The following is a 57,671-nucleotide window of genomic DNA, read 5'->3' on the forward strand; positions in this document are numbered from 1 at the left end:
TGTGTTAAGCACGCCGCCAGCGTTCGTCCTGAGCCAGGATCAAACTCTCCGTGAATGTTTTCCCGTAATCGGGACGACACACACGAGAGCGGAACGACCGAGTCGGAATATGACCGGTCGTTCACAGCGTCCTCGCTAGTGTTGCCTACCCGCACCCGAAGGCCGGAGTAGGACTTTTCAAAGGAACCACCAACCTGCCGAAGCAGGCCGGGGTATCAACATATTTGGCGTTGACTTTTGGCACGCTGTTGAGTTCTCAAGGAACGGACGCTTCCTTCGGTCCCGTTTCACCGGGGCCCTCCGGGCGCTTCCCTTCGTTCTTGCGTTTCCGACTCTATCAGACTCTTTCGTGTCCGATTCCCGGTCGAAGCGGGTTTCGCTTTCCAGTTCTTCGCTTTCGCGTTTTCCCTTTCCGGCGGTTCCAACCTTACCAGACTCATTTCGTTCCGTTTCCGGTCCGAATTTGATTCCGGCGGCCTGTTGGAGGGCCTTTGCCTTTCGGCGAACCCGACTTTATCAGAGATTCTGAGTCGGAATTCCCGCCCCGTTCGAGTGCTCCCAGCGCACGAGTGCGCGCGGTGCTTCCCGGTCAGGCGGAGCCGTAAACGTACTGGAGCGGGGCGCCCCGATGCAAATCGAGGCGCCCCGCTCCGTGTTGGTGCAGGTCGGGGTCAGACCTCGACCACGACGGGAAGGATCATCGGGCGCCGGCGGTAGGTGTCGGAGACCCACTTGCCCACCGTGCGACGGACCAGTTGCTGGAGCTGGTGCGGCTCCATGACGCCGTCCTGGGCGGACTTGTTGAGGGCGTCCTGGACCTTCGGGACGACGGCGCTGAACGCCGCGTCATCGATGCCGGAGCCCCGCGCCTGGATGTGGGGGCCGCCCACGATCTTGCCGGAGGAACTGTCGACGACGATGAAGACGGAAATGATGCCCTCGTCGCCGAGAATGCGGCGGTCCTTGAGAGAGGTCTCGGTGACGTCGCCGACCGAGAGGCCGTCGACGTACACGTATCCCGCCTGGACCTTGCCGACGATCTTGGCCTTGCCGTCGATGAGGTCGACGACGACGCCGTCCTCGGCGATGACGATGTGGTCCTTGGGTACACCGGTGAGGGCGCCCAGTTCGGCATTGGCCCTGAGGTGGCGCCATTCGCCGTGGACCGGCATCAGGTTCTTCGGCTTACAGATGTTGTAGAAGTACAGGAGCTCGCCGGCCGAGGCGTGGCCCGAGACGTGCACCTTGGCGTTGCCCTTGTGGACGACGTTGGCGCCCCAGCGGGTCAGACCGTTGATCACGCGGTAGACCGCGTTCTCGTTGCCCGGGATGAGCGACGAGGCCAGGATGACCGTGTCACCCGGGACGATACGGATCTGGTGGTCGCGGTTGGCCATCCGGGACAGCGCCGCCATCGGCTCGCCCTGGGAACCCGTGCAGACCAGGACGACCTCGTCGTCCGGCAGGTCGTCGAGGGTCTTCACGTCCACGACGAGGCCGGCGGGGACCTTGAGGTAGCCGAGGTCACGGGCGATGCCCATGTTCCGGACCATCGAGCGGCCGACGAAGGCGACCCTGCGGCCGTACTCGTGGGCGGCGTCCAGGATCTGCTGGATCCGGTGCACGTGGCTGGCGAAGCTCGCCACGATGATCCGCTTCTGGGCGTTCGCGAACACCGTGCGCAGGACGTTGGAGATGTCCCGCTCGGGCGGCACGAAGCCGGGGACCTCGGCGTTCGTCGAGTCCGAGAGGAGGAGGTCGATGCCTTCCTCGCTCAGCCGCGCGAAGGCGTGCAGGTCGGTGAGCCGGCCGTCCAGCGGAAGCTGGTCCATCTTGAAGTCGCCGGTGGCGACGACCAGGCCCGCGGGGGTGCGGATGGCGACCGCGAGGGCGTCCGGGATGGAGTGGTTGACCGCGATGAACTCGCAGTCGAACACGCCGATGCGCTCGCGCTGGCCCTCGGTGACCTCAAGGGTGTACGGGCGGATCCGGTGCTCCTGGAGCTTCGCCTCGATCAGTGCGAGGGTCAGCTTGGAACCGATCAGCGGGATGTCCGGCTTCAGGCGCAGCAGGAACGGGACGCCACCGATGTGGTCCTCGTGCCCGTGCGTGAGGACGATGCCCTCGATGTCGTCGAGACGGTCCCGGAGGATGGTGAAGTCCGGCAGGATCAGGTCGATGCCCGGCTGCTCCTCCTCGGGGAAGAGGACTCCGCAGTCGACGATGAGCAGGCGGCCGCCGTACTCGAAGACCGTCATGTTGCGGCCGATCTCCCCCAGGCCGCCGAGCGGGGTTACGCGCAGGCCGCCCTTCGGGAGCTTCGGCGGGGTACCGAGTTCGGGATGCGGATGACTCAAAAGACTCTCCTTACCACGCACGCCACGTACCGCTGAGGGCACGTGGCGCGCATGTCATTCGTGCACTTGCTGTTGTCTGGGATGGTGCTGTCGCGAGTTCTCCTCGCGTATTCAGTTGTGAAGTCAGTGGTTAGAGCTCTACCCCGCCGGCAGCCAGATCGATCTTGAGCTGCGCCGTCTCCTGGGTGGTGAGTTCCACCAGGGGGAGGCGGAGCGGACCGGCCGGCAGACCCTGCAGGGTGAGCGCGGCCTTGGTGGTGATCACGCCCTGCGTGCGGAACATCCCGGTGAAGACCGGGAGCAGCTTCTGGTGGATCTCCGTGGCCTTCTGGACGTCGCCGCCGAGGTGGGCCTCGATGAGGGCCCGCAGATCGGGGGTGACGACGTGGCCGACCACCGAGACGAAACCGATGGCGCCGACCGACAGCAGCGGGAGGTTCAGCATGTCGTCGCCTGAGTACCAGGCGAGGCCGGACTGGGCGATGGCCCAGCTGGCCCGGCCGAGGTCTCCCTTGGCGTCCTTGTTGGCGACGATGCGGGGGTGCTCGGCGAGCCGAACGAGTGTCTCTGTGTCGATCGGCACACCGCTGCGGCCCGGAATGTCGTACAGCATCACGGGGAGGCCGGTGGCGTCCGCGATCGCGGTGAAGTGCCGCAGGAGGCCTTCCTGTGGCGGCTTGTTGTAGTACGGCGTGACGGCGAGGAGGCCGTGTGCGCCGGCGCGCTCCGCGGCGCGGGCCAGCTCGATGCTGTGCCGGGTGTCGTTGGTTCCGATGCCGGCGACGACGTGTGCCCGGTCGCCCACGGCTTCGAGGACAGCCCGTACGAGCTGGTCTTTCTCCGCGTCGCTGGTGGTCGGGGACTCACCGGTGGTGCCGTTGATGACCAGGCCGTCGTTGCCTGCGTCCACCAGATGGGCGGCGAGCCGCTGGGCGCCCTCGAGGTCGAGTGCGCCGTCCGCCGTGAAGGGCGTGACCATAGCGGTGAGGACCCGCCCGAAGGGGGTCTGCGGAGTGGAGATCGGAGCCATGGGTAACACGCTACTCGTTGCTCGGAGCGCCGTGTCCCCTCGGGGGGACGAGGAAGAGGAGCCCGGCACTGCCTGCTCGGGGGTTCAAGCAGTGCCGGGTCCGTTTGATCAGCCTAGATGAACTTCACGAAACGCCGCAATACGGACACCGCTTACGGGGCGACCCGTCCATTTTTGTTGAAGGCCGCATGAGTGAGCGGCATGAGCTGCGCCCAGTGCGCTTCCATCTGCTCGCCGACCATCTCGATCTCGCGCTGCGGGAAGGACGGGACCTTCGCCAGCTCGTGCTGGGTGCGCAGGCCGAGGAAGTGCATCAGCGAGCGGGCGTTGCACGTGGCGTACATCGACGAGAACAGGCCGACGGGGAGCACCGCGCGGGCTACCTCGCGGGCCACTCCCGCGGCGAGCATCTCCTGGTACGCGTCGTACGCCTGGCGGTAGGAGTCCTCCATGGCGCGGCTGGTCAGCTCGTGCTGCGCCTGGGTGCCCGCGACGAACTCGTACTTGCCGGGGCGTCCCTGCTGGATGAGCTTGCGGGACTCGCCGGGTACGTAGAAGACCGGTTCCAGCTCCCTGTAGCGGCCCGATTCCTCGTTGTACGACCAGCCCACGCGGTGCCGCATGAACTCGCGGAACACGAAGATCGGGGCGCTGATGAAGAAGGTCATCGAGTTGTGCTCGAAGGGGCTGCCGTGGCGGTCCCGCATGAGGTAGTTGATGAGCCCCTTGGAGCGCTCAGGGTCCTTGGTGACCTCTTCCAGCGACTGCTCGCCGGCCGTGGAAACACGGGCCGCGAAGAGCACGTCGGAGTCACCGGCGGCGTGTTTCACCAGGTCAACGGTGACATCGCTGCGGAAGCTGGGCTTTGTGGGCTCGGGGGTCTCGCTCACCGGCGGGGGTCCTTCCAATTGCGTCGCTCGGGCGGCGCCCACTCTACGGGGGTGCGCCGACAGCGACGGCCGGACGGCCCGTACGGTGAAATCTTCGAATCATTCGGCGATTCGGGGCACCGATCGGGGCTTCCGTGCGTCTGACTCGTTAGCAGCACCCGTCCCATAGTTCAAGGAGAGCTTCCTCATGTTCCGCCGGCGTGAATCCGTCCCGTTCTCGTTCGTTGCCGAGGCCGACCGATTCCGCAGCAACGTCACTCCTCCGCCCCCTGAGCGGGCCAGCGTCTCTCAGCTGGCCGGCCGTTCCCTCGTGGGACTCGTCGTGGTCGCCGGACTGGCCGGCTCGCTCCTCTTCGGCCTTCCGGCCCTCGACAGCGACCACGGCCCGTCACACAGCCAGAAGTCCGAGGCGTCCCGCAACCGCTGACTCGTACGGACCCCCTGGGGTGGTCCGGTCGGTAGCGTCCTCGGTAGCCTCACCGGGCACAGCAATCGAGCGTGCTTGTGAGTGAGGATCAGTCGTGCCCCTGCCCTTCCTGACGGCCGACCGCGCATTTGACGCGGGCGCAGAGGACATCGCGCTGCCGTTCGACGACCACGACAGCTGGCGGCGACCGTACCGCCCGGGACCGTGGCGGGTCGCGGCAGCGGCCACCCTGTTGTTGCTTGCCTCGTTCGTCCTGCTCGCGGGGGTCATCACCGCCGCGGCCGGGGAGCTTTCCGGGGCGAGCCTGTGCCTGGGACTCGCCGCCGTGGTGATCGCGTGCGCCCTGCGGCTGCTGCGCGTCGGCGCGTGGGTGAGCCGGCACGGGGTTCGCCGGGTGGGCTTCTTCCGCACGACGACGGTGCGGTGGGAGCGCGCGGCGGCGGTGCGTACGGTCCAGCAGCCGGTGAAGTGGCTCGGGCTGCCGCGGACGGTGCAGGGTCAGGCGCTGATCGTGGTGCGTCAGGGGGGCGAGACCTTGCCCCCGCTGGTGACGGACCACAACGCGGACTTCCTGGCGCGGGCCGAGGCCTTCGAACGGGCCACGGACGCGATCGAGGCCTGGGGCGACGAGTACCGGCGCGGCTGAGGGCCGGGTCGGCTGTTTTCCTCAATAAGCCGGACGGGCTTGCTTGTCGCCCGTCCGGCTTCGTCATTTCTCCGGGCTCGCCGGGCTCGCCCGTGCTGCTCGTCCCCTCGGACCGAGGGACGGCCTCAGGAGGCCGAGGGGCTCGGCACGGCAGGCCGCGGCTTCGCCCGGTGCAGGGCGATGGCCCGCTGCATGGCCTTACGGGCTCTGGGCGTGTCTCTGGCGTCCTGGTAGGCGACGGCCAGGCGGAACCAGCAGCGCCAGTCGTCCGGGGTGTCTTCGGTTTCCTCACGGCGGCGTGTGAACACGGCGTCCGCGGAGTCCCGGTCGATCCGGCCGGACGGGGTCCGGAGCAGTTCGTCGACCGGGAGGCCGCCCTCGGCCTCCAGTTCGGCGGCCAGGGCGTTGGCCCTGCGGACGAACTGCGTGTTCTTCCAGAGGAACCAGACACCGATCACCGGCAGGATCAGGACGGCGACGCCGAAGGTGACCGTCAGCAGGGTGCCGTGCCGTATGAGCAGGACGCCACGGCTGCCGGCCAGGACGAAGTAGAAGACCAGGACGGCGGCGGTGACGGCGTAAGTGATCTTTGCGCGCATGGGTGAGGGCTCAGTCAGTTCAGGTCGAGGAAGTGTTCCAGCCCGAACGTGAGGCCGGGAGTGTTCACCACACGTCGGGTGCCGAGCAGGATGCCCGGCATGAAGCTGCTGTGGTGCAGGGAGTCGTGCCGGATGGTGAGGGTCTCGCCCTCACCGCCGAGAAGGACTTCCTGGTGGGCGAGGAGACCGCGGAGCCGGACGGAGTGCACGGGGACACCGTCCACGTCCGCGCCGCGGGCGCCGTCCAGGCTCGTGGTGGTGGCGTCCGGCTGTGCGGCCATGCCGGCCCTCTCCCGGGCCGCCCCGATGAGCTGGGCGGTGCGGGTGGCGGTCCCCGAGGGCGCGTCGACCTTGTGGGGGTGGTGCAGCTCGATGACCTCGACCGACTCGAAGTAGGGGGCCGCCTTCTCCGCGAACTTCATGGTGAGGACCGCCCCGATGGAGAAGTTCGGAGCGATGAGCACCCCGGTCTCCGGCGAGCCGTCGAGCCAGGTGGTGAGCTGCGCGAGCCGTTCGTCGGTCCAGCCGGTCGTGCCGACGACCGCGTGGATGCCGTGCCGGACGCAGAAGTCCAGGTTGCCCATCACCGATGCGGGGGTGGTGAGCTCGACGACCGCCTGGGCCCCGGCGTCCGCGAGGGTCTCCAGCTTGTCGCCGCGGCCGAGTGCGGCCACCAGCTCCATGTCGTCGGCGGCCTCGACGGCTCGTACCGCCTCCGAACCGATCCGTCCCTTGGCACCGAGAACGGCTACGCGCAGCTTGCTCATGTGTCTGCTTCCTTACGAGGAGGGTTAGGAGACCGCTTCGTGCAGGCGGTCGGCCTGCTTGTCCTTGAGCGGACCGATGACGGAGAGCGAGGGACGGTGGCCCAGGACCTCGCTCGCCACCGCCCGGACGTCGTCCGGCGTGACGTCGGAGATCCGCTTCAGCATGTCGTCGACCGACATCTGCTCACCCCAGCACACCTCGCTCTTGCCGATGCGGTTCATCAACGCGCCGGTGTCCTCCAGGCCGAGGACGGTGGAACCGGAGAGCTGGCCGATGGCGCGGCTGATCTCCTCGTCGTCGAGGCCGCCGGTCGCGACGCGGTCGAGCTCGTCGCGGCAGATCTTGAGGACGTCGTGGACCTGGCTCGGCCGGCAGCCCGCGTACACGCCGAAGAGTCCGCAGTCGGCGAAGCCCGAGGTGTACGAGTACACGCTGTAGGCGAGGCCGCGCTTCTCCCGTACCTCCTGGAAGAGGCGGGAGGACATGCCGCCGCCGAGTGCCGTGTTGAGGACGCCGAGCGCCCAGCGGCGATCGTCGGTCCGGGCCAGGCCGGGCATACCGAGGACGACGTGCGCCTGTTCCGTCTTGCGGTTCAGGTGCTCCACGCGGCCCGCGGTACGCAGGGTGCGGGAGCCCTCGCGGGGCGTCATCGGGACCGCGTCTGTACGGGACAGGGCGCCGGCGCGCTCGAAGGCCTTGCGGACCTGGCGTACGACCGTGGCGTGGTCGACGTTGCCGGCGGCGGCGACGACGAGGCGCGTCGGGTCGTAGTGCTTCTTGTAGAAGCGGGCGATCTGGCCGCGGCTCAGTCCGTTGACCGTGTCGACGGTGCCGAGGACGGGCCGGCCGAGCGGGGTGTCGCCGAGCATCGTGTGCGCGAAGAGATCGTGCACGCAGTCGCCCGGGTCGTCCTCCGTCATCGCGATCTCTTCGAGGATGACGCCGCGCTCGGCGTCGACGTCCTCGGAGGTGACCAGCGAGCCGGTCAGCATGTCGCAGACGACGTCGATGGCCAGCGGCAGGTCAGTGTCGAGGACCCGCGCGTAGTAGCAGGTGTACTCCTTCGCCGTGAAGGCGTTCATCTCGCCGCCGACCGCGTCGATCGCGGACGAGATGTCGAGGGCACTGCGCCTGGCGGTGCCCTTGAAGAGGAGGTGTTCGAGGTAGTGGGTCGCGCCGTTCAGTGCGGGCGTCTCGTCGCGCGAGCCGACGTTCGCCCAGATGCCGAAGGTGGCGGAGCGTACGGAGGGCAGGGTCTCGGTGACGATCCGGAGGCCGCCCGGCAGGACGGTACGACGGACTGTGCCGATGCCGTTGGCGCCCTTGATAAGCGTTTGGGTACGGGCGACGGCCCGCGCCTCCGAGGAGGTGCGGGCCGTCGTCACGGAACTACGGGACGTCACTTGTCGGTGTCGTCCTTCTCGTCGGCCTCTTCGCCCTCGATCACGGGGATGAGGGAGAGCTTGCCGCGGGAGTCGATCTCCGCGATCTCGACCTGGACCTTGGAGCCGACCGCGAGCACGTCCTCGACGTTCTCCACGCGCTTGCCACCGGCAAGCTTGCGGATCTGCGAGATGTGCAGCAGGCCGTCCTTGCCGGGCATGAGGGAGACGAAGGCACCGAAGGTGGTGGTCTTGACGACCGTACCCAGGTAACGCTCGCCGACCTCCGGCATGGTCGGGTTGGCGATCGCGTTGATCGTGGCGCGCGCGGCCTCGGCCTGCGAGCCCTGCTGGGCACCGATGTAGATGGTGCCGTCGTCCTCGATCGTGATGTCGGCGCCGGTGTCCTCCTGGATCTGGTTGATCATCTTGCCCTTGGGGCCGATGACCTCACCGATCTTGTCCACCGGGATCTTGACCGTGATGATCCGCGGGGCGTTCGGGGACATCTCGTCCGGAACGTCGATGGCCTCGTTCATGACGTCCAGGATGTGCAGACGCGCGTCACGGGCCTGCTTCAGCGCGGCGGCCAGGACCGAGGCGGGGATGCCGTCGAGCTTGGTGTCGAGCTGGAGCGCGGTCACGAACTGCTTCGTACCGGCGACCTTGAAGTCCATGTCGCCGAACGCGTCCTCCGCACCGAGGATGTCGGTGAGGGCGACGTAGTGCGTCTTGCCGTCGATCTCCTCGGAGATCAGACCCATGGCGATACCGGCGACGGCGGCCTTGAGGGGCACACCGGCGTTCAGCAGGGACATGGTGGAGGCGCAGACCGAACCCATGGACGTCGAGCCGTTGGAGCCCAGCGCCTCGGAGACCTGGCGGATCGCGTACGGGAAGTCCTCGCGCGACGGCAGCACCGGCACGATGGCGCGCTCGGCGAGCGCTCCGTGGCCGATCTCGCGGCGCTTGGGCGAGCCCACGCGGCCGGTCTCACCGACGGAGTACGGCGGGAAGTTGTAGTTGTGCATGTAGCGCTTGCGGGTCACCGGGGAGAGGGTGTCCAGCTGCTGCTCCATGCGGAGCATGTTCAGGGTGGTGACGCCGAGGATCTGCGTCTCACCACGCTCGAACAGCGCCGAGCCGTGCACGCGCGGGATGGCCTCGACCTCGGCGGCCAGCGTACGGATGTCCGTGACGCCGCGGCCGTCGATGCGGACCTTGTCCTTGATGACGCGCTCGCGGACCAGCTTCTTGGTCAGCGCGCGGTAGGCACCGGAGATCTCCTTCTCGCGGCCCTCGAAGGCCGGGAGGAGCTTCTCGCCCGCGATCTCCTTGATGCGGTCGAGCTCCGTCTCGCGCTCCTGCTTGCCGGCGATGGTGAGCGCCTTGGCGAGCTCGGTGCGGACGGCGGAGGTGAGCGCCTCCAGGACGTCGTCCTGGTAGTCGAGGAAGACCTGGAACTCGCCGGTGGGCTTGGCAGCCTTGGAGGCGAGGTCGGACTGGGCCTTGCAGAGCGCCTTGATGAAGGGCTTCGCGGCTTCCAGACCGGCGGCGACGATCTCCTCGGTCGGGGCCTCGGCACCGTCCTGGACGAGCTGGATGGTCTTCTCGGTGGCCTCGGCCTCGACCATCATGATCGCGACGTCGCCGTCCTCGAGGACGCGACCGGCGACGACCATGTCGAAGACGGCGTCCTCGAGCTCGGTGTGCGTCGGGAACGCGACCCACTGGCCCTTGATCAGGGCGACGCGGGTGGCGCCGATCGGGCCGGAGAAGGGCAGGCCCGCCAGGATCGTGGAAGCGGAGGCGGCGTTGATCGCGACCACGTCGTACAGGTGGTCGGGGTTGAGCGCCATGATCGTCTCGACGATCTGGATCTCGTTGCGCAGGCCCTTCTTGAAGGAGGGGCGCAGCGGGCGGTCGATCAGGCGGCACGTGAGGATCGCGTCCTCGGAGGGGCGGCCCTCCCGGCGGAAGAACGATCCGGGGATCTTGCCGGCGGCGTACTGCCGCTCCTCGACGTCCACCGTGAGGGGGAAGAAGTCGAGCTGGTCCTTGGGCCTCTTGGAGGCGGTGGTGGCCGACAGCACCATGGTGTCGTCGTCCAGGTACGCGACGGCGGAGCCGGCGGCCTGCTTGGCGAGGCGGCCCGTCTCGAAGCGAATCGTGCGGGTGCCGAAGGTTCCGTTGTCAATAACGGCCTCGGCGTAGTGGGTCTCGTTCTCCACTAGTGATTTCTCCATACTCGTCGTCTTTCGTCCTCCCGCCCGTGTGGCGGGGGGACGGTACGGAGAAGCGCTCCTTGAATGCGGGCCGGTCTTCGATCGAAGCACCCGGGCGTTGTCCCGGGGGCCACTACCGAGGACCGGCGGAGGCTGGAGGGCGCTCCTCCTCGTTCTGGTGTTGTACGTCCAGGTTACTGAGCTTGACCCCGGTCCCGCACGTACAGCAAAGGGAGCGGCCCCCTAGAAGGGGGAACCGCTCCCTCTCACAGCGTCCTTACTTGGCGCCGCCGGCCGCGCCACGGCGGATGCCGAGGCGGTCGACGAGCGCACGGAAGCGCTGGATGTCCTTCTTGGCAAGGTACTGCAGGAGGCGGCGACGCTGGCCGACCAGGATCAGCAGACCACGACGGGAGTGGTGGTCGTGCTTGTGCAGCTTGAGGTGCTCGGTCAGGTCCGAGATCCGGCGCGAGAGCATGGCGACCTGAACCTCGGGGGAACCGGTGTCGCCCTCCTTCTGCGCGAACTCGGTCATGATCTGCTTCTTCGTTACGGCGTCGAGCGGCACGCGGTACTCCTCTTGGTGTTCGAAGCGCCCACGAGTGCCCCTGGTCTGGTTCTCAGGGGAGCTTGTGTGACTCGGGAGCGAAGGTCCGATGAGCGCAGCCCCCAGAACGAACCGGGAACGCGTACACAAACGGCCACCAGTCAGAGTATCAGCCCGTCCGGGGCGCTCCGGACGGGCTGTCCCTCTGTGCGGCGTTCTAGCTGGTGAGAGCGCGGATCGAGGTGTAGACGTCGAACACCGCGAGGCAGAGCGGCACGAGGGTGAGCAGGACGCACGCCTCCGCGATCTCCAGGAAGCGGCCCCAGAACGGTGCGACGCCCTTGCGCGGCACGATCAGGCCGATGGCGGTGATCAGTGCGGCGACGCAGGCGATCGCCGCGGCGAGCCAGACGGTGCGGATGTCGAGCGCGGTGGTGTCGCCCCGCAGTGCGTCGCGCACCATCCCGAGGGGCGGGTTGAGGCTGAGCCCGAGGCCGAGGAGTACGAGTGCGCCGAAGCCCGCGGCCAGGGCGCAGCCGACCTGCGCCGTGTACCGGAACAGGTGGGCGCGCATCAGCATGGCGATACCGGTGGCGAGGGCGAGGAGCTGCCCCCAGAAGCCGTCCGAGAAGCCGAGCACGGCGGCGGCGCCCACGGCCACCAGGGCGCATCCGCCGACCAGGCCGACGAGCAGCTCGTGACCCCGGCGTGCCTGAGCGGCGATGCGGACGGCGTCGACCGGGCCCTGCGGAGCGGGGTCGGCCGTGCCGTAGTCGCCGACGGTGGTGCGCGGCGGCTCGAAGCCGATGGGGAGGCGGGCGAAGCGGGTGGAGAGGCCGGGCAGGAAGGCGAGGACGCCCACGGAGAGCGGTGCGCACACGGCGGCCGTCTCGACGGGCTCCATGTCCGTCAGGATCGCGGTGAACGTCACCAGCAGGCCGACGGCCGCCGCGAAGACGAACGCGACGAAGAGACCGTCGCCGCCGGGGGAGGCGATCATCAGGATCACGGCCGCGACCAGTACGGCGGCGCAGGCGAGCAGGAACTGGAGCCTGCCGATGCCCTGTCCGCCGCTCGTCGACAGGAGACCCGAACCGGCGACCGCCGCGTTCGTCAGAGCGCCGATGCCCAGTGCGACGGCCGAGCCGCGGTCGTCGTACACCCGCGCGCGGACGCAGGCGACGGCGAGGAGCAGGACGGCGGTGACTCCGGCCAGGACGCCGGAGAGCCCGTGCATGTCGTGCCGGGGCTCGGAGGTCCAGAGCACGAAGGCGATGAGCGTGAGCAGCACGGAGCCGCCGAAGAGCCCGGCGCCGCGCATGAGGGCGTCGCCCCACAGCGTGCGGTCGCGGGCCACGGCCGAGGCGACGGCGTCGGAGACGTCGTCGAAGACCGCGGGCGGCAGGGACTCGGAGAACGGGCGCAGCGACAGCAGCTCGCCGTCGAGGATGCGCTGGGAGGCCAGCGTGCGCCCGCCGTCGAGGACGGTGCCGTCGCGGCGTACGAGGTGATAGCCGACCGGGGCGCCCTGCTCGGGACTCTGCCCCGACAGCCGCAGGATCTCCGGGTACAGGTCGGCGACCGAGACGTCCTCGGGCAGTGCCACGTCGACGCGGCTGTCGGGCGCGACGACCGTGACCCGGCAGAATCCGGTGCTGTTGCTGGACGGAGCCCCGGGACCCGGCCGACCGGATCCGGTGGCTGCCGCTTGGGCCGTCATGGTCACCTGCTGCTCCCCCATTTGCTGTCTTGTCGCGCTGGCTTGCCCAGCTGTCTTGATCTTCTGTTCTCGTGCCGGTTCCGCACCCCGGGAGCACCGCGTCGCCGTGCGTCCCGAATGACCGATTTTTTGCGGTAGTTAGCGGATGCGTACACGCGTCGCGACACCCTACCGCCCTGGGCTCATCTGCTACGCCAGTAGGATTCCCCCGCGGATGGAGCCCGTCGCCACGGGGGCGCCGATAGGAACAGTTCTGTCCGGCAAGGGAATTGGTGAGCTGTGAGCCAGATCGTCGTCAAGCGCCCACCGCGGGCCCTCCCCTCCGAAGTACCGGGCGGACAGGTGCAGTTGCAACCTCCGCCCGAGCTGCCCCGGGGGCAGCAGGAGGGGGTGATGATGCAGTTGCTGCCGATGCTGGGCATGGGCGGTTCCGTCGTCTTCTTCTTCATGACGCCGAACCCGATCATGCGGATCATGGGCATGGTCATGATCGCCTCGACGATCGCCATGGCCATCGCGATGCTCGTCCGCTTCCGGCGCGGTACGCAGGGGCAGCTCGCCGACATGCGGCGCGACTACCTGAAGTACCTGACGCAGACCAGGCGAACCGTTCTGAAGACGGCCCACAAGCAGCGGGACGCGCAGTACTTCCTGCACCCGTCACCGGAGCAGCTGTGGGCGCTCGTCGCCGAGGGCAGCCGGGTGTGGGAGCGCCGCGTCAGCGATGCCGACTTCGGCCAGGTACGGATCGGCCTCGGCAGCCAGGAGCTCGCCACCCCGCTCATCGCGCCGGAGACCGCGCCCGTCGACGAGCTGGAACCGCTGACCGCGGGAGCGATGCAGCAGTTCCTGACGACGCACAGCGTGCTGGACGGACTGCCGATGGCGGTCTCGCTCCGCGCCTTCTACCACCTGACGGTCAGCGGCGAAGCGGAGTCCGTGCGGTCGACGGCGCGTGCGATGGTCGGCGCGCTCGCCTCCCTGCACTCCCCCGAGGACCTGATCATCGCCGTCGCGACGGGCCGGGACGCGGCCCCGCGGTGGGAATGGGCGAAGTGGCTGCCGCACGTCCAGGCTCCGGAAGCCGTCGACGGCGCCGGGCGCCGCCGCCTCATCACCACCAGCTCCGCCGAACTGGAGGAGCTGCTCGCCGGCCGTCTCGACGGCCGGCCGCGCTTCCAGCCCGGCGGCCAGCCGCTGCTGGAACAGCCGCACATCGTCGTGGTGCTCGACGGTGAGTCGGTGCCGCCGACGTCGGCGCTCGCCTCGCCCGAGGGCCTTCAGGGCGTGACGGTCGTCGAGCTCGTACCGGGCGAGGACATCGGTGGTCGCGGCGGGCTCTCCGTCCTGGTGCACCCTGACTCGCTGCGTATCGAATCGGGTCACGGGCTGGTCTACGACGGAGTGCCGGACGCGCTGAGCTACGAGGCAGCCGAGGCGCTGGCCCGCCAGCTGGCACCGCTGCACGTGGCCACCGGGGGTGACGACGACGAGCCCCTGCTCGCCAACCTGGAGTTCACCGATCTGCTGAACCTGGGGGACGCGGCGTCCGTCGATGTCAGCCGCACCTGGCGACCGCGCTCCCAGGCGGAACGGCTGCGCGTCCCGATCGGCGTCGGCGAGGACGGCGCCCCCGTCATGCTGGACCTGAAGGAAGCCGCCCAGGAGGGCATGGGACCGCACGGTCTGTGCGTGGGCGCCACCGGATCCGGCAAGTCCGAGCTGCTCCGCACGCTCGTCCTCGGCCTCGCGGTCACCCACTCCTCGGAGACGCTCAACTTCGTCCTCGCGGACTTCAAGGGTGGCGCGACCTTCGCCGGCATGGCGCAGATGCCCCATGTCGCCGCGGTGATCACCAACCTCGCGGACGACCTGACGCTGGTCGACCGCATGGGCGACTCCATCCGCGGCGAGCTCAACCGCCGCCAGGAGATGCTGCGCGACGCGGGCAACTACGCCAACATCCACGACTACGAAAAGGCGCGTGCCGCGGGTGCCCCGTTGCAGGCGGTTCCGTCACTCGTCCTGGTGATCGACGAGTTCAGCGAACTCCTCACCGCAAAGCCGGACTTCATCGAGATGTTCGTACAGATCGGACGCATCGGACGTTCGCTGGGCGTGCACCTTCTGCTGGCCTCGCAGCGCCTGGAGGAGGGCAGGCTGCGCGGGCTGGAGACGTATCTGTCGTACCGCGTCGGCCTGCGTACGTTCTCCGCGGGCGAGTCCCGGGCGGCGCTGGGCGTTCCCGATGCCTACCACCTGCCCAACGTGCCCGGCTCGGGCTATCTGAAGTACGGCACGGACGAGATGGTGCGGTTCAAGGCCGCGTACGTCTCCGGGGTCTACCGCTCCGGGGCCCAGCAGCCCGCGTCGCTCGGCGGACCGCTGCCGGTGGACCGGAGGCCGGTGCCGTTCACGGCGGCCCCTGTGCCGGTGCACTACGTCAGGCCGACGGCTCCGGACGGGCCCGCCGTTCCCGACGCGCGCACGTCGGAGGACGACGCGCTGGCCGACACGGTCCTCGACGTGATCGTGCAGCGGCTGGAGGGCCGCGGCGTGTCCGCACACCAGGTGTGGCTCCCCCCGCTGGACAATCCGCCCTCGCTGGACGACCTGCTTCCGGGACTCGCGGCCGTACAGGACCGTGGGCTGACCCAGCCCGGCTTCGAGGGGGCGGGCCGTCTCGTCGTACCGCTGGGTGTGGTCGACAAGCCGTACGAGCAGCGCCGCGACACGCTCTTCCGGGACTTCTCCGGCGCGGCCGGCCACATGCAGATCACCGGTGGCCCGCAGTCGGGCAAGTCCACGCTGCTGCGCACGCTCATCGCGGGCTTCGCGCTCACCCACACCCCGCAGGAAGTGCAGTTCTACGGGCTCGACTTCGGTGGCGGCGGCATGGCCTCCGTCTCGGGCCTGCCGCACGTCGGCGGGGTAGCCTCCCGTCTCGACCCCGAGCGGGTACGGCGTACGGTCGCCGAGGTGCACGGCATCATGGCGCGCCGCGAGGAGTACTTCCGCAGCGCGGGCGTCGACTCCATCGCCACCTTCCGCAGGATGCGGGCGCGCGGCGGCATCTCGGTGACCGAACAGCCCTGGGGCGACGTGTTCCTGGTGATCGACGGCTGGGGCAACTTCCGCGCGGACTACGAGGGCCTGGAAGCGGCTGTCGTGGACATCGCGGCGCGTGGACTGGGTTACGGCATCCACCTGATCGTCACCGCCTCGCGGTCCATGGAAGTACGGTCCAACCTCAAGGACCACCTGATGAACCGGCTGGAGCTCCGGCTGGGTGACGTCATGGACTCCGAGCTGGACCGCAAGTCCGCCGTCAACGTGCCCGCCGGTGTGCCGGGACGCGGTCTGACGCCGGAGAAGCTGCACTTCATGGCGGCGGTGCCACGCATCGACGGCATCAACTCCGACAGTGACCTCTCGGAGGCCACGGCGGCCATGAACCAGGAGGTCGCCCGGCACTGGACGGCCGCACCAGCACCCGCTGTGCGCCTGCTGCCGCGTGAGCTCCCGGTGGCCGAGCTCCCGGCCGGCAACGCGCAGCCGGAACGGGGAATCGCCTTCGGTATCGACGAGAACAACCTGGCGCCGGTCTACCTCGACTTCGAGCACGACCCGTTCTTCCTGGTGTTCGGCGAGAGCGAGTCCGGCAAGTCCAACATGCTCCGCCTGCTGATCAAGCAGCTGACCGAGCGGTACCAGCCGGACGCGTGCAAGCTCTTCGTCATCGACAACCGGCGCGGCCTGCTGGACGCCACGCCGGCCTCGCACCTGGCGGAGTACGTGCCCATGTCCAACAACATGGAGCACCACATGGACGCGCTGTACAACCTGATGCAGCGCCGTACGCCGTCGGAGAGCGTCACGGCGCAGCAGCTGCGGGACCGCAGCTGGTGGCAGGGCCCGACGGTCTACGTGATCGTCGACGACTACGACCTCGTCTCCACGTCGAGCGGCAACCCGCTGGCCAAGCTCACCGAGCTGCTGCCCTTCGCCCGCGACGTCGGCGTGCGGTTCATCCTCGCCCGCAGTACCGCGGGGGCGAGCCGGGCCCTGTACGAGCCGTTCCTGCAGCGGATGACGGAGCTGGGCGCGCAGGGTCTCCTGCTGTCCGGCGACCCGAACGAGGGCGACATCCTGGGCAACGTGCGGGCGAGGCCGATGCCTCCGGGCCGAGGCGTCTTCGTCACGCGGCGACGGGGGAATCCGCTGGTGCAGTCGGGCCTCATGGCGACGGACCGTTAGGCGAGGCGAAACGGGTGGGAGGGGCGGGTCCGAGCTTGCGGACCCGCCCCTTTCCGGTTGTTCGCGCAGGTGGACGCCCGGACATGCGTCAGGGTGGACACCTCCCGCGCGTGCCCACCCTGACTGAGACTCTGCCGAGCCTTACATGAAGTTCTGCGCGGCCCTCTTGTCGCCGGCCCGGTAGGCCGGGGCAGCTTCGCGCACCTTGCGGGAGATCTCGACGAGGGCGTTGTGGATCGCCTTGGCGTCGTTCTCCCACCCCTGCTGGGCGGTGTCGTACGCGGCCTTGGCCTCGCCCTGCCAGAGCTCGGCGACGGACGCGACGCGACGCTTGATGGCCGCGAGGTCCTCGTCGAGCTGCTTGCCCTGCCGGTCAATGGAAGCGGCGGCGGCGTCCAGGCTCGCGTAAGTGACGATCATCGAGCCGTCGTTGTTCGACATACGGTCCTCCAGTGTTGTCCAGGTCTGACGTCACGGCCTCGTACGTAGTACGGGCGCGGTGCGATCAGAAGTTGTTGAGGTTCGAAGTCCGGGCCGTCGCGGCTGCGTCACCGGAGTAGCCGTCGACGACGTCGACCCCCTGCAGGGCCGCCTTGATCTCGTCTTCGGTGTTGCCCGAGATGGTGCGGGCCGCCTTGATGGCTTCCTGGAAGTTGAGGAGGCGGTTGGCGATGCTGACCATCCTCTTGTTGATCTCTTCCTGCTTCTTGTTGAACTCGCCGGCGCCGATGCCCTTCCAGGCACCTTCGAGGCTGTCGATCGTCCCCTGCAGGGCCTTCAGCTGGCCCTTGACGGAGTCGAACCTCGTCGAGAGTTCGCCCTCCAGCTGCAGGAGACTGTGTTCTGTGAGCTTCTGGTCAGCCACGGTGTGTCTTCCTTCCTGGTGCTCTTGTACAGCCCGGCGTCATGCGCCGGTTGGATTCGTGTGAGGAAAGTGCGGTCAGGCGGTACGGCGCCTTCGGACGAACACGAAGGCACCTCCAGCGATGACCACCGCAGCGGCAACGATTCCGAGGATCAGACCCGACTGGCTGTCGTCCCCGGCCGTGGTGCCGGAGCCTGCCACGACCGCGCCGTCACCCTTTCCGTTCGCAGGTGACTGTGACGCGGTTGATGCGGACGGGGCTGCTGAGGCGGCGCCGCCGGACGTCTTCTCGTTGGTGAGAGGACTGACGTCGGGGGCGCCGGGGTCACCCTTGCCCTTGAGGATGTTCATCGACGGGCGGATGAGGCCGTGGCCGAGGTACTTGCTGGTCGTCCCCTTGTCCCAGTCACGGGAAGCCGTGTCGAAGAGGACGTTGAGAACCTGGTTCGCCGTCCACTCGGGGTGCGCGGACCAGATCAGGGCAGCGGACGCCGAGGCGATGGCGGTGGCTGCGCTGGTTCCGCCGTCGCCGTCGCAGTAGGCCTGGAAGGTCGCGTCGCACCAGTACGGAACGTCGTTTCCGGGTGACGCGATGTCTACGACAGTGCCGTTCTGGGAGTACTCCGCCACCTTGCCCTGACGGTCGGCAGAGGAGACTCCGACAACCTCCGGGTACGAGGCGGGGTACTGCTTTCTGTTGCTCTCTTCCGCGTTGTTGCCAACACTGGCGAAGAAGAGCTTCCCCTTGTCCTGCGCGTATTTCACCGCCTTCAGCTCCCTGTCCATCGGGAAGTCGCTACCGAAGGACATGCTGATGATCTGAGCGTCACTGTCCGCTGCGGCTCGGATGGCGTCGGCGCTGTCGTAAGCGTTCACCGAATGCTCGTTCTGGAACTCAGTGTCACTGATGCGCATCGGGATGATCTTCGCTCCGGGAGCGAGCCCCTTGAGCCCGCCCCCCTTTCCCGTCCCGGCGATCAGCTCAGCCATGGTGGTGCCATGCCCGGCGTAGTCGTCGTTCTCGTCGCCTTCGGCCCCAGTGGCGTCCATGCCCTTGAGGACCTGCCCCTTGAGGGAGGGAGTTGAGGCGTTCACTCCGGTGTCGATGACGGCGACCATGATGCCTTCGCCCGTCGTGGTCTTCCACAGATCCTCGGCCTGCATCGCACCGAGATACCACTGCTTCGACTGCACGTCCGCGGCGACAGCTTGGGGAGCCGCCCCGGCGAAGCCCACGCTCCATGCGGCAACCACAGCCAGCGTGCCTAGCGCGCGCCGCACAGCAGGCGTCCTGCTGGACTTCCGGGTCTGGCTCATTCCTGCTGTCATCCTGACTTCCGAACCTTTCGTGTTCCTACTCGACGACCGGCGGTACGGCTCCGCGCCTGGCCACCCATGTCTCTTCGTCCTCAGTCAGGTAGTCCGGGCGAGTCGAGCCGGTGGTCTCCTCGTCCTCGCCTTCGGGGCCTCGTTGTCCTGCGTGGCCCCGCACGAGACCTGCGCCGCCCGTCGTGAAGCCCCTGCCCGAGCCTGAAGCGCTCCCTCGGGGAGTGCCTACGACACCGTTGGCGCTGGGGGTGCCGCGCCCGCCGGACCGGCTGGCGCTGTTCGTTCCACCGGCGCCGATCACTCCCCGCTGGCCTGTACTGCCGGCAGGTGTACGCGCTTGAGCGGCACCCGCCGCGCCGATGACCGATCCGCGCGGCATACTGCGGCCCCCGGACGTTCCCGATGCCGAAGCAGCGCGTTGCGGGGTTCCGCCGACGATGCCGGCACCTCTCCCTGCTTGATGACCTGAGGGAGTGGCCGTGCCACCGGGCCCCGCGACCGGGCGACCGCCCGTCACGCCTGAGGGTCGGCCGGCCATCGGCGACTGGCCGCCGGTGGTACCTGCTCCGGCCGGACCGCCGCCCATGTACCCCGGGCGTCCGACGGGCGGGGCCGAGCGTCCGTTCGCCGTGGGCGCGGGGCCTGCCGTTGCCGAACGGCCCGTAGCTGCGGGGTCCTTCCCCAGGGGTGTCCTGGTGGAGCCGCCGGACGAACTCGTGGCCCGCGAGGAGCCACTCTGGACCGGGTTCGCGAAACCATTCGTGAAAGGCGGAATCGGGCCACCGCTGGGTCCCGGTGTGCCCGTGGTCACGGGGGACGGGGAAGGGGTTGGGGTGGCAACAGGAGCCGGAGGTGCTGAGACACTGTCGATCTCGGTCGAGACGCTCCGCTCAGGGACTGGCGTGACGGCGCCAGCGCGATCGACACCAGGAGCGCCAGCTGAGCCAGCCACGTCACCGCCAGCCCTTTGAGGGCTCTCAACTCCGCTCGCGTAGCTGCCGCTCGACGTCTCGGCGCCGCTGCCCGAGGTCCCGGATTCCGATCCCGTGCCGGATCTGAGGCTCGGCCGCGGCATCGCCACATCCAGCGCCCTGTCGAACCTGGGCGGTTCCTGCGCCGCCAGTGACTCCTCGGAGACCGAGTAGTAGGACGCCAGGCGGTTGGCCTGGTTGATGGCCTCCTGGCGGTCCTTCTCGACCTTGACCGCGGCCGTGTACTCCGGGTTGCTCTCGAGGCGGGCCGGGAGCTCGATCTCGTCGACCTTCTTGCGGACCAGCCGGCTGTCGCGCGGCGGCAGGGAGCTGCGCACCGACGCCAGGCCCGTGCCCGCGACCGTGATCTGCGTGCCGGCTCCGTCCGCGAAGTCACCGAGCTTCCTGGCGTGGGCGACCAGGCCCGTACCCCAGTCGCGGAAGGCCGTGCCGGACTCGCCCTCCCACTCGACCTTCGCGATGTGGGCCTCGAGCTCGTGCGCCGCTTCCTTGATGGCGTCCCTGGCGTCCCAGAGCGCCTTGCCGGCGCTCTCGAGGTGCTCGGGGTTGGAGTTCTCGATCATGTCGATCATGGCGTTCAGGTCGTGCCCCTCGAAGGAGGTACGGCCGGATGTGCCGCCCCCTCCGAATCCGAACGTGTCCATCACCTTGTTGACCGTCTCGGTGACGTCGGTGACGGTCAGCTGCAGCTGCACCCGTCCCTGGTCCTGCTCCAGCTGCTCCTTCGGACTGAGCTGCGGTTCGGGCTGTGTCGTCTCGTCGCTCATTCAGCTGCCCATCCGGCGTCGGACTGCTTGTCGTTGTTCTGCGGCTGCTCAGGCTTGCGGTGGCTTTCCTGGGCCTTCTCGTGGTCCTGGTCCATGCGGTGCTTGATCTCGTAGAACTGCCGCCGGATGTCGTCCTCGACGTTGTCGAAGCCGACCGCCGCCGCGTACACGCCGATCCTCAGGTACTCGATCTGGTCGCCGAGCGACCTGGAGAGCGAGACGAGCGACTCGTGGACACGGTTGTACTGGGTGTAGAGCCCGTCCGCCTCGGCGAAGGGAGCGTTCGTGCCGCTCAGCGAGGCGCGGGACACCGACTGCTCCGCCACTTTGGACTTGCTTGCCGCGGAGCCCTCGAACTCCGCCAGCAGGGTGTTGACGCGCTCCTGGAACTTCTCCAGGGCCCCTACGCCGCGCTCGAGGTCGCCCCTGCCACCGGTCGAGCCTCCCCCACCACCATCTGCTGGCAACACGATGCCGTCCTTCCCCGTTCCCCGTTTTGATCAGTCCGTCGTTCGGTGCGATCACGTCTGCTGGACGGACAACACTGATCCATTACCGACAACTCTAGCCACTGGATATGACAGTCCAACTGCCATGTCCGTCACATGAATTCCGTAGCCGGTCTGGTACGCCGCCGCATGTCGCGCACCGCCACCGCCGCACCCGCGATCGTCGCGACCAGGACTCCGCCGCCCACCACGACGTAGGTCGCCAGGCGCGCGTTGCGTTCCTCCGCCGTCTCGCCCAGGTGGAGTGCCGCCGGAGTCGGCGCCTCGCCCTTGCTCACGCCCTCGTTGGCCCGGGGCCGCTCGACGGGCTTGTCGCCCTCGGTCAGGGCGCGTACCGGGTCGACGACACCCCAGCCCACCAGACGGTCGTGGCCGGCGATCGAGCGTTCCGCCGTCTGCTCGATCTGGGCGACGATCTGCCGCTGCGTCCAGTCCGGATGCTTGGCCCTGATGAGGGCGGCGACTCCGGCGACGTAAGGGGCGGAGAAACTGGTGCCGTTGTCGGCGCAGTGTCCGCCTCCGGGGACGGTGGAGATCATGTCCACTCCGGGCGCCGAGACGCCCACGAACTCGCCCGACTGGGAGAAGGCCGCCCGTTCGTTGTTGCGGTCGGAGGAGGCCACTGCCAGGACTCCTTCGAAGGAGGCCGGGTAGGTCTCCTTGACGTTGCCGCCCAGACCGTCGTTGCCCGCCGAGGCCACGACCACGACGTTCTTGGCCAGCGCGTTGTTCACCGCCTGCCTCAGGCCGGCCGCGGGCTTCACGGCGTTGGCCGTGTCCTGCGAAATGTTGATCACGTCCGCCCGGGCGGTGTTGACGGCGTAGTTGATGGACGCGGCCAGGGTGTCGGCGGTTCCGTGCCCGTCCGCGTCGTTCTGCTGGATCGGGATGATCGTGGCGTCCGGGGCCAGTCCGGTGAAGCCGGTGCCCTTGGCCGGGCGGGCCGCGATGATGCCCGCCACCTTGGTGCCGTGGCCGACCGTGTCGGTCGTGCCGTTCTCCTTGCCCCGCTCGATCTTCGTGCCGTCTTCGGTCTTCAGGTTCCTGGGAAGGAGGTTGCGCCCGCTCGCGGTGTCCACGGCCCGGGTCAGCTGGGGGTTCTTGACGTCGACGCCCGTGTCGATGACGGCCACGCGTACGCCCTTTCCCGTGGACTGCTGCCACAGCTCGTCCATCAGCACGCGCTGCAGCGCCCAGGGGCGGCCCGGGTACTTCTTCGAGGGGAAGGTGCACTGGGTGAAGTCGTCCGCGGCCACCGGCAGCACGGGCAGTGTGATGAAGGCGACCGTGGTGGCAGCGGTCACGGTCAGCAGGCGCCGCCCCATGGTGGCGAGGAGTTGGGGTGTCATGTCCGCTCCGCCCCTCACGAGCCCTGCGGCTGACGGGCCGCGCCCGTCGACAGCCGCGGCCCCGTCGACAGGAACGAGGACCAGGCGGCCGGTACGGGAGCGGGGTCGACATCCTTGTACCCGAGTCGGTTCTGGGACTGCTGAGCCTCCAGCTGCTGCGCTTCCCTCTCCTTCTTCGAACCGGACTCGCCGATGCCGGAGTCGTCCTGCGTGCTGTCGCCGTTGGACTGCATGGCATAACGCAGTCCGGTGTCCGTGACCAGGAACAGGAAGCCGGAGTCGGTCTCGGCTCCCTTGAACTGCCGGAAGAGCTGACCCGATCCCGGCGTGACGTACGCGCTGCTGGAACCGGTGGGGAGAGCTGCGGGGAAGTCGGTGCCGGCCCACGTGGTGAGCGTGGTGGCGCCGCTGTCCGCGTCGACGTCGCGCAGCACGTTGCAGACGGTGTTGCGGCTGCCCCGGTCCGTGCTCGCCGAGTTGACCGGCTTCGGCTCGCTCGCCGGCCAGTCCGCTTCCTGGGCGAACGGCCTGCCCGGCTGGAACGCGGCGGCGCTCACGGGCTTCTCGTTGCCCGCCTGACCGAGTCCGACCAGGGCCCGGCTGCTGAGCAGCAGCTTGGCGGTGAAGTCGGACACGGGGGCGACGCGGCCCGGCAGGACGACGTACTGCTGTGTCCTGGTGCCGGAGGTCGCGGCCAGGACCATGCCCACCCTGTTCGCGTCGGCGTCCAGATCGCCGGGAACGCCCGCGGGAGCGCCCGGGGTTCCGGGGACGGTCGGGAAGGTGACGGGGTCACCGGTGTGCAGGGTGCCGAGCCAGGCGGTGGACACACGCTGGGGCTTGCGGTTCGCCTCCACCACGGTGCGCTGCAGCAGCTCGTCCTTGGCGACCGCGTACGCCTTGCCTCCGGCGTCCACGATGTACCGGGTGCCGTCCGGCGCCTCGACGTACATCAGCTCACCGCCGCGCAGCCGCCCCTTGCCCTCGGTCTTGCCGTGCTCGCGCTCCGCGAGGACGAAGGCCGCCTTCTGGATGGCCCTGCCGCCCTCACCCGGACGCTCGCAGACCGCCCAGCGTTTGGCAGAGCCCGCCTCGTCCTTGTCGGGCAGCCGGTCGGGGGCGTAGGGGATGCCGAGGGTCGCGCCGTGCGGGATCTTGCCGCTGTCGAGGACCGATTCGTCGACGTTGATGACCTTGCCCTTGTCCGGGTCAAGGAGGAGCTTGGCGGACGACATGTTCAGGACGGGGTGGAGCTGCGACTTCCCCTTGGTCTTCAACACCACGTACCGGGTGGTGGACTTACTGGCGATGATGACGTTCTCGCCGGGCGTATCCCACTTCTGCGGCGCCACCGGCTTGAACATGCCCCAGGCTCCGAAGACCGCGAGGACCACCACGCCGACGATCACTCCCGGCATCACCGCGCGCAGGGGGCGGGGCGCGCCCTCTTCCGAGCCGCTCGGGTGGGGTTGCAGGAACTGCGCGATCAACCTCCGCTTCGCGAAGGTGTAGGCGTTGAGCTCGTCCCGCCGTGATGCCATCTGTCCGCTGCCCCTCATCCCCAGTGGGCAACCAGGTTCCCACACACACCACCGGCACCTGCCGCAGTACCGGGCCCCCTACTATGCCTGTTGGCGCTCCCAACCCCACGCTCAGGTAGGGTGATCGCCCGGTCAACGCCCGCGAAATTAACGGTAAATACGGACACGAGGGGGCAAGGCGGCGATGGGTACAGCGACGCGCGAGCGCACTGGACGATCTGGCCCGCGAACCCCCGGCCCTTCCCGACGGCAACGCAGCAACGGGCCGGCGGAAGCGGCTTCCCCCGCGCAGGCGGGCACTCCCGCGGCGACGACGCTCCGCTCGATCTCGCGGACCGGTCGCGTCCGCCCCCTCCTGCGGCAGCTGGTGCTCGTCGAGGCGGCGCTGGCGATCGCCGCGGTGGGCTTCACACTGGGCGGACTGTGGACGGTGCCCGCCCTCGTCGTCGCCGGCCTGCTGATCGCGCTCACGGTGATACGCCGCCGGGGCAGCGCCGTACAGGACTGGGTGTCGGCGGCCATGGCGCTGCGCGCACGCGGGCGGGCCTCCACCGTGGCCGCTCCGGATGTGGAGCCGACGCTCGCTCCGGTCGCGGAGAACGTGCCGGGGTTCGCTCCGTACATCTACGTCGACCGGGACCGCCGCACGGTGGGGATGCTCGGCGACGGGACGTTCCTGACCGCGGTGGTGCGGGTCGAGGCGAGTGGTGAGGCGCTGCGTCCCGCGTTCGGCGCGCGTGCGCTCCCGCTGTCGCTCCTCGGCGACGCGCTGGAGGTCGACGACATCGTCCTGGAGTCGGCGCAACTGGTGCAGCAGGTGCGTGCGGCTCCCGCGCCTCATCTGCCCCAGAAGTCGGTGGCCCGGCTCTCGTACGCCCCCCTGCAGGAGCGGACGGGGGCGCCCGCGCTGCGGATGACCTGGGTGGCCGTGAAGCTGAATCCGGAACTGTGCCGGGAGGCCATCGAGGCCCGCGGCGGCGGCGTCGAGGGCGCGCAGCGTTGTCTGGTGCGGGTCGCGGACCATGTGGCGAGCCGGATCACCGGAGCCGGTTTCCGGGCCTCGGTGCTGGACCAGGAGGAGTTGAACTCCGCCGTGGCCACCTCGGCCTGCGCCAACCCCATCCTGTCGGCCCGCGCGGGGCGGCCGGACGCGGCACCGCAGCGGCGGACGAAGGAGACGTCGAGGGTGTGGCGGTGCGACGACCGGTGGCACACCAGTTACGCGGTCGACCGCTGGCCCGAGCTCGGGCGTGGGGCGACGCCGCTCCCCCAGCTGGTCGCGCTGCTGACCTCGGTCCCCGCCCACGCGACCACGTTCAGCCTGACGGTCCGGCGAGGTGCTCACCGAGGAGCGGTGACCGTGGGCGGCCATGTACGGATCACCGGCGGCTCCGACACCGAACTGGTCGGAGTACGACGGACGTTGGAGCAAGCCGCACAGCACGCCAAGGTCGGCCTTGTGCGACTGGACCGGGAGCAGTTCCCCGGTGTGCTGGCGACGCTCCCCCTGGGAGGCACGCAGTGACGAACAGGACCGAGCCGAGGCGCGGACTGCGCGGTCCCCGGCACGCGGGGCACACGCTGGCGGCGGACCATCTGGGCGCACTGGCGCTGCCTGTCGGTGACGACGGCGTGGTGATCGGCGACGACGCCGAGGGCCGCCCGCAGATGATCGGCTTCCACCGCCCGACGCCGTACGACGTCCTGCTGATCGGCGGCCTCTGGACGGCGCAGGTACTGGCTCTGCGCGCGGCGGGTACCGGTGCGCGGGTCGCCGTCGAGACCGGGCGGGCGCAGGCGTGGACCACGCTGGCGCAGGCGGCCGGCGCGGGTCTGGAGTGCATCACCCTGTACGACGTGGGCCGGGTTCCGCCGACGGGTGCGACCGTGGGCAGCCCGGTCGTGGTCGTGCGGGACTGTGGAATGCGGCCTCCGCGTGGCCGTGTGGTGTCCTCGCCTTGGCAGTCCGTACTGACCCTGCTGCCCTATCTGAGCCCCGTCGCACCGCGGTTGATGCGGTCGGCGACACTCGTGGGTGTGCAGCGGGTCTCGCCGGGCGAGGCGGAACAGATCGGCCGGATCCTGGGTCTCACGCGGATCGAGACCGACGCGCTGCCGACCCTGGCGGACGGCGTGACGCTCTGGGTCGCGGGCCGTGAGCGTCACTGGGTGATGACGAGTGGGACGGACGCCGAGAACGGTCTCCTGGGCACCGTGCGCCGGATGGACTGATTCCTTCCGCGATTTCGCCCCCTGGCACGCGTCTCCCGGGGAGCATGGCTTTCGGACCGACACGCTCGATCGAAGGGACGCCGGCATGGGCACCCAGCAGGAAAAGGAAGAGCTCTACGCTCTCGACATCTCGGACGCGAAGTGGCTGAGCGCTCCGGGCACCGAGGACGCCGAGGAGCGGGTCGAGATCGCGCATCTTCCCGGGGGCGCGGTCGCGATGCGCTCGTCGCTGGATCCCGGGACCGTGCTGCGCTACACCGAGGCGGAGTGGGAAGCGTTCGTGCTGGGCGCCAGGGACGGTGAATTCGACCTCACGTAGAGGTCTCTCCGGTACGAGGGGTGGCTGCCCGGTCGGGCGGCCACCCTTTCGTTGCGTACGGAGAAATACCGAATTGACCGCTTCTCACGTCACGCTCCGCGCGACTCGGCTCACTTGGGAGCGGGGCCTGGGCCCACCGGTCGTCGTCGTGACCCGGTACGGCCTGCCGTACCGGGGCCGATGGCGATTAGGGTGGGTCAGGCGCGGCGAATGAAACCTGTGGACAGGTCATGTGCGTCGCAAGGGGGAGAGCCGGGCGGATCGGACAACGGGAACGGTCGCCCCCACCCACCACGGCACAAGGGTGCTCGACCACACCAGGAGGCAAAGTGAACGGCGATCGGGACGAGATCCGCGGGGGATGGAACACGCCCGTCGACGAGTCGTCCGACGCGGATCCCGCAGAGATGACGGGTGAGTTCACCATCGACTACACCCCTCCCGCCTGGTACACGCAGAACGCCGCGGGGGACTCGTCGGGTGGCGCCGGTTCGCATCTCGCACCGCCTCCCCCGCCGAACGGGGCGCCGGTGTCCGTACCGGGGCTGCCGACGGGGAGCGGCTTCGAGCCCAACTGGGCCGCGTCGCGGCCGGAACCGGCCGCGGTGGCCGGGCCCACGGACGGCGAGTCGCCGGCCGCACCCGAGCCCGCGGCGCCGCCGGTGCCTTCCGCGCCGTCTGCGTCTTCGGCTTCTTCGGTGTCCTCCACTTCGAACGCCTCGGCCGCCGAGGCGGCCGGTTCCGGTGGCGCGGCGGAGCCCTTCGGGGGTGGCGACCTGGAGAGCGGCGCGACCATGCGGTTCTCTCCCGCCGCCCTGAAGCAGGAGATCGCGGAACGGGAAGCGGCGGCCGCGGCCGAGGCGGCGCTCCCGGGCGCGGGATCCGGCCCGGACCCCGCCCCGGACGCTTGTGACGAGTCGGACGCCCAGGACCGGCCCGCCCAGGACATCGCCCCGGTGACGGGCGAGACGGACGGTGTGCCGGAGTCCTCGGAGGACGGGGCCACGAACGAGGCCGACGCCCCCGAGACCTCGGCGCCGGCAGCCCTCCCGGCTGTCGTGGATGTCACCACCGCGCCGGGCGACGCAGAGCCCACGGACCCGGCGGCCGTACCGGCCGAAGAGCCTTCGGACGCTCCCGTCGGCGTGGCACCCCAGGACGTGACGCCGTCCGAGGCGCCCTCGCCCTCCTCCCCGGCTCCCTGGTCGCCCGCGCCGCCCGCGCAGGGCGCCCTGCCGCCGCTGCCGCCCGCCTTCCAGCCGGCCGCACCGCAGCCCACCGCGCCGCAGGCGGCGCCCCAGTGGCCCGCACCGGTACCTCCGAACGAGGCACCCGGCGGCTACGGCTTCCCTCATGCGGCGCAGGCGCCGCCGCAGCCCCCGCAGGGGCAGATCCCGCCGTCGCAGCCCAACCTTCCGGTTCCGCAGGGTGGTTACGGCTTCCCGCAGCCGCCCCAGGGTCAGGCACCGGCACCCCAGCCTCCCCACCAGGCTCAGCCTCAGCTGCCTCAACACCAGCAGCCGCAGCAGCAGCCCGGCCAGGGCGGCTACGGGTTCCCGCAGGCGCAGGGCGGTTACGGTTTCCCGCAGCCGCCCCAGGCGCCCGCCCCCCAGCAGCCGCACCTCCCCGCGCAGAGCGCACCACTGCCTCCGCAGGCCCCGCAGCAGCCGGTCCAGGGCACGCCCAACCTGCCCGCACCCGTCACCGCCCAGCGGCAGCCCGAGCTCTACCAGGCTCCGCAGCAGCAGCCCCCGCAGTACCAGCAGCACCCCCAGCACCCCCAGCACCCCCAGCCTCCCCAGCAGCAGGCGCCTCAGGGGGCACCGCAGGGACCCCCCGTGGACCCTCGCACCGGTAGCGCCTGGCCGACCTCGGTCACCCATGACCAGCGCGAGCGCTCGGTACCCGGCGCCCCGCTCGGCTACACGGCCGCCGTGGAGCTCTCCTCGGACCGCCTGGTGCGGGGCAAGCAGAAGGCCAAGAGCAGCCGCAACCCCTCCGCCTCCGCCCGCTTCAAGCTGGGTGGCAAGAAGGAGGAGGTCGAGCGCCAGCGCAAGCTGGAACTGATCCGCACGCCGGTGCTTTCCTGCTACCGGATCGCGGTCATCAGCCTCAAGGGCGGTGTCGGCAAGACCACGACGACCACCGCGCTCGGCTCCACGCTGGCCACCGAGCGGCAGGACAAGATCCTCGCCATCGACGCCAACCCGGACGCCGGCACGCTCGGCCGCCGGGTGCGCCGTGAGACCGGGGCGACGATCCGCGACCTCGTCCAGGCGATCCCGTACCTCAACTCGTACATGGACATCCGCCGCTTCACCTCGCAGGCGCCCTCCGGCCTGGAGATCATCGCCAACGACGTGGACCCGGCGGTCTCCACGACCTTCAACGACGAGGACTACCGGCGCGCGATCGACGTGCTCGGCAAGCAGTACCCGATCATCCTGACGGACTCGGGCACCGGCCTGCTCTACAGCGCCATGCGCGGGGTGCTGGACCTCGCGGACCAGCTGATCATCATCTCGACGCCGTCGGTCGACGGTGCGTCGAGCGCCTCGACGACGCTGGACTGGCTGTCGGCCCACGGGTACGCGGAGCTGGTGCAGCGCTCCATCACGGTCATCTCCGGGGTCCGCGAGACCGGCAAGATGATCAAGGTCGACGACATCGTGCAGCACTTCGAGACCCGCTGCCGCGGCGTCGTCGTGGTGCCGTTCGACGAGCACCTCTCGGCGGGCGCCGAGGTCGACCTCGACATGATGCGGCCGAAGACCCGCGAGGCGTACTTCAACCTCTCGGCGATGGTCGCCGAGGACTTCGCGCGTGCCCAGCAGCAGCAGGGACTGTGGACCGCGGACGGCAGCAGCCAGCCCCCGCAGTTCGCCCCGCCGATGCCCGGGCACCAGACGCCGGGCCAGCAGGCCCCCGGCCAGCAGCCCTACGTACCGCAGCAGCCGGGGCAGCCGCAGGCCGGACAGCCCTACCAGCCGTACCCGCCGCAGCAGCCGTATCCGCAGCAGCAGCCCTACGGCGGCCAGCCCCCGCAGCAGCAGCCTCCCCAGCAGCCCTATCCGCCGCAGCCCGGTCCCGGTGCGCAGCAGAACGGCTGGCAGCAGCCGGTGCCCCCGCAGGCCCAGCCGGGTACGAACCCGGCCGGAGCCGCGCCGGCGCACCAGCAGCATGACGGACGGTCAAGAGAAGCCGAACTGCAGGGGCCCGTACCGCCGGCGGGGTGGCAGCAGCAGCCTCCGCAGCCCCCACCAGCCCCTCAGCAGTAGGGCAGTAGAGGTCTAAACCAATGAGGGCTCGCATCGTTCACCCGATGCGGGCCCTTCTTGCATTCCCGCAGCCCACACGCCGTTTGGCACACCGTTGACGTGGCTCGACCACCGCTGATAAACCTTCGCTTCACCAGCTGGCGAACCAGAGATCTGCCCGCCTTCTCCATGCGAGTCATGACGCGAGGTCAACGTCCCATGGTCACAAGAGTTCCCTCCCCCTCCCCCCTCCCACGTCGCACCATGCGTTTCCTCCTGGCCTCCTGCGCCGCAGCACTGGCGCTCGCAGCCGGTTCGGTCGTACCGGGAAATCCGCTCGCGCCCGCGCCGCAGGAGGCCCAGGCCGACGACAGCGGCAAGACGACCCTGACGGTCGCGGTCGCGCAGAGCGTCGACTCCCTGAGCCCGTTCCTCGCGCAGCGTCTGCTCAGCACGAGCATCCACCGGCTCATGTACGACTACCTGACCAACTACGACCCCAAGGACAACCACGCGATCCCCGCGCTCGCCACCAAGTGGGAGCCGTCGCCGGACAAGTTGACCTGGACGTACACGATCCGTTCCGACTCGAAGTGGTCGGACGGGCAGAAGGCGACCGCCGAGGACGCCGCGTGGACCTTCAACAAGATGATGACCGACGAGGGCGCGGCCACCTCGAACGGCAGCTTCGTCGGCAACTTCAAGAAGGTGACAGCTCCGACGCCGGAGCAGCTCGTCATCGAGCTGAAGGAGCCGCAGGCCACGATGGCGGCGCTCGATGTGCCGATCGTGCCGAAGCACGTCTGGGAGAAGGTCGGCGACTTCTCGAAGTTCAACAACGACCAGAAGTTCCCGGTCGTGGGCAACGGTCCGTTCATCCTGACGGACTACAAGGTCGACAGTTATGTGAAGCTCAAGGCGAACAAGGACTTCTGGCGCGGCTCGCCGAAGTTCGACGAGGTCGTCTTCCGCTACTACAAGGATCAGGACGCCGCCGTCGCCGCCCTGCGCAAGGGCGAGGTCTCGTTCGTGGCGGGCAGCCCCAGCCTGACGCCCGCTCAGTCCGCCTCGCTGAAGACGGCGGAGAACATCAAGGTCAACGACGCGCCCGGCCGGCGCTTCTACGCACTGGCGACGAACCCCGGCGCGCGAACGAAGGACGGCACGAAGTTCGGCGACGGTCATCCGGCGCTGCTCGACCAGAAGGTCCGTCAGGCGCTCTTCATGGCCGTCGACCGCAAGACCATCATCGACAGGGTCTTCCAGGGCCACGCCGTGGAGGGCGAGGGATACATCCCGCCTCGCTACTCGGAGTACTTCTGGCAGCCGTCCGCGGACCAGAAGCTGAGCTACGACCCGGCGAAGGCCGCCGCGATGCTCGACGCGGCCGGCTACAAGAAGAACGGCGCCGGCAAGCGCGTCGGCAAGGACGGCAAGCCGCTCGACTTCCGCATCCTGTGCCACGCCACGGACCCGAACGACAAGGCGATCGGCAAGTACCTCCAGGAGTGGTGGGGCGGCCTCGGCATCGGGCTGAAGGTCGACTGCATCGACAACGTCTCCGACCCCTGGTACGCCGGTGAGTACGACCTCGCCTTCGACGGCTGGTCCGTCAACCCGGACCCGGACTTCGTGATGTCGATCCACACCTGCGCCGCCCTGCCCGCCAAGCCGAAGGAGTCCGCGGCGACGGACAACTTCATCTGCGACAAGCAGTACGACGAGCTCTACGCGAAGCAGCTGGCCGAGTACGACCCGGCCAAGCGCGCCGATCTGGTGAAGCAGATGGAGTCGCGGCTGTACGACACCGGGTACATGAATGTCATGGCCTATCCGAACGCCGTCGAGGCGTACCGTACCGACCAGATCAAGTCGATCACGACGATGCCGTCCGCCGCGGGCAACATCTACGGCCAGGACGGGTACTGGAGCTGGTGGTCGGCGGTTCCGGCCGCCGGGGCGTCGAACGGCTCCTCCGACGACGGTGGCAGCTCCACCGGAGTCCTCATCGGGATCGGTGTCGCCGTCGTCGTCCTCGCCGGTGGCGGGCTGCTGTTCGCCATGCGTCGTCGTTCCACCGCGGAAGACCGTGAATAGTCCATGAGCACAGACAACACACCCGCGCTGCTGAAGAGCGCGTCGGGCGTGGACAGTGCGCAGACCGGCGGTCCGGCTCCGGCCGGGCCGTCGGCCCGCGGTCCGCGCTCCCGCAGCACGACCGCCTACCTCCGCTATGTGGCGGGCAAACTGGCCGGTGCGGCCATCTCCCTGTTCGCCGTGCTCATCACCAGCTTCTTCCTCTTCCGGCTGATCCCCGGCGACCCGGTGAAGCAGATGACCGGCGGCCGGCAGGTGTCCACGGAACAGATCGCGGCGATGCGCCGAGAGTTCGGCCTGGACCTGCCGGTCTGGCGACAGTTCACCGACTACTGCGGCAAGGCGCTCACGGGGGACTTCGGTACCTCCTACCAGTTCCGCGCCCCCGTCATGGACAAGATCTCCGAGGCGCTGCCCGCGACGCTGCTGCTGACCGGCACCGCCTTCGTGATCTACACCGTGATCGGCATCTGGCTGGGTGCCAGGTCCGCCTGGCGCAACGGTTCCTTCGGGGACCGCTTCAACACCGCCTTCGCGCTGACGCTGTACTCCGTGCCGTCCTTCTGGCTCGGACTGCTGCTGATCATCACTCTGTCGGTGGGCATCGGACCGATCCCCGGGATCTTCCCGACCGGCGGTATGGAGTCCGGAAACGAGAGCGGCTTCGCGTACGTCCTGGACGTGGCCCACCACCTGGTGCTGCCGGTCGTCACCCTCGTCGCCGTCGAGTACGCCCGCACGCTCCTGGTGATGCGCTCCTCGCTGCTCGACGAGATGGGCAGCGACTACCTGACCACCGCACGTGCCAAGGGGCTGCGTGACGACCTCGTACGCCGCCGCCACGCCGTGCCGAACGCGATGCTGCCGACCGTGACCCTGCTCTTCGTCAACCTGGGCAACACGGTGGCGGGCGCCATCCTCGTGGAGACCGTGTTCTCCTGGCCCGGCCTCGGCGGACTCTTCTACCAGGCACTGAGCGTGCCCGACCTGCCCCTGGTGCAGGCACTGTTCTTCGTCTTCGCCGCCGCGGTGATCCTCATGAACACGCTCGCCGATGTGATCTATCCGCTGCTCGATCCCCGGGTGGGCCGATGACGATTTCCACCGATGCCGTGAAGACCATCAGCCCGCGCGCCCTCACCCGGGCCCGCCGCCGCCGGGCGGTGATCCGCTTCTGGCGCGAGTACCGCACCCACCGCGCCGGTATCGCCGGCCTCGTCGTCCTCGGACTGATCGGGCTGCTGGCCATCGCCGCCCCCGTGCTGGTGGGCGCCGACTCGCAGAGCGTCACCGGCGCGACGGCCGGCCCGATGGAGTCGCCCAGTGCCGAATACCCCCTGGGAACCGACCAGTTCGGGCGCAGTCTGCTGGCCCTGCTGATCTGGGGCACGAGGGTCTCGCTGACCGTCGGCCTGCTCGCGGCCTTCCTCTCGGTGGCGATCGGCACGCTGGTCGGCATCACCGCGGGGCACTTCAAGGGCTGGTACGGGACCGTGATCATGCGGATCACCGACTGGTTCCTCGTCATGCCGACCCTGGTGCTCGCCATCGCCCTGGCCACCGTGCTCTCACGGTCGGTCTGGACGACGATCCTCGCGATCGGTGTCACGACCTGGCCGACGACCGCGCGACTGGTCCGGGCCCAGACCCTGTCCGTCGAGTCACGCCCGTACATCGAACGGTCCACGGCGCTCGGCGGCGGCCACGGCCACATCATGTCCCGCCACGTCCTGCCCAACGTGATGCCGCTGGTGCTCTCGCAGACCACGCTGGTGATCTCCACCGCCATCCTCACCGAGGCGACCCTGGCCTTCCTCGGGCTCGGCGATCCCACGATCGTCTCCTGGGGCGGACTGCTCCAGGACGCCCGCGAGGCAGGCGCGGTCAGCTCCGGCAACTGGTGGTACCTCGCTCCGCCCGGACTCGCCATCGCCGTCGTCGCGCTCGCGTTCACGCTGTGCGGCCGCACGATCGAGTCCGTGCTCAACCCCAAACTGGGGGTGACCCGTTGACCACATCCGAGCCGACGACCGGGCAGCCGTTGCTCGAAGTCAGAAATCTCCACGTCACCTACGGCTCAGGGGCCTCGGCCGTCCCCGCCGTACGCGGCATAGACCTGCGGGTCGACGCCGGGCAGAAGCTCGGCATCGCCGGGGAGTCGGGCTGCGGGAAGTCGACGCTCGCGCTCGCGCTGCTGCGCCTGCTCCCCGCGTCCGCGAAGCTCACGGGCGAGATCCTGCTCGACGGTGAGGACATCCTCGCCATGAAGTGGGGCCGGCTGCGGGCGGTCCGCTGGGCCGGCGCCTCGATCGTCTTCCAGGGCGCGATGCATTCGCTGAACGCCGTGCACCGCGTCGGGGACCAGATCGCCGAACCGATCCTGCTCCACAGGAAGGCGACACCCGCCGCCGCCCGGAAGCGGGCCGGGGAGCTGCTGGAGCAGGTGGGTCTCCCGGCGTCGCGCGCCGACTCGTATCCGCACGAGCTCTCCGGCGGTCAGCGCCAGCGCGTGATGATCGCGATGGCCCTGGCCTGCGACCCGCGTCTCGTCATCGCCGACGAGCCGACCACGGCTCTCGACGTGATGATCCAGGCGCAGATCCTGCGCCTGATCGAACAGCTCGTCGCCGACCAGGATCTCGGCCTGATCATGATCAGCCACGACCTGGCGGTGCTCTCCGACACCTGCGACCGGCTCGCCGTGATGTACGCGGGCCGCGTCGTCGAGGAGGGTCCGGCGAAGCAGGTGTACGAGAACGCCGCCCACCCCTACGGCAACGCGCTGTCCGCCGCCTTCCCGAAGATCGGCGACCTGTCGTCCAGGCATGCCCCACGCGGTCTGCCGGGCGACCCGCCGGACCCCTCGGCGCTGCCCTCCGGCTGTACGTTCCATCCGCGCTGCCCGGTCGCGCTGGGCACCTGCGCCACCGAGGACCAGCAGCTGCGGAGCGCCGGTTCCGGGCACAGCGCGGCCTGTGTGCTCGTGGGGCCCGGCGGGCCGGCCGTCGAACCGGCCGCCGAGGAAGCAAGGAGCACGACATGACCACCACTCCCCTGCTCAGCGCGGAGGCCCTGAGGATCACCTTCCCCGGCCGCCGCGGCGCAGGCCCGGCCCGTGCGGTCGACGGGGTCGACCTCGACATCCGGCCCGGTGAGATCGTCGCCCTGGTCGGCGAGTCGGGCTGTGGCAAGACGACCCTGGCCCGCTCGCTGCTGGGCCTGGTCCCGCCGTCGGCCGGCCGGGTCACCTTCGGCGGCGAGCCGCTGAACTACTCCGGCCGCGCCCTCAAGGCGTACCGCAAGCGGGTCCAGCTGGTGCTCCAGGACCCCAGCGGCTCGCTCAACCCCCGGCACACGGTGTACGACGCGGTGGCGGAGGGCCTGCGGATCCACGGGTATCCGGGTGACGAGCAGGAGGCGGTGGCGGAGGCCCTGTCGCGGGCCGGGCTGCGGCCCCCTGAGCGGTTCTTCCTGCGGTATCCGCACGAGCTGTCGGGAGGTCAGCGCCAGCGGGTCGTGATCGCGGGTGCGCTCGTGCTGCAGCCCGAACTGATCGTGGCCGACGAGCCGGTGGCCTCCCTGGACGCGTCGGTGCGCGGGGAGATCCTCGCGCTGCTCCTGCGGCTGCGCGACGAGCTCGGCCTCTCCGCGCTGGTGGTCACGCACGATCTGGGCCTCGCGTGGAACATCGCGGACCGGGTGGCCGTCATGTATCTCGGCCGGATCGTGGAGACGGGTGACGTGGAGCAGATCCTGACGGCGCCCCGGCACCCGTACACGCGGGCGCTGCTGTCCGTGCTGCCGGAGGCGGAGGGTGAACCGGTGATCCTTACCGGGGAGCCGCCGGACCCCTCGAAGGTGCCGGCCGGCTGCCGGTTCCACGTCCGCTGCCAGGTCCTGGCCTCGGGCGAGGCGGAGCGGGCGGGGGTGGCCGACGCCTGCCGTACGAAGGACCTGCCGGTACTCGCGGGCGGCGGGGCGACCCAGGTCGCCTGCCACTGGGCGGCGACCGTGTAGACCTCGGCCGCATCACCACGGCGCACGGCCCCGGACCGGTCGGTCCGGGGCCGTGCGCCGTGGTGTGTGAGCCGCTCAGACCTTGTTGTCGTGGGCGGCGATCAGCTCGCTGGAGCGCTTCACATCGGCGGCCATCGCCACGAGGAGCTCGTCGATCGAGTCGAACTTCATCATGCCGCGTACGTAGGCGAGGAAGTCGACGGCCACGTGCAGCCCGTAGAGGTCGAGGCCCACCCGGTCGATCGCGTACGCCTCGACGGTGCGCTCCGTGCCGTCGAACTGCGGGTTCGTGCCGACGGAGATCGCGGCGGGCATCGCCTCACCGTTCGCGTGCAGCCAGCCCGCGTACACGCCGTCGGCGGGGATGGCGGTGTGCGGCAGGGTCTCGACGTTCGCCGTCGGGAAGCCCAGCTCGCGTCCGCGCTGCGCGCCGCGTACGACGATTCCCTCGACGCGGTGCGGCCGGCCGAGGATCTCCGCCGCGCCCGTCACATCCCCCTCGGCGATCAGCCGGCGGGTGAGGGTCGAGGAGAACGGCTCGCCGCCGCCCGCCTCACCGCTCACATAGAGGTCGATGACCTCGACGGTGTAGTCGTACGTCCCGCCGAGCTCGGTGAGCAGCGCCACGTTCCCGGCCGCCCGGTGTCCGAACCGGAAGTTCGGGCCCTCGATGACCGCCTTCGCGTGCAGCTTGTCGACCAGCACCTTCACGATGAAGTCGGCGGGCGACAGCTTCGAGAACTCGGTCGTGAACGGCAGGATCAGCACCGCGTCCACGCCCAGTTCCGCCATCAGCTCGGCGCGCCGGTGGTGCGGGGCCAGCAGGGGCGGGTGGCTGCCGGGGCGTACGACCTCGCTGGGGTGCGGATCGAAGGTGACGACCACGGCGGGAACGCCCAGTTCGCGCGCCCGTTCCACAGCGCGGCCGATGATCAGCTGGTGCCCGCGGTGCACACCGTCGTAGGAGCCGATGGTGACGACGCTGCGCCCCCAGTCCTGGGGGATGTCCTCCAAGCCACGCCAGCGCTGCACTGTGACCGCTCCTCGCCCGAACCCGTGTACATGCCTGTCCATTACGCAGGTCTAAGACTGCCATGCTCACGTCCCGCGGCCTGCATCGGCACCGTCATCGCAGGCTGTGACGTCTCCAGGGCCTCCAGCGTGCGCCGGGCACCGGGCCCGACGACGGCCGCCCACTCCTTCGGGGCGTCGGCCAGCCAGCCGGTGACCAGGCCCGCGAAACCGGGCACGTGACGAGCCAGTTCGACGAGCCGTCGGTCGAAGCGCGCGGCGCCCTCCGTGGTCCGTACGAGGAGCATCCCGGTGCGGTGCACCAGCGCCCTCGTCCGGACCGGGGAACGCGCACCGGAGCCGGTGGCGGCGGCGTGCAGGAGGGCGTCCAGCACCTCCGGGTCCCTGCCGGTGTCCTGCTCGAACTCCAGCAGCACCTCCAGCAGCTCGGCCCGCAGCGGGCGTGAGGCGCTGCTCCCGGGCGCGGCCAGCACCTGGGCGAGGGCCCCGCGCGCGGGCGCCGGCGCGGGCCGGTCCCGCAGGAGGCCGGTGACCAGGGGCAGCAGAAGGGCCCGGGCGGCGGGCCCCTGTTCGAGCCGGATGTCGACGTACTCGGCGGCCCGCGCCCCGTCCCGCCCGGGGTGGGCGCGGATGTACTCGCGTACGAGATCGGCGGCGTGCAGCGCCAGCGCGGGCGCGTCCAGCCGGGCCAGCGCGAGGAGTACGTCCCCTGCTCCGTCGTCCGGGCGCGCCAGCCGGGCCCGCAGGGCGGCGAGAACCGGCGCCGGGTGGGCCGGGAAAACCTCGGCGAGCAGGGCCACCGGGAGTCCCGCCTCCCCGGCGGCGAACACCCTCAGGGCCTGCGCCAGATAGCGGTCCCTGGTCCCTGGATCGTGCACGAGGACGGTGAGCGCCGCCCCGTGCAGCGCCTGGTCGGCGGGGCGGGCGAGCAGGTGGAGGGCGGCGGCGCGCAGCAGGGCCAGGTCCGCCTCCGGGCCGGCATGGGCGAGGAGCAGCAGGGCGTACGTCGCGGCCGAGGTCCACCGCCCGGGCCGGTCCTCGTCGCGTGCCCAGCGTTCGACGGCCCGGCAGAGAGCGGACGGCTCGTCCTGGACGAGGGTCCCCAGCAGTTCCCCCGCGCGCGTATGCGGGGTCGCCACGAGGGCGTCGGTCAGCGCGTCGACGTCCAGGTCGCGGCGGGCGTACAGCAGGGCCTGCGCGGCGGCGGCCACGGTGGGCCGCAGCCGCAGGCCCTCCTGCGGGTGCAGCGGCCGCTCGTCCGTGAACCACTGGCAGAGCAGCGCCTGCACGGTGCGCGGGGCGGCGCAGAGCCGCCGGTCCACCTCGTCGAGGTAGCGGGTCTCCCCGTCGGCGCGCGGCGCGTCGTCGGCGGGCAGGAGGCGGCGCAGCAGATCGATCCGGTCCTCCTCGGGGAGCCGCAGCCGCCGCCAGAACCACGGTCCGAAGTCCGCGTACGCACCCGGCCGCGAGGGCCCCCCACCGGCTGACCGCCAGGTGATCCGCGCGGCGAGCACCCGGAGCACACCGAGGTACGGCCGCGCGTCGGGCACCCGGAGCAGGCTCTCACCGAGCAGGTGGGCGGCCCACCAGACGGCGTCCCCCGTCACCCCTGCCGCTGGTTCGGGTGCCCCGGAGCCGGCGGTACGGAGACCGGCGGCAGCCGTGGCGCCCGCCGGGCGCGGGGCCGGGACCGTGTCGCGCCCGTCCGTCCCCGGCCCGGGAGCCGACGCGGGGCGGGGCGTGCGATGTCCGTCCACCCCTTCGGCCCGGACCTCGTCGCGCCCACCCGCGCAGGGACCCGGGACTCCCGTGGGGCACGCCGGGCCACCGGACGTGGGACCGGGCGCCGTGCCGGCCGGGCTCTGGGCGGCGCCGTTCCCCGGCGGGCGGGCCGACAGCCGGTCGATCGCCTCGATCAGGTCCGCCATGCGGTGCGCGAGCGCGGACGCCCCCTGGCGCCGTCCGATGAGCAGCATCGCCTGGATCACCGGGCCGATCCGGTGGCGCGGCACGGGCAGCGTGCGCGGTTCCCCCCGCTCCGCCGGGGCGGCTCCGGACTCCGGACCGGCGGCCGGCCGTGGCTCGGGCACCGCGCGCCCGGTCCTGGCGGCCCGGCGCCGCGAGAGCGCCGTCTCCCCGGTCCCCGGGGGCGCTCCACCCCCGGTGTCCCCGCCGTGGGCTCCGCGCCCGGCCGGGGTGGATGGCGCGTGCCAGCGGTGGACCAGGGAGCGCAGCGCCGCGTCGAGGTCCAGGTGGGAGCCCTGGACCCAGTCGCCCAGTTCCTCGTGGGCGAATCGGTAGCCCGCGCCCGCCGGCGTCAGGAGGCCCTCGGTGAGGACCGCGGACGCCCAGCCCGTGCGCCACGGGAAGAGTTCCTCGAACGCGGACCGGTCCAGCTCCCCCTGCCCGGGGCCCAGGCAGCGCCTGGCCGCCTCATGGACCTGGCCCGCCACCTTCGCCGCCAGCCGGCGCACCGCCGTGCCCCGGAGCCGCTGCTCGTCCCCCGCCGCGATCCGGACGGCGATACGGACGCACATGAGGTCGAGGTGGGCGCCGAAGACCTCCTCCGTGCCGGGACGGCCGGGAACGTCGGGGGGCAGGGCCTCTCGCACCTCGGCGAGCAGGCGCAGGGTGAGCGGATGCCGGTCGTGCCCGGGCGCGATCGCACCGTCCGGGATCCCGTAGCGCTCCCTGGCCGCCTCCGCCTGGCTCGCGGTGAGGTCGCCGAGGCGGACGGCGGGCGGCAGCCGCCTGGCGGGCCGCTCGGGGCGGTGCAGGGCGTCGGCCGGGTAGAGCGCCCCGGCGGTCTCCCAGTGCTCGGGACGGCAGGCGACGACCATGCGTACGCCGTGGGCGCTCAGCCAGCGGGCCGTACCCGCGGTCCACTCCGCCAGCCGGTGCGCCAGCAGCGGCGGCATCTCCTCCGGGCCGTCGAGCACCACGAGCAGCGGACCGCCGGCCGCGGTGGCGAGCGCGGCCACGCGCTCGGGGGTGGCCGTCGTCATGTCTCCCCCGGCACCGGCGGCGGCGACGATCCGCCCCGAGCGCTGAAGGGTCCGGGCCATCGCGTCCGCCACGCAGGTGTCGTCGGCCAGCAGGTCGGCGCCGCGCAGCCAGAGCGTGAGGGCGGGCACCGAGCCCTGCGCCCGGCGGGCGGCCAGGGCGGCGAGCTCGGTGGTGCGGCCGGTGCCGGGCGCCCCCACGAGACCGAGCACCTGCCCCGTACCGGAGTCGAAGGCGTCGAACGCCCCGGCGATCCCGGGCCGGCCGACCAGCTCCGTACGGCTGCGGGGTCCGCCCGGCGAACCGAGGGACGTGGCGGTCAGCTGGTGGGCGCCCGCGAGGTTGAGGTCGTGGCCGTAGCCGGGCACGGTCGCCGCGTTGCGCCGCATCAGCTCCTGGAGGGGACCCGCCCCCGCCCTCTGTGCCCGGCCGGTGAGCGGCACCGCGAGCCCCGCCGACTCGTGTCCGGCGCTCAGGGCCGTGGAGAGCAGGCCAAGGACGGCGCCGGTCTCCGGGTCCGTCACCGGACCGCCCACGGCCGTCCCGCCCGACCGCAGCGCGTCCCGGCCATCGGTGCCGAGGGCGAGGACGAGCGCCTCGTCGATCCGGTGGCCGCGCCCGGCCGCTGTGTACGAAGCCGGGGTCTCCCCGAGCACACGCGCCTCACGCCACCCATGGGCGGCGATGCGCACGTACGTACCGGTTTCGATCCGGTCGCGGACGGTCACCGGCAGGGGCCGCGCGCCCAGCGCGTCGGGGCCGTCGGTCCGCACCAGTGCGAGGCCCAGCTCCGGAAGCGGTGTGACGTCGTCCGGCTCGACCTCGCAGTGGCGGCCGTCCGGCCCGTGCAGGGTAAGCGGCACGGCGGTGGCCACGGCCTCGTAGCTGGTGACGACCGTGCCGCGGTCGTCCGCGACGAATCCCGTCCCACGCGGCCGGCCGGCCCGATCGCAGATTCTTACCAGCTCCGGCCGGTCCCCGCTGCCCATGCTCCGACCGTAGGTCGGCATGGATCGGCGTGCGTAACGGACAACGAAAAAGCGCCCCCGTGCACCCCGAATTCACTCCGAGCGCCCGCCCATTGGGGTGAATTCACCGGGCTCGGTGGACAGAGATGCTCTGGGGAGGGGGAACGTGGAGCGGGCACAGGGGGCGCTGCCCGCTCCACGGCGCGACGAGAGAGGCGGTGCGGGTCAGGCGAAGACGGCGAGGCTCTTGGCCTTGCCGTGGTGCTCCTCGACCAGCACCAGGAACTGCCCGTCGGGACCGAAGGCCGCGACGGGCCCCGGCGGATACGACGGCATGTCCAGGCGGACCCCGTTGAGAAGCAGCTTGGCGCGCCTCTCGTCGACGTCCCAGCGGGGGAACGCCGAGGAGGCGGCCTCCGCGACGGGCATCACGGTCAGCTCCTGCTGGTGCTGATCGAGTGTCTTGGCCATGTCCAGTCCGTACGGACCCACCCGGGTGCGGCGCAGGGCGGTCAGGTGTCCGCCGACGCCGAGCCCGGCACCGAGGTCCCGGGCGATGGCCCTGATGTACGTGCCGGAGGAGCAGACGACCGAGACGATCAGGTCGACGACCGGGGTCCCGTCCTCCGCCACGGCCTCACGCACGTCGTAGACGTTGAAGGACGAGATGGTCACCGGACGGGCCGGGATCTCGAACTCCTCGCCGCCGCGCACCCGCGCGTAGGACCGCTTGCCGTCGATCTTGATGGCGCTGACCTTGGACGGCACCTGCATGATCGCGCCGGTGAGGGCCGCGACCCCCGCGTCGATGCCCTCGCGTGTCACGGCCGACGCGTCGGTGGACGAGGTGATCTCGCCCTCCGCGTCGTCCGTGACGGTGTCCTGGCCGAGCCTGATCGTGCCGAGGTACTCCTTCTCGGTCAGCGCGAGGTGGCCGAGCAGCTTGGTGGCCTTCTCGACGCCGAGGACGAGGACGCCCGTGGCCATCGGGTCCAGCGTGCCGGCGTGGCCGACACGGCGTGTACGGGCGATGCCGCGCATCTTGGCGACGACGTCATGCGAAGTGAAGCCGGACGGCTTGTCGACAATGACCAGGCCGTCCGGCGTCTTGTTCTGCTGAGTCATGCGGAGGCAGGACCCTCGTTCTCGTCGGACGTGTCGGAGGAGACGGCCTCGTCGGACGCCTCAGTCTCGTCGTCCTCGTCCTCCGGCTTGCGGTACGGGTCGGCCCCGCCCGCGTACGTCGCGCCGGTCGACACCTCGCGCACCGCCGCGTCCTTGGCCCGCGCCTTGTCGAGGAGGTCCTCGATGGTGCGGGCGTTGTCCGGGAGGGCGTCCGGCACGAAGGCCAGGGTCGGGGTGAACCGGACCCCGACCTGCTTGCCGACCTCGGAGCGCAGGACGCCCTTGGCGCTCTCCAGCGCGGCGGCGGACGCCGCGCGCTCCTCGTCGTCGCCGTAGACCGTGTAGAAGACCGTGGCCTCCCGCAGGTCGCCGGTGACACGGGCGTCCGTGATCGTCACGAATCCGAGCCGCGGATCCTTGATACGCCGGTCCAGGGTCTCCGCGACCACGACCTGGATCCGATCGGCCAGCTTGCGGGCCCGCGCGTTGTCGGTCACCGGTCCGTCACTCTTCCTTCTGGGTTTGCTGTGCTTGTTCAGTCTTCGTCGCTGTGCAGCCGCCGTCGAACCGACAGCAGCTCCACCTCGGGGCGGGCGGCCACCAGCCGCTCGCACCGGTCCAGGACATCAGTGAGATGTCCGGTGTCCCCGGAGACCACCGCGAGGCCGATCTCGGCCCTGCGATGGAGATCCTGCTCACCCGTCTCCGCCACGCTCACCGCGTACTTGCGCTGAAGTTCGGCGACGATCGGCCGGACGATGGAGCGTTTCTCCTTCAACGAACGTACGTCGCCGAGGAGCAGATCGAAGGACAGTGTCCCCACGTACATGTGTGTCCGGATGTCCCGCCGGGCCGGGTTAGGGGGCCCGGGGGTGGTCCCCCGGACTGGCACAGCCGTGCCCCGCCGGTACTCGGCAGGGACACAAGAACCGTACACGGAACGGCCGGGGCCGATCGACGGAATAAGACCCGTCGATCGGCCCCGACTGTTGAGGTACGGATCAGCCGCGGGGCTTCTCGCGCATCTCGTACGTCGCGATGACGTCGTCGATCTTGATGTCGTTGAAGTTTCCGAGGTTGATACCGCCCTCGAAGCCTTCGCGGATCTCGGTGACGTCGTCCTTGAAGCGGCGCAGACCGGAGATGTTGAGGCTCTCCGCGATGACCTTGCCGTCGCGAAGCAGGCGCGCCTTGGTGTTGCGCTTGACCTCGCCGGACCGGACCAGCACACCGGCGATGTTGCCCAGCTTGGACGAGCGGAAGACCTCGCGGATCTCCGCCGTACCGAGCTCGACCTCTTCGTACTCCGGCTTGAGCATGCCCTTGAGGGCCGCTTCGATCTCTTCGATCGCCTGGTAGATGACCGAGTAGTACCGGACGTCCACACCTTCGCGCTCGGCCATCTGCGCGGCACGCCCTGCGGCGCGCACGTTGAAGCCGATCACGATGGCGTCGGAGCCGGTCGCCAGGTCGATGTCCGACTCGGTGACCGCACCCACACCGCGGTGCAGGACCCGGATGTCGACCTCTTCACCGACGTCGAGCTGGAGCAGCGAGGACTCGAGAGCCTCCACCGAACCGGACGCGTCGCCCTTGATGATGAGGTTGAGCTCCTGGACCAGACCGGCCTTGAGCGCCTCGTCCAGGTTCTCCAGGGAGAACCGGACACCCTTGCGGGCGAAGTTGGCGTTGCGCTCACGAGCGGCACGCTTCTCGGCGATCTGACGGGCCGTACGGTCCTCGTCGACAACCAGGAAGTTGTCGCCGGCACCCGGCACGTTGGTGAGACCGAGCACGAGGACGGGGGTCGAGGGACCCGCTTCCTCGACGTTCTCGCCCTTGTCGTCGAGCATGGCGCGGACTCGGCCGTAGGCGTCGCCGACAACCATCGTGTCGCCGACGCGCAGCGTGCCTCGCTGGACCAGGACGGTCGCGACGGCACCGCGGCCGCGGTCGAGGTGGGACTCGATCGCAATACCCTGCGCGTCCTGCTCCGGGTTGGCCCGCAGGTCGAGCGAGGCGTCGGCGGTGAGGACGACGGCCTCCAGAAGAGCCTCGATGTTGAGGCCCTGCTTGGCGGAGATGTCGACGAACATCGTGTCGCCGCCGTACTCCTCGGCCACCAGACCGAACTCGGTGAGCTGACCGCGCACCTTGGTCGGGTCGGCACCCTCGACGTCGATCTTGTTGACCGCGACCACGATCGGCACGTCGGCCGCCTTGGCGTGGTTCAGCGCCTCGATCGTCTGGGGCATCACACCGTCGTTCGCCGCCACCACGAGGATCGCGATGTCGGTGGACTTCGCACCACGTGCACGCATGGCGGTGAACGCCTCGTGACCCGGGGTGTCGATGAAGGTGATGCGACGGTCCTCGCCGTTGACCTCGGCGCCGACCTGGTACGCACCGATGTGCTGCGTGATACCGCCGGCCTCGCCCGCAACGACGTTCGTCTTGCGGATCGCGTCCAGCAGTCGGGTCTTACCGTGGTCGACGTGACCCATGACGGTCACGACCGGCGGACGGGAGACCAGGGCCTCTTCGCCGCCCTCGTCCTCGCCGAACTCGATGTCGAAGGACTCGAGCAGCTCGCGGTCCTCCTCCTCGGGGCTGACGATCTCCAGGACGAAGTTCATCTCGTCCGCGAGCATCTTCAGCGTCTCGTCGGAGACGGACTGCGTGGCAGTGACCATCTCGCCGAGGTTCATCATCACGCCGACGAGCGACGCCGGGTTCGCGTTGATCTTCTCCGCGAAGTCCGTGAGGGACGCACCGCGCGACAGCCGGACAGCCTGTCCGTTGCCACGGGGCAGCATGACGCCGCCCACCGACGGGGCCTGCATGGCCTCGTACTCCTGGCGCCTCTGACGCTTCGACTTGCGACCACGACGCGCGGGACCACCGGGACGGCCGAACGCACCCTGTGTGCCACCACGGGCACCCGGGCCGCCGGGACGTCCACCGAAGCCGGGACGACCGCCGAAGCCGCCGCCACCACCGGGACGGCCTGCGCCGCCACCGCCGCCAGGACCACCGGGACGACCGGCGAAACCGCCGCCACCGCCACCGGGACCTGCCGGACGGCCCGCGAAACCGCCGCCGGCCGGACGGCCTGCGCCGCCACCGCCACCGGGACGACCGCCGCCACCGGGACCGCGGCCACCGCCGCCGCCACCGGGGCCACCGCCGGGACGCGGACCCGCAGCGGGACGCTGCGGCATCATGCCCGGGTTCGGCCTGTTACCGGCCGGGGCACCGCCCGGACGGGGAGTCTGCGGACGGGGCATGCCGCCGGGACTCGGACGGCCGCCACCCTGGCCCTGCGGACGCGGGGCGCCACCGGGGCCACCCTGCGGACGCGGGGCGCCGGGGCGCTCCGGACGGTCCTGACCGCCACCGGGACGCGGGGCGCCGCCGGGCCGGGGGGCCTGGGGACGCGCCATGCCGGTGGAGCCACCGGAGGTGAAGGGGTTGTTGCCCGGACGGGGACCCGCCGGACGAGCACCGGCAGGTCGCGGCGCTCCCTGGCCTGCGGGACGCGCGGGGCGGTCGCCGCCACGCTCGCCACCACGGCCGCCGTCACGCTGACCGGCGTCACGCTGGCCACCGTCACGCGGACCGGCGGCCGGAGCCGGACGGGTCGCGGGGCGGGGGCCGGGGGTGGCACCCGCGGGACGCGGGGCCTGCTGCGGCTGCGCCGGCTGCTGAGCCGGGGCCGGAGCGGAGAATTCAGCCGCCGGCACCGGGGTGACCGGTGCGGGCTTCGGCGCGGGCTTGGGGCCCGGACGAGGACCCGCGGACGGCGCGGAAGGCGCGGCGGGGGCGCTGCTCTCCGGGGCCTCGGCTGCGGCCGGCTTGGCAGCCGGGACGCCGGGCTTCGGGGCAGCGGGACGTGCCGCAGCGGCCGGGGAGGGCGCTGCGGGCTTCGAGGGCGCGGCCTTGCGGGGCGCGCCGGGCTTTGCAGCGGACTTGCCGGCGTTGCCGCCGGGCCCCTGCAGTGCGTCAGTCAACTTGCGTACAACCGGCGCCTCGATCGTCGAGGACGCCGAACGTACGAATTCACCGAGTTCTTGGAGCTTGGCCATGACGACCTTGCTCTCAACCCCGAACTCCTTGGCGAGTTCGTATACCCGGACCTTAGCCACTTCGCTCCTTTTAGGTCCGGGTTACCGCCGGACCGTCGCTACTTCATGGGCGTACTCATCGCGTACTCATCGAGTGCTCATCGCAATCTCGACCTACTTCCAACTCGCGAGGTACCTGACCGCACGGGGTCCCGTGCCGTTCACTTTTCTTGCGCTGTCACCCGCTCGACGAACCGCTGCAGTGCCGCGGAACCGAACGGCCCCTTGGCCTTGAAGGCCCGGGGGATTGCCCGGCGGCGAACCGCCAGGTCGAGGCAGACAGAGGCGGGGTGCAGATACGCACCCCGGCCGGGCAGCGTACCGCGCGGATCGGGTACACATTCACCCTCGTCCACCACGATGCGCAGCAGCTCGGTCTTGGCCGCCCGCTCACGGCATCCGATACAGGTTCGTTCGGGGCAAGCGCGGGCTAGCGTCCGGCCAGACACGGTTAAGTCTACCTCCCCGCACCGACCTCACCCCTTGGGGGCAAGAATCGAACGGATGTTGTCGTGATCTCAGCGTCGTGGCGCCCTGATCTATTCCCTGAGGACCGGCCACGGAACGGCCGGCCCTTGTCCGGTCTCTCCGGGACGCCTTCCCGAGGAGTCGGGGATCAGCCGCGCTCGGACCGCTCCCTGGCGCGCTCGGCGCGCTCACGGTCCGCGATGTCCCGCTCCTCGTCCGTCTCCGTGTCCGGGCGGATGTCGATACGCCAACCGGTGAGACGGGCGGCCAGACGGGCGTTCTGCCCCTCCTTGCCGATCGCCAGAGACAGCTGGTAGTCGGGGACGGTGACCCGGGCGGACCGGGCACCGAGGTCCACGACCTCGACCTTGCTCACCCGTGCGGGCGACAGCGCGTTGGCGACCATCTCGGCCGGGTCGTCCGACCAGTCCACGATGTCGATCTTCTCGCCGTGCAGCTCGGCCATGACATTGCGCACACGGCTGCCCATCGGGCCGATGCAGGCGCCCTTGGGGTTGAGACCGGCACGGGTGGAACGCACCGCGATCTTGCTGCGGTGACCGGCCTCGCGGGCGATCGCCTCGATGACGACCGAGCCGTCGGCGATCTCCGGGACCTCCAGCGCGAAGAGCTTCTTCACGAGGTTGGGGTGGGTGCGCGACAGCGTCACGGACGGGCCGCGGACGCCCTTGGCGACCCGGACGACGTACGAGCGCAGCCGGAGGCCGTGGGTGTACTCCTCGCCCGGCACCTGCTCCTGCACCGGCAGGATGGCCTCCATCTTGCCGATGTCGACCAGGACGTTCTTCGGGTCCTTGCCCTGCTGGACGAGACCGGTGACGACATCGCCCTCGTGTCCGGCGTACTCGCCGAACGTCTTGTCGTCCTCGGCGTCGCGAAGCCGCTGCAGGATGACCTGCTTGGCGGTCGTCGCCGCGATCCGGCCGAAGCCGGACGGCGTGTCGTCGAACTCCTTGGGCTCCTGGCCCTCTTCGAGGTCGGCCGGGTCCTCCTTGGCCCACACCGTGACGTGGCCACGGTCGGTCAGCTCGACCCGCGCCCGGCGGTGACTGCCCTCGGTGCGGTGGTACGCGATGAGGAGGGCCGACTCGATCGCCCCGACGAGCACGTCGAAGGGGATCTCCTTGTCCTGCGCCAAGCCCTTCAGCAGCTTCACATCGATGTCCACGGCTACGCCTCCTCTTCCTTCTTGTCCTTGCGGTTGAATTCGATCTCCACGCGCGCCTTGGCGATCTCGTCGAAGGAGACCCGGCGGGACGTGGGCTTGCGGCCCTTGACGCCCGGCACTTCGAGGTCCAGTCCTTCGTCGTCGACCGCGAGGATGCGGGCCACCAGCTCGTCGCCCTCGGTCAGCTGGAGCCGCGCGAGGCGGCCGGTGGCGCGTACGTAGTGGCGGTGCTCGGTCAACGGGCGGTCCGCGCCCGGAGAGCTCACTTCGAGAACGTACTCGCCCTCGCCCATCACGTCGGTCTCGTCGAGCTTCTCGGAGATCGCGCGGCTGAGCTCGGCGCAGGCGTCCAGTTCGACACCCTGTTCGGAATCCACGATGACCCGAAGCACCTGCCGCCGGCCGGCCCGGGCCACCTCGATCTCTTCGAGATCCAGTTCCTCGGCGCTGACGAGCGGTTCCAGCAGTTCGCGCAGCCTCTCGCTCTGGGTGGTGCTCATCCCGGGTGACTCCTCGGCCGCGTGTGCTGTTGTGGGGATCGTCGTGTGTCAGGTCAAAGGGTATCCGGTCCTGAGGGGTGTTGCCGTCCGCCTGCCCCTGGGCGCGGGTACGCTCGCCCACGGTGATCACTTCAGGACAGAAGCAGTCAGTACCGAACGACACCCGAAGGAGACACGTGCGGCGGACGGGGACGACGCGCAGGGCCGCGCTCGCGGCCACTGGAGCACTTTCGATGGGTGCGGTGCTGGCGGGCTGCGGTGACGGGCCGAAGGCCCAGGAGCCGTCGTCCAACGCCGGTTCGCGGGCCGACGCGCAGGCCCGCGCCCGGGCGACGGACGCACGCCTCCAGCGGACGCTGCGCAAGGGCGCGACCCTGGTCAGTGCCACCCTTCTCGCCCAGTACGACCAGGTCGCGGCCGCGCACCCCGCGACGGCTGCCGGACTCACCCCGCTGCGGTCCGCCGTCCGGCTGCACACGGCGGCCCTGTCGAAGGGCGCGGGGCGCATGGCTCCGGTCCTGCCCCCGGGCGCTCCGTCCGCCGACGCGAAGGCCGCCCTGAAGGAGCTGGCCGCCGCGGCACGCCGCGCGGCCGACGCCCACACCGCGTCCCTGATGGACGCGGAGCCCGAACTCGCCCGGCTGCTGGCCTCCGTGGCCGCCGCGGGCGCCGTGCACGCCTACCTGCTCACCGAACTCGCCAAGGACACCTCGTCATGAGCTTCACGGACACCCGCACCGAGGAAGTCCCGGAGGAACTGAAGGCCGCGCAGGCCGCCTTGGCCGCCGAACACGCCGCGGTGTACGGATACGCGGCGCTGGGCGGCCGGCTCGACGGGAAGCGCGGTACGGAGGCCACGGCGGCGTACGACGGGCACCGGGCACGGCGCGACGCCCTGGTGCGCACCGTGCGTGACCTGGGCGGTGCGCCGGTCGCGGCCGATGCCGCGTACGCTCTGCCGTTCGCGGTGCGGGACCCGGCGTCGGCGGTGCGGCTCGCCGCCGTGCTGGAGGACCGGATCGCGGGCGTCTACTCCGACCTCGTACGGGCCACCGACGGCGCCCTGCGGCGTGAGGCCGCGGGCGCTCTGCGGGAGGCGGCCGTACGCGCCGTCCGCTGGCGCGGCACCGGCGTAGCCTTCCCCGGGCTTCCGGAGAAGGCCACGGCCGCGCAGGCCCCCGGTCCCGCGGGACCGGGCGGGACGCACTGAAAAGGCTCTGAAAGGGAACAAGGCACGTATGGGTTTCGAACCGCCGCAGCGTCTGGTGCGAGCGCTCGGCGAGATGTACGGGGACACCGCCGCGGCCGACTGGCTCGGACGGCTCCCCGCGCTGACCGAAGAGGTGCTCTCCGCGGGTACGCAGGATCTGACCGTCGAGCGGGTGGTCGCCCCCGGCGGACGCAGCAGCCTGACTCTTCTGGTGGGGCGGCCCGACGGTACGCCGGGCGTGCTGAAGATCGCCCCGCCGGAGGCCGAGCCCGCGTGTGAGCGGGCGGCGCTGGCCCACTGGAACGGCTGGGGTGCCGTCCAACTCCTCGACCCGGCCCTCCAGCTGCCGGGCGGCGCGCTGCTCCTGGAGCGGCTGCACCACGAGGTGTCGCTGCGCTCGCTGCCGGAGGCGAAGGCCCTGCTGGAGGCGGCGGGCACGGTGCGCAAGCTGTGGGTCGACCCGCCGGCCGGCCACTCCTTCGAGACGGTGGCCGAGCGGACGGAGCGTCAGACGGGGCCCATGCGGGCGGTCGCGGAGGCCGGTCCCGAGCTGGCACCGCTCGTGTCGGCCGCTCTGGCGGCCCGTGCGGAACTGGTCGCCCACTCCCCCGAACACCTGCTGCTGCACGGCAACTTCCGCCAGAGCAAGGTGCTGTCGGGCGAGCGTTCCCCCTGGCTGACGGTCGGCCCCGAGCCGCTGGTCGGCGAGCGCGCCTACGACCTGGCACGGCTGGTGCGGGACCGGGCGGAGGATCTGATCGCCTCTCCCGGCGGGGCGGCCACGGCCCGGCGACGGATCAAGAAGCTCGCCGACTCCCTGGACGTGGACCGTGAACGGCTGCACGGCTGGACCCTGTTCCGGGCCGTGGAGTCGGGCACCCGGGCGCTCACCGCAGGACGCAGGCAGGACGGCGAAGTGACCCTGGAGTTCGCGGGCTGGCTGTAGGACGGACCGGCACGAAGGCCCCCGCGCGGTTGCGCGGGGGCCTTCGTGACGTACCGGCGGGGATCAGCCCTGGTCGGTGAGGCGGGCGATCGCCTCGTCCACCGTGAGCTCCTCGCGCTCGCCCGTGCGGCGGTCCTTGAGCTCAAGGACGCCCTCGGCCGAGCGGCGGCCGGCTACCAGGATCTTCGGCACACCGATCAGCTCGGCGTCGGTGAACTTCACTCCGGGCGAGACGCCCGCGCGGTCGTCGACCATGACCCGGACGCCCGCCGCGTTCAGCTTCTCGGAGACGTCGAGGGCCAGCTCGGTCTGGAGCGCCTTGCCCGCCGCGACGACGTGGACGTCGGCCGGGGCGATCTCGCGGGGCCAGCACAGGCCCTGCTCGTCGGCGGTCTGCTCGGCGAGCGCGGCCACGGCCCGGGAGACGCCGATGCCGTAGGAGCCCATCGTGACGCGGACGGGCTTGCCCTGCTGGCCGAGGACGTCGAGGGCGAAGATGTCGGCGTACTTGCGGCCGAGCTGGAAGATGTGGCCGATCTCGATGGCACGGTCCACCTGGAGGCCGGCGCCGCAGTTCGGGCAGGGGTCGCCCGCCTCGACGACGACGACGTCGAGGTAGTCGTCGACCTGGAAGTCGCGGCCCGCGACGACGTTCTTCGCGTGCAGGCCCTCCTTGTTGGCGCCCGTGATCCAGGCGGTGCCCGCGGCGACGCGGGGGTCGGCGATGTAGCGGACCTTCTCCAGGCCCTGCGGGCCGACGTAGCCGCGCACCAGGTCGGGGCGGCCCACGAAGTCCTCGGCGGTGACGAGCTCGACGACGGCGGGGGAAAGGTGCTCGCCCAGCTTGCCGAGGTCGACCTCGCGGTCACCGGGCACGCCCACGGCCACGATCTCGCCGTCGACCTTGACCAGGAGGTTCTTCAGGGTGGCGGAGGCCTCGACACCGAGGTGGGCGGCGAGGGTCTCGATGGTCGGGGTGTCCGGGGTGTCCAGCTCCTCGACGGGGCCGTGCGCCGCGTCTGCGGCCGGGGCGGCCTTGTACGTCACTGCCTCGGTGTTGGCCGCGTAGTCGCAGTTGGGGCAGTCGACGAAGGTGTCCTCACCGGCCGGGGCGGGGGCCAGGAACTCCTCGGAAGCGGAGCCGCCCATGGCGCCGGAGACCGCGGAGACGATGCGGTGGTCGAGGCCGAGGCGCTCGAAGATGCGGATGTACGCGGCCCGGTGCAGCTGGTACGCCTCGACGAGCCCCTCGTCGGTGGTGTCGAAGGAGTACGAGTCCTTCATCTGGAACTCACGGCCGCGCAGCACGCCGGCGCGGGGGCGCGCCTCGTCGCGGTACTTGGTCTGGATCTGGTACAGGATCACCGGCAGGTCCTTGTAGGACGAGCACATGTCCTTGACGACCTGGGTGAAGACCTCTTCGTGCGTGGGACCCAGGAGGTAGTCGGCGCCCTTGCGGTCCTGGAGCCGGAACAGCAGGTCGCCGTACTCGTCGTACCGGCCGCTGGCCTCGTACGCCTCCTTCGGCAGCAGCGCGGGGAGCAGGACCTCCTGGCCGCCGATGGCGTCCATCTCCTCGCGGACGACGCGCGTGACGTTCTCCAGGACCTTCTTCCCCAGCGGCAGCCAGCTCCAGATACCGGCGGCCGTGCGACGTACGTATCCGGCCCGGACGAGCAGCTTGTGGTTGAGCGTCTCGGCGTCGGCCGGGTCGTCGCGCAGTGTCTTGATCATCAATCGGGACATGCGCTGGACCTGGGCCATGATGAACTCCTGCTCGGAAGGGTGATGGGGCCGAGGTTAGCCGGGCAGCGGGGGCGGGCGGAAATCCATTGCCCGCGGGCGGCGCAGCGGGAGGGGCGCGCCCATCACCGCGTACGGCTTGGGGGCGCTGGGGAAGTGCACCTGGCGGGCGAGGTCCCGGTAGCCGAGGGCGCGGTACAGACCGCGGGCCGGGCTCTCCGTGTCGATCGCGGAGAGGATCGAACGGGGCTGGTCGACGGCGTCCGTGATGGTGGTGATCAGGGTCCGTCCGATGCCGTGCTGCTGGTGGTCCGGGTGGACGTGCAGCTCCGTGATCACGAACGAGTCGTCGAGCCAGCCCTCGGAGCCGGTGGCGCGGAGATAGGGCTCGACGACGGTGGACCACCACTGGGCGCGGTCGTTGGGCATCCCGTAGACGAAGCCCACGAGCCTGCCGGACGGCGTGGTGGCTCCGAGTGCGCGGGCCTGCGGGTGGTCGAGGTGCCGCAGCACGATGTGGCGGCGGACCTCGATCTCCTCCCGGCCCAGGCCGAAGGCGACGGCCTGCACCGCCAGTGCCTCGTCCACGCGCGCGGCCAGGTCGAGAGGGCCGACCAGGATGTCGGGGGCCCCGGGGCCGCTCCCGGAAACTGCTGCTGCCATGCCGGAACCCTACTGTCCGCGCAACGGCCGTGGGGCCGGGTCGTGCGGTCAGAAGAGGACGCTCATGAAGGCCCCGGTCTCACGGAAGCCGACACGGGCGTACGCCTTGCGGGCGGGGGTGTTGTAGTCGTTCACGTACAGGCTGACGATGGGGGCCACGTCGGCCAGCGCGTAGCCCAGTACCGCGGCCATGCCGGTCTCGGAGAGGCCGCGGCCGCGGTGTTCGGGGGCGACCCAGACGCCCTGGATCTGGCAGGCCAGCGAGGTGGCCGCGCCGATCTCGGCCTTGAAGACGACCTTGCCGTCCTCGATGCGGGCGAACGAACGGCCGCTGCCGATCAGTTCGGCGACGCGTGCCTGGTAGAGGAGTCCGCCGTCGCCGGCCATCGGGGAGATGCCCACCTCCTCCGTGAACATCGCCACGCAGGCCGGCAGGACGATGTCCATCTCCTCCTTGCGGATGCGGCGCACGAGGGGGTCGGGTGCGATGTCGGCGGAGGGGTGCTCGGTGACCATGAGCGGCTGGTTGGCGCGGACCTCGCGTGCGGGGCCCCAGCCCGGTTCGAGCAGGCGCCACAGCTGGGAGGTGGGCTCGGCGGGACCGACGATCGACGAGCAACGGCGGCCTCCCCTGCGGGCACGGTCGGCGAAGGCCCTGACCGCTTCGGGAGTGGCGCAGATCGGGACGAGGTTGGCCCCGGAGTAACACAGGGAGCGGAGTCGCCCGTCGGCGTACCAGCCCCACATCTCGCCGCCGAGGCGCCAGGGGTCCAGCCCGGCGACCTGCACGCGGGACGTGACGAAGGCGTTGGCCACGGGCTCGCTCTCCAGGATGGCGAGCGCGGCGCCGAGGTCGCTGGGTTCGAGGACCCGGGTGGTGGTCTGCGTCAACACGAGGGGGCCTCACCATGCGGTCTGCTGATTTCCGAACTGTACCGAACGGGGGCGCCGGGCGCCCCTCGCGTCCGGGAGCGGGACCGGGTTCCCTCCTGGGGCCGCGACGGCCGCGCCCCGCCCGGCAGGAGCCGGGCGGGGCGCGGGTGAAGCGGTGTGCGGAGCGGGTCAGCTGATGGAGACCTGGGGTTCGCCGGAGGAGATGCCGTCCTTCTCCATCTGCTCGGCGATCTTCAGGGCCTCCTCGATGAGGGTCTCGACGATCTTCGACTCCGGGACCGTCTTGATGACCTCGCCCTTCACGAAGATCTGGCCCTTGCCGTTGCCGGAGGCCACACCCAGGTCCGCCTCACGGGCCTCACCGGGACCGTTGACGACACAGCCCATGACGGCGACCCGCAGCGGGACCTCCATGCCTTCAAGACCGGCACTGACCTGGTCCGCGAGCTTGTACACGTCGACCTGCGCGCGCCCGCACGAGGGACACGAGACGATCTCCAGGCGACGCTGCTTCAGGTTCAGCGCCTCCAGGATCTGCAGCCCGACCTTGACCTCCTCGACCGGCGGAGCAGAGAGCGAGACACGGATCGTGTCGCCGATGCCCTCGGAGAGCAGGGCGCCGAACGCGACCGCGGACTTGATCGTCCCCTGGAACGCCGGACCGGCCTCCGTGACACCGAGGTGCAGCGGGTAGTCGCTCTGGGCCGCCAGCTGGCGGTAGGCGTTCACCATGATCACCGGGTCGTTGTGCTTCACCGAGATCTTGATGTCACCGAAGCCGTGCTCCTCGAAGAGCGACGCCTCCCACAGCGCGGACTCGACCAGGGCCTCAGGCGTGGCCTTGCCGTACTTCTTCAGGAGCCGCGCGTCCAGCGAGCCCGCGTTCACACCGATCCGGATCGGCGTCCCGGCGTCCTTCGCCGCGAGCGCGATCTCCTTGACCTTGTCGTCGAACTGCTTGATGTTGCCCGGGTTCACCCGTACCGCAGCGCAGCCCGCGTCGATCGCGGCGAACACGTACTTCGGCTGGAAGTGGATGTCCGCGATCACCGGGATCTGCGACTTCCGCGCGATCGTGGAGAGCGCGTCCGCGTCGTCCTGGGTCGGGCACGCCACGCGTACGATCTGGCAGCCCGAAGCCGTCAGCTCCGCGATCTGCTGCAGCGTCGCCCCGATGTCCGACGTACGCGTCGTCGTCATCGACTGCACCGACACGGGTGCGTCTCCGCCGACCGCGACCGATCCGACCTGGATCTGGCGGCTGACCCGTCGGTCGGCGAGCTTGGTCGGAACGGCCGGCATTCCGAGAGAAATCGCAGTCATGCGCTGAGCATCCCCAAGGTGTGGATCAAGGTCCCGAGATCGGCGGGCTCCGGTCTTCGAGGTTACGGCACCGAGGGGGCGCCGGACGCACCCCGTCCGACGAAACCACCCGGTTGTGGGTGGCCGGCCACCTCATGTGTGACCGGCCACTACGCGTGGTGCGCGTGGGCCGGTCAGGTGATCTTGACCGGGTTGACGATGTCGGCCACCAGGACCAGCAGCGTGAAGCAGATGAAGATTCCGGCGACCACATAGGCGACCGGCATCAGCTTCGCCACGTCGAACGGACCGGGGTCGGGCCGCCTGAAGACGCGCGCCACGTTGCGGCGCAGCGACTCCCAGAGCGCCCCGGCGATGTGTCCGCCGTCGAGCGGCAGCAGGGGCAGCATGTTGAAGAGGAACAGCGAGAGGTTGAAGCCGGCGAGCAGGAACAGCATCATCGCGACCTGGTTCTGCGCCGGGACGTCGAGGGTCATCACCTCGCCGCCGATGCGCGCCGCGCCGACCACGCCGACCGGCGAGTCGTCCGCGCGCTCCCCGTCGCTGAACGCCGCGTCCACGAGGTCGGGGATCTTGGACGGCAGGGCGATGATCGAGTCGACGCCGTTCTCGATCATGTCTCCGATACGGACGACCGAGTCACCGAAGGACAGGGGCACGATCTCGGTGCGGGCGGCGAAGCCCAGGTAGCCGGCGTCCACGAACTTGTCCGGCACGACCTGGCCGTCGGAGTCCTTCTGCGCCACCGAGTTCTTCTTCAGGACGGCGTTCAGGGTCAGCTCCTGCCCGTCGCGCTCGACGACGATGACGGCGGGGCCGATGGTGTCGCGGATGCGCTCGGAGAGGGTCTCCCAGTCATCGATCCGCTGCCCGCCGAAGGAGACGATCTTGTCGCCCTCCCGCAGGCCGGCGGCCTTGGCGGGTGAGACCGGGTCGCCCTTCGCGCACTTGTCGCGGTCCTCGCTCTGCGAGATCACGCACTTCTGGACCCCCGCGACCTCGGTGGTCTGGGTCTGGAAGCCGAAGGTCATGGACACGCCGAGGAAGATCGCGACGGCCAGCACCAGGTTCATGAACGGCCCGGCGAACATGACGATCACGCGCTTCCACGGCTTGCGCGTGTAGAAGAGACGGGTCTCGTCACCCGGCTCCAGCTCCTCGAAGGCGGCCGACCTGGCGTCCTCGATCATGCTGCGCCACGGCGAGGTGGAACGCGCCTCAACACGTCCGTCGGCGCCGGGCGGGAACATGCCGATCATGCGGATGTAGCCACCCGCGGGAATCGCCTTGATGCCGTACTCGGTGTCGCCCTTCCTGCGCGACCAGATGGTCGGGCCGAAGCCGACCATGTACTGCGGTACGCGGATGCCGAAGAGCTTCGCGGTCGAGAGGTGTCCCAGCTCGTGCCAGGCGATCGAGAACAGCAGACCCACGGCGAAAATGGCGATCCCCAGGATCGTCAACAGGACCGTCGTCAAACTCATGCGCGCGCCTCCGCTGTCGCTTTCGCCGAGAGCTCCTGGGCCCGGGCTCGCGCCCAGGCCTCCGCCTCCAGGACGTCCGCGACCGTCAGTGAAGTTCCCGTGGCAGGGGTGCCGTGTTCGGTCACCACTGCGGTGACCGTATCCATGATTCCGTTGAAGGGGAGCCGTCCCGCCAGGAACGCGTCCACGCACTCCTCGTTGGCGGCGTTGAAGACCGCGGGTGCCGTGCCGCCCAGGGTGCCCACGTGCCGGGCGAGCCCGACGGACGGGAAGGCCTCGGTGTCCAGCGGGAAGAACTCCCAGCTGGACGCCTTCGTCCAGTCGAACGCGGGGGCGGCGTCGGGGACGCGCTGCGGCCAGCCCAGGCCGATGGCGATCGGTCCGCGCATGTCCGGCGGGGTGGCCTGGGCGAGCGTGGATCCGTCCGTGAACTCGACCATGGAGTGGACGTAGGACTGCGGGTGGACCACCACCTCGATCCGGTCGAACGGAATGTCGTAGAGGAGGTGCGCCTCGATGACCTCCAGGCCCTTGTTGACCAGGGTCGCCGAGTTGATGGTGATGACCGGGCCCATCGCCCAGGTCGGGTGCGCGAGGGCCTGCTCCCTGGTGACGTCGGCCAGCTCACTTCTCGTACGCCCCCGGAAGGGACCGCCGGAGGCGGTGACGACGAGTTTGCGGACGTCGGCGCGGGTGCCTGCCGCCAGGGCCTGGAAGAGCGCGGCGTGCTCGGAGTCGACCGGGATGATCTGGCCGGGGGCCGCGAGCGCCTTCACCAGCGGGCCGCCGACGATGAGCGACTCCTTGTTGGCGAGCGCGAGGGTGCGGCCCGCCTTCAGGGCGGCGAGGGTCGGGGCGAGGCCGATCGAGCCGGTGA

Annotated in this window: 46 protein-coding genes (1 of these 46 running past the window's edge); 15 read left to right on the forward strand and 31 right to left on the reverse strand. The window is 70.4% G+C overall.

Going from position 1 to position 57,671, the window contains the following annotated elements; all coding sequences use genetic code 11:
- Nucleotides 1-671 precede the first annotated feature (671 nt).
- From AB0C82_RS00005 to thyX, 3 genes are all read right to left on the reverse strand, one after another.
- Nucleotides 672-2,357: a ribonuclease J gene (locus AB0C82_RS00005; RefSeq protein WP_362834494.1), complete on the reverse strand. Its 1,686-nt coding sequence runs from the start codon at nt 2,355-2,357 to the stop codon at nt 672-674.
- 130 nt (nt 2,358-2,487) lie between these two features.
- Entirely contained in the window at nt 2,488-3,387 is a 900-nt protein-coding gene (gene dapA, locus AB0C82_RS00010; RefSeq protein ID WP_362834496.1) for a 4-hydroxy-tetrahydrodipicolinate synthase, read from the reverse strand.
- Nucleotides 3,388-3,539: 152 nt separating this feature from the next.
- Nucleotides 3,540-4,277, reverse strand: a complete 738-nt coding sequence (gene thyX, locus AB0C82_RS00015; protein WP_362834498.1) for an FAD-dependent thymidylate synthase — start codon at nt 4,275-4,277, stop codon at nt 3,540-3,542.
- A 187-nt stretch (nt 4,278-4,464) separates the two neighbouring features.
- Between thyX and AB0C82_RS00020 the strand changes: the two genes are divergently transcribed.
- Together AB0C82_RS00020 and AB0C82_RS00025 are read left to right on the forward strand one after the other, a co-directional pair.
- Nucleotides 4,465-4,704 (forward strand): hypothetical protein, encoded by a 240-nt coding sequence (locus AB0C82_RS00020; protein ID WP_362834500.1) that lies wholly within the window; start codon nt 4,465-4,467, stop codon nt 4,702-4,704.
- 94 nt (nt 4,705-4,798) lie between these two features.
- Entirely contained in the window at nt 4,799-5,350 is a 552-nt protein-coding gene (locus tag AB0C82_RS00025; protein WP_362834502.1) for a hypothetical protein, read from the forward strand.
- 125 nt (nt 5,351-5,475) lie between these two features.
- On the opposite strand, the gene AB0C82_RS00030 is transcribed toward AB0C82_RS00025, so the two are convergent.
- The 6 genes from AB0C82_RS00030 to eccD all read right to left on the reverse strand — a co-directional run bounded on the left by AB0C82_RS00030 (nt 5,476) and on the right by eccD (nt 12,591).
- Nucleotides 5,476-5,949 carry a tetratricopeptide repeat protein gene (locus AB0C82_RS00030; RefSeq protein WP_362834504.1) on the reverse strand — a complete coding sequence of 158 codons (474 nt, stop codon included), beginning with the start codon at nt 5,947-5,949 and terminating at the stop codon, nt 5,476-5,478.
- Between the two features lie 14 nt (nt 5,950-5,963).
- Nucleotides 5,964-6,716 carry a 4-hydroxy-tetrahydrodipicolinate reductase gene (dapB, locus tag AB0C82_RS00035; protein ID WP_362834506.1) on the reverse strand — a complete coding sequence of 251 codons (753 nt, stop codon included), beginning with the start codon at nt 6,714-6,716 and terminating at the stop codon, nt 5,964-5,966.
- A 24-nt stretch (nt 6,717-6,740) separates the two neighbouring features.
- Nucleotides 6,741-8,120 carry a pitrilysin family protein gene (locus AB0C82_RS00040; protein WP_362834508.1) on the reverse strand — a complete coding sequence of 460 codons (1,380 nt, stop codon included), beginning with the start codon at nt 8,118-8,120 and terminating at the stop codon, nt 6,741-6,743.
- Nucleotides 8,117-10,330, reverse strand: coding sequence for a polyribonucleotide nucleotidyltransferase (locus tag AB0C82_RS00045; protein ID WP_362836936.1), 2,214 nt, complete (start codon nt 10,328-10,330; stop codon nt 8,117-8,119). Before AB0C82_RS00045 ends, AB0C82_RS00040 begins: the two co-directional genes overlap by 4 nt.
- A gap of 271 nt (nt 10,331-10,601) precedes the next feature.
- On the reverse strand, nt 10,602-10,892 hold the full coding sequence (gene rpsO, locus AB0C82_RS00050; protein ID WP_185298166.1) for a 30S ribosomal protein S15: 291 nt from the start codon (nt 10,890-10,892) through the stop codon (nt 10,602-10,604).
- Nucleotides 10,893-11,088: 196 nt separating this feature from the next.
- On the reverse strand, nt 11,089-12,591 hold the full coding sequence (eccD, locus tag AB0C82_RS00055) for a type VII secretion integral membrane protein EccD (protein ID WP_362836938.1): 1,503 nt from the start codon (nt 12,589-12,591) through the stop codon (nt 11,089-11,091).
- Between the two features lie 279 nt (nt 12,592-12,870).
- On the opposite strand from eccD, the gene eccCa reads away from it, so the two are divergent.
- A complete protein-coding gene (gene eccCa, locus AB0C82_RS00060) occupies nt 12,871-16,848 on the forward strand; it encodes a type VII secretion protein EccCa (protein ID WP_362834510.1) in 3,978 nt (1,325 codons plus the stop codon).
- A 141-nt stretch (nt 16,849-16,989) separates the two neighbouring features.
- On the opposite strand, the gene AB0C82_RS00065 is transcribed toward eccCa, so the two are convergent.
- The 7 genes from AB0C82_RS00065 to eccB form a co-directional block, all read right to left on the reverse strand.
- A complete protein-coding gene (locus AB0C82_RS00065; protein ID WP_362834512.1) occupies nt 16,990-17,289 on the reverse strand; it encodes a WXG100 family type VII secretion target in 300 nt (99 codons plus the stop codon).
- Between the two features lie 64 nt (nt 17,290-17,353).
- The gene (locus AB0C82_RS00070) at nt 17,354-17,713 is read right to left on the reverse strand and encodes a WXG100 family type VII secretion target (RefSeq protein ID WP_362834514.1); all 360 of its coding nucleotides are present in this window, start codon (nt 17,711-17,713) and stop codon (nt 17,354-17,356) included.
- 75 nt (nt 17,714-17,788) lie between these two features.
- The gene (locus AB0C82_RS00075) at nt 17,789-19,042 is read right to left on the reverse strand and encodes a S8 family serine peptidase (protein ID WP_362834516.1); all 1,254 of its coding nucleotides are present in this window, start codon (nt 19,040-19,042) and stop codon (nt 17,789-17,791) included.
- A gap of 25 nt (nt 19,043-19,067) precedes the next feature.
- Entirely contained in the window at nt 19,068-20,801 is a 1,734-nt protein-coding gene (locus AB0C82_RS00080; protein ID WP_362834518.1) for a hypothetical protein, read from the reverse strand.
- Nucleotides 20,798-21,271, reverse strand: a complete 474-nt coding sequence (locus AB0C82_RS00085) for a hypothetical protein (protein WP_362834520.1) — start codon at nt 21,269-21,271, stop codon at nt 20,798-20,800. The genes AB0C82_RS00080 and AB0C82_RS00085 overlap by 4 nt, the downstream gene beginning before the upstream one ends.
- A 131-nt stretch (nt 21,272-21,402) precedes the next feature.
- Nucleotides 21,403-22,659: a type VII secretion-associated serine protease mycosin gene (gene mycP / locus AB0C82_RS00090; protein WP_362834522.1), complete on the reverse strand. Its 1,257-nt coding sequence runs from the start codon at nt 22,657-22,659 to the stop codon at nt 21,403-21,405.
- A gap of 14 nt (nt 22,660-22,673) precedes the next feature.
- The gene (gene eccB / locus AB0C82_RS00095; protein ID WP_362834524.1) at nt 22,674-24,200 is read right to left on the reverse strand and encodes a type VII secretion protein EccB; all 1,527 of its coding nucleotides are present in this window, start codon (nt 24,198-24,200) and stop codon (nt 22,674-22,676) included.
- Nucleotides 24,201-24,384: 184 nt separating this feature from the next.
- On the opposite strand from eccB, the gene eccE reads away from it, so the two are divergent.
- The 9 genes from eccE to AB0C82_RS00140 all read left to right on the forward strand — a co-directional run bounded on the left by eccE (nt 24,385) and on the right by AB0C82_RS00140 (nt 36,122).
- Complete coding sequence (eccE, locus tag AB0C82_RS00100; RefSeq protein ID WP_362834526.1) at nt 24,385-25,725, forward strand: type VII secretion protein EccE; 1,341 nt, start codon at nt 24,385-24,387, stop codon at nt 25,723-25,725.
- A complete protein-coding gene (locus tag AB0C82_RS00105; RefSeq protein WP_362834528.1) occupies nt 25,722-26,432 on the forward strand; it encodes a hypothetical protein in 711 nt (236 codons plus the stop codon). The genes eccE and AB0C82_RS00105 overlap by 4 nt, the downstream gene beginning before the upstream one ends.
- A gap of 85 nt (nt 26,433-26,517) precedes the next feature.
- The gene (locus AB0C82_RS00110) at nt 26,518-26,751 is read left to right on the forward strand and encodes a DUF397 domain-containing protein (RefSeq protein WP_362834530.1); all 234 of its coding nucleotides are present in this window, start codon (nt 26,518-26,520) and stop codon (nt 26,749-26,751) included.
- Nucleotides 26,752-27,080: 329 nt separating this feature from the next.
- Nucleotides 27,081-30,029 (forward strand): SCO5717 family growth-regulating ATPase, encoded by a 2,949-nt coding sequence (locus tag AB0C82_RS00115; protein ID WP_362834531.1) that lies wholly within the window; start codon nt 27,081-27,083, stop codon nt 30,027-30,029.
- A 198-nt stretch (nt 30,030-30,227) separates the two neighbouring features.
- Nucleotides 30,228-32,105, forward strand: coding sequence for an ABC transporter substrate-binding protein (locus AB0C82_RS00120; RefSeq protein WP_362834533.1), 1,878 nt, complete (start codon nt 30,228-30,230; stop codon nt 32,103-32,105).
- A gap of 3 nt (nt 32,106-32,108) precedes the next feature.
- The gene (locus AB0C82_RS00125) at nt 32,109-33,200 is read left to right on the forward strand and encodes an ABC transporter permease (protein WP_362834535.1); all 1,092 of its coding nucleotides are present in this window, start codon (nt 32,109-32,111) and stop codon (nt 33,198-33,200) included.
- A complete protein-coding gene (locus AB0C82_RS00130; RefSeq protein ID WP_362834537.1) occupies nt 33,197-34,117 on the forward strand; it encodes an ABC transporter permease in 921 nt (306 codons plus the stop codon). The genes AB0C82_RS00125 and AB0C82_RS00130 overlap by 4 nt, the downstream gene beginning before the upstream one ends.
- Nucleotides 34,114-35,148 (forward strand): ABC transporter ATP-binding protein, encoded by a 1,035-nt coding sequence (locus tag AB0C82_RS00135; protein WP_362834539.1) that lies wholly within the window; start codon nt 34,114-34,116, stop codon nt 35,146-35,148. Before AB0C82_RS00130 ends, AB0C82_RS00135 begins: the two co-directional genes overlap by 4 nt.
- Nucleotides 35,145-36,122 carry an ABC transporter ATP-binding protein gene (locus AB0C82_RS00140; RefSeq protein ID WP_362834541.1) on the forward strand — a complete coding sequence of 326 codons (978 nt, stop codon included), beginning with the start codon at nt 35,145-35,147 and terminating at the stop codon, nt 36,120-36,122. Before AB0C82_RS00135 ends, AB0C82_RS00140 begins: the two co-directional genes overlap by 4 nt.
- A 75-nt stretch (nt 36,123-36,197) precedes the next feature.
- Here AB0C82_RS00140 and AB0C82_RS00145 read toward each other — a convergent pair whose 3' ends face one another.
- From AB0C82_RS00145 to rimP, 9 genes are all read right to left on the reverse strand, one after another.
- Entirely contained in the window at nt 36,198-37,154 is a 957-nt protein-coding gene (locus tag AB0C82_RS00145; RefSeq protein ID WP_362834543.1) for a bifunctional riboflavin kinase/FAD synthetase, read from the reverse strand.
- 41 nt (nt 37,155-37,195) lie between these two features.
- Nucleotides 37,196-41,146: a trypsin-like peptidase domain-containing protein gene (locus tag AB0C82_RS00150; RefSeq protein WP_362834545.1), complete on the reverse strand. Its 3,951-nt coding sequence runs from the start codon at nt 41,144-41,146 to the stop codon at nt 37,196-37,198.
- Between the two features lie 204 nt (nt 41,147-41,350).
- Entirely contained in the window at nt 41,351-42,250 is a 900-nt protein-coding gene (gene truB, locus AB0C82_RS00155; protein WP_362834547.1) for a tRNA pseudouridine(55) synthase TruB, read from the reverse strand.
- Nucleotides 42,247-42,747: a 30S ribosome-binding factor RbfA gene (gene rbfA, locus AB0C82_RS00160; RefSeq protein WP_362834549.1), complete on the reverse strand. Its 501-nt coding sequence runs from the start codon at nt 42,745-42,747 to the stop codon at nt 42,247-42,249. The genes truB and rbfA overlap by 4 nt, the downstream gene beginning before the upstream one ends.
- Nucleotides 42,748-42,785: 38 nt before the next feature.
- Entirely contained in the window at nt 42,786-43,079 is a 294-nt protein-coding gene (locus AB0C82_RS00165) for a DUF503 domain-containing protein (protein WP_328906159.1), read from the reverse strand.
- Nucleotides 43,080-43,251: 172 nt separating this feature from the next.
- A complete protein-coding gene (infB, locus tag AB0C82_RS00170; protein ID WP_362834551.1) occupies nt 43,252-46,395 on the reverse strand; it encodes a translation initiation factor IF-2 in 3,144 nt (1,047 codons plus the stop codon).
- 140 nt (nt 46,396-46,535) lie between these two features.
- A complete protein-coding gene (locus tag AB0C82_RS00175; protein WP_362834553.1) occupies nt 46,536-46,823 on the reverse strand; it encodes a YlxR family protein in 288 nt (95 codons plus the stop codon).
- 167 nt (nt 46,824-46,990) lie between these two features.
- Complete coding sequence (gene nusA / locus AB0C82_RS00180) at nt 46,991-48,031, reverse strand: transcription termination factor NusA (RefSeq protein ID WP_362834555.1); 1,041 nt, start codon at nt 48,029-48,031, stop codon at nt 46,991-46,993.
- Between the two features lie 2 nt (nt 48,032-48,033).
- The gene (gene rimP, locus AB0C82_RS00185) at nt 48,034-48,531 is read right to left on the reverse strand and encodes a ribosome maturation factor RimP (protein ID WP_362834557.1); all 498 of its coding nucleotides are present in this window, start codon (nt 48,529-48,531) and stop codon (nt 48,034-48,036) included.
- A gap of 176 nt (nt 48,532-48,707) precedes the next feature.
- Here rimP and AB0C82_RS00190 point away from each other — a divergent pair, with 176 nt between their 5' ends.
- The 3 genes from AB0C82_RS00190 to AB0C82_RS00200 are packed head-to-tail and all read left to right on the forward strand — an operon-like array spanning nt 48,708 to nt 50,687.
- Nucleotides 48,708-49,250 carry a hypothetical protein gene (locus AB0C82_RS00190; protein ID WP_362834559.1) on the forward strand — a complete coding sequence of 181 codons (543 nt, stop codon included), beginning with the start codon at nt 48,708-48,710 and terminating at the stop codon, nt 49,248-49,250.
- Entirely contained in the window at nt 49,247-49,741 is a 495-nt protein-coding gene (locus AB0C82_RS00195; protein ID WP_362834561.1) for a ferritin-like domain-containing protein, read from the forward strand. The genes AB0C82_RS00190 and AB0C82_RS00195 overlap by 4 nt, the downstream gene beginning before the upstream one ends.
- Before the next feature lie 28 nt (nt 49,742-49,769).
- The gene (locus AB0C82_RS00200) at nt 49,770-50,687 is read left to right on the forward strand and encodes an aminoglycoside phosphotransferase family protein (RefSeq protein WP_362834563.1); all 918 of its coding nucleotides are present in this window, start codon (nt 49,770-49,772) and stop codon (nt 50,685-50,687) included.
- 63 nt (nt 50,688-50,750) lie between these two features.
- Here AB0C82_RS00200 and AB0C82_RS00205 read toward each other — a convergent pair whose 3' ends face one another.
- The 6 genes from AB0C82_RS00205 to dxr all read right to left on the reverse strand — a co-directional run.
- Nucleotides 50,751-52,451, reverse strand: coding sequence for a proline--tRNA ligase (locus AB0C82_RS00205; RefSeq protein ID WP_362834565.1), 1,701 nt, complete (start codon nt 52,449-52,451; stop codon nt 50,751-50,753).
- Between the two features lie 36 nt (nt 52,452-52,487).
- Entirely contained in the window at nt 52,488-53,093 is a 606-nt protein-coding gene (locus tag AB0C82_RS00210) for a GNAT family N-acetyltransferase (protein WP_362834567.1), read from the reverse strand.
- Nucleotides 53,094-53,141: 48 nt separating this feature from the next.
- Nucleotides 53,142-53,987, reverse strand: a complete 846-nt coding sequence (locus tag AB0C82_RS00215; RefSeq protein ID WP_362834569.1) for a GNAT family N-acetyltransferase — start codon at nt 53,985-53,987, stop codon at nt 53,142-53,144.
- A gap of 168 nt (nt 53,988-54,155) precedes the next feature.
- Nucleotides 54,156-55,310, reverse strand: a complete 1,155-nt coding sequence (ispG, locus tag AB0C82_RS00220; protein ID WP_362834571.1) for a flavodoxin-dependent (E)-4-hydroxy-3-methylbut-2-enyl-diphosphate synthase — start codon at nt 55,308-55,310, stop codon at nt 54,156-54,158.
- Between the two features lie 173 nt (nt 55,311-55,483).
- Nucleotides 55,484-56,794: a site-2 protease family protein gene (locus AB0C82_RS00225; RefSeq protein ID WP_362834573.1), complete on the reverse strand. Its 1,311-nt coding sequence runs from the start codon at nt 56,792-56,794 to the stop codon at nt 55,484-55,486.
- Nucleotides 56,791-57,671, reverse strand: partial view of a 1-deoxy-D-xylulose-5-phosphate reductoisomerase gene (gene dxr, locus AB0C82_RS00230; protein ID WP_362834575.1) — the 3' portion only. It continues 373 nt past the right edge of the window; the window shows 881 of its 1,254 coding nt (coding positions 374-1,254); the start codon falls outside the window, past its right edge — the gene reads right to left on this strand; its stop codon occupies nt 56,791-56,793. The genes AB0C82_RS00225 and dxr overlap by 4 nt, the downstream gene beginning before the upstream one ends.

This window comes from Streptomyces sp. NPDC048560 (genome assembly GCF_040650955.1).
GTDB lineage: Bacteria > Actinomycetota > Actinomycetes > Streptomycetales > Streptomycetaceae > Streptomyces.

What these genes read in the sequence shown, in the direction of transcription:
- AB0C82_RS00225 (WP_362834573.1), bottom strand. Translation starts at nt 56,794, where the DNA reads ATGAGTTTGACGACGGTCCTGTTGACGATCCTGGGGATCGCCATTTTC.
- AB0C82_RS00165 (WP_328906159.1), bottom strand. Translation starts at nt 43,079, where the DNA reads ATGTACGTGGGGACACTGTCCTTCGATCTGCTCCTCGGCGACGTACGT.
- AB0C82_RS00125 (WP_362834535.1), top strand. Translation starts at nt 32,109, where the DNA reads ATGAGCACAGACAACACACCCGCGCTGCTGAAGAGCGCGTCGGGCGTG.
- eccE (WP_362834526.1), top strand. Translation starts at nt 24,385, where the DNA reads ATGGGTACAGCGACGCGCGAGCGCACTGGACGATCTGGCCCGCGAACC.
- truB (WP_362834547.1), bottom strand. Translation starts at nt 42,250, where the DNA reads ATGACTCAGCAGAACAAGACGCCGGACGGCCTGGTCATTGTCGACAAG.
- ispG (WP_362834571.1), bottom strand. Translation starts at nt 55,310, where the DNA reads ATGACTGCGATTTCTCTCGGAATGCCGGCCGTTCCGACCAAGCTCGCC.
- AB0C82_RS00120 (WP_362834533.1), top strand. Translation starts at nt 30,228, where the DNA reads ATGGTCACAAGAGTTCCCTCCCCCTCCCCCCTCCCACGTCGCACCATG.
- dapB (WP_362834506.1), bottom strand. Translation starts at nt 6,716, where the DNA reads ATGAGCAAGCTGCGCGTAGCCGTTCTCGGTGCCAAGGGACGGATCGGT.
- AB0C82_RS00020 (WP_362834500.1), top strand. Translation starts at nt 4,465, where the DNA reads ATGTTCCGCCGGCGTGAATCCGTCCCGTTCTCGTTCGTTGCCGAGGCC.
- AB0C82_RS00075 (WP_362834516.1), bottom strand. Translation starts at nt 19,042, where the DNA reads ATGACAGCAGGAATGAGCCAGACCCGGAAGTCCAGCAGGACGCCTGCT.
- eccB (WP_362834524.1), bottom strand. Translation starts at nt 24,200, where the DNA reads ATGGCATCACGGCGGGACGAGCTCAACGCCTACACCTTCGCGAAGCGG.
- dapA (WP_362834496.1), bottom strand. Translation starts at nt 3,387, where the DNA reads ATGGCTCCGATCTCCACTCCGCAGACCCCCTTCGGGCGGGTCCTCACC.
- AB0C82_RS00080 (WP_362834518.1), bottom strand. Translation starts at nt 20,801, where the DNA reads ATGAGCGACGAGACGACACAGCCCGAACCGCAGCTCAGTCCGAAGGAG.
- AB0C82_RS00030 (WP_362834504.1), bottom strand. Translation starts at nt 5,949, where the DNA reads ATGCGCGCAAAGATCACTTACGCCGTCACCGCCGCCGTCCTGGTCTTC.
- mycP (WP_362834522.1), bottom strand. Translation starts at nt 22,659, where the DNA reads ATGACACCCCAACTCCTCGCCACCATGGGGCGGCGCCTGCTGACCGTG.
- AB0C82_RS00200 (WP_362834563.1), top strand. Translation starts at nt 49,770, where the DNA reads ATGGGTTTCGAACCGCCGCAGCGTCTGGTGCGAGCGCTCGGCGAGATG.
- AB0C82_RS00210 (WP_362834567.1), bottom strand. Translation starts at nt 53,093, where the DNA reads ATGGCAGCAGCAGTTTCCGGGAGCGGCCCCGGGGCCCCCGACATCCTG.
- eccD (WP_362836938.1), bottom strand. Translation starts at nt 12,591, where the DNA reads ATGACGGCCCAAGCGGCAGCCACCGGATCCGGTCGGCCGGGTCCCGGG.
- AB0C82_RS00140 (WP_362834541.1), top strand. Translation starts at nt 35,145, where the DNA reads ATGACCACCACTCCCCTGCTCAGCGCGGAGGCCCTGAGGATCACCTTC.
- AB0C82_RS00110 (WP_362834530.1), top strand. Translation starts at nt 26,518, where the DNA reads ATGGGCACCCAGCAGGAAAAGGAAGAGCTCTACGCTCTCGACATCTCG.
- AB0C82_RS00205 (WP_362834565.1), bottom strand. Translation starts at nt 52,451, where the DNA reads ATGGCCCAGGTCCAGCGCATGTCCCGATTGATGATCAAGACACTGCGC.
- AB0C82_RS00150 (WP_362834545.1), bottom strand. Translation starts at nt 41,146, where the DNA reads ATGGGCAGCGGGGACCGGCCGGAGCTGGTAAGAATCTGCGATCGGGCC.
- AB0C82_RS00065 (WP_362834512.1), bottom strand. Translation starts at nt 17,289, where the DNA reads ATGTCGAACAACGACGGCTCGATGATCGTCACTTACGCGAGCCTGGAC.
- rimP (WP_362834557.1), bottom strand. Translation starts at nt 48,531, where the DNA reads ATGAGCACCACCCAGAGCGAGAGGCTGCGCGAACTGCTGGAACCGCTC.
- AB0C82_RS00130 (WP_362834537.1), top strand. Translation starts at nt 33,197, where the DNA reads ATGACGATTTCCACCGATGCCGTGAAGACCATCAGCCCGCGCGCCCTC.
- AB0C82_RS00195 (WP_362834561.1), top strand. Translation starts at nt 49,247, where the DNA reads ATGAGCTTCACGGACACCCGCACCGAGGAAGTCCCGGAGGAACTGAAG.